The sequence below is a fragment of the Pseudomonas sp. FSL L8-0168 genome (assembly GCF_037976155.1).
In the GTDB taxonomy this organism is placed as follows: Bacteria; Pseudomonadota; Gammaproteobacteria; order Pseudomonadales; family Pseudomonadaceae; genus Aquipseudomonas; species Aquipseudomonas paracarnis.
Genome location: NZ_CP150262.1, coordinates 573,641 through 631,311 on the forward strand (window position 1 = coordinate 573,641; position 57,671 = coordinate 631,311).

Sequence of the window (57,671 nt, forward strand, 5' to 3'; positions counted from 1 at the left end):
CGTAGGGGTCGATCAACAGCTTGTTGTGGTTGAAGCGATGACCATTGGCCGGGTCATAGGGGCCGTATACGCGATAACCGTAAATCAGCCCGGGGTGAGCATCGGGCAGGTAGCCATGAAAGATTTCGTCGGTGTATTCGGGCAGTTCGATGCGTTCCAGCTCAACCTCGCCGGTATCGTCAAACAGGCACAGCTCCACCTTGGTGGCGTTGGCGGAAAACAGCGCAAAATTCACACCCAGGCCATCCCAGGTGGCGCCGAGGGGGAAGGGCAAACCTTCACGGATCCGCGACGGCTCATGAACCGGCGTCGCTGTGGTGTTGTCGGGTTTGCTCATCGAGTTGCTCCTGCAAGGGGTCTTTTTTCGGGCCGAACGCCGCCGTACTGACGGTGCTTCAGCGCATGGCTTGGACGGAAAAGGGCCTGCAGCGCGTAATGCGTGCTGCAGGCCCGGGAAATCATGGGGCGGGCGGTTTGGGCTTCTTCGGGGCGGCGGGTTTCTTCGCCGCAGGTTTGGCGGCGGCAGGCGCAGCAGGTTTGGGCTTTGCCGCAGCCTTGGGCGCGGTTTTCGGCTTGGCGGCCGGTTTAGGCTTGCTCGGCGTCAGCGCCTCGGCTTCCGCCAGCTTGCGCGCCATCTCCCAGTGGCGATCATGGGCGCCATCGGGCTTGCCTTCAGACTCCCAGATCTGATGCGCCAGTTCGCGAATGCGTTTGTCTTCTTTACTCATCACAAACTCCTCACAGAAAATTTTCAGCTTTCTTGATTATCAGGATTGATAAAGACATTGACCGGGAGATCCCCCAGGGCAGCGCTGATCAACAGCTCCTTGTTGGGTGTGACTACGCCCGTTTGAAAAAGTCCCTTCCAGTTTTGTGCAGGGGCGGCGAACGGTAATTTCACCCGCGTATCGCCCCAAACCTGGGCATTGATCTGGGGAAACATCCCGTTTTCAAGCAGCGGATAAGACCAGCGCGGCACCACCACCAGCAACTGCCTGCCCTGATGTTCACGGTAGAACGCAACCACCCGTTCCGCGTGCTGGCCCAGCACTTCCAGCGGTGTATAGCTGCCATGGCGCAGCAGCTCGGGGCAGGCTTTACGCAGGCCCAGTACCTGGGCGATCACTGCCTGTTTGATACGCCCGTCGCGCCAGTTGAACAACAGTTCGCCGATGTCCGGTGGTGCCTGCAATGCACGTTGCCGCGCAGCGAAGTCCACCGGGCGCCGGTTGTCCGGGTCGACCAGGCTGAAGTCCCAGAACTCATCGCCCTGGTAAATATCCGGCACACCCGGCACGGTCAGATGAAGCAAGGTTTGCGCCAGCCCATTCAGGGCGCCGGCGGGGGCGATGGCCTGCGCAGCGCTGTCCAACGCACTGCGCAGCGGCGCACCGGCCTCACTGAGCAGCAGGCGCTTGAGGAACGCTTCCACCGCCTGTTCGTAAGCCTCGTTGGGCGCGCTCCAACTGCTCTGCAACTTGGCCTCGCGCAGGGCTTTTTGCTGCCACTGCCACAGGCGTTGCTGGTACGCCTCCAGATCGGGGTTGGGCTCCAGCGGCCAACTGCCCAGCAGCACCTGATAGAGAATCAGCTCATCACCCGCCGAGGGGCTCTCGGCGCTCTCGCGCAAAGGCTCGGCCAGGCGGCGCCAGTGCTCGACCTGTTCGGCATACCAGGGGGCGCACTCGCTGAGTACCGCCAGGCGCGCACGGGTGTCTTCGCCGCGTTTGTGGTCGTGGGTGGCGGTGGCCAGCAGGTTGCCGGGGAAGGTCTTCAGGCGTTGTTGATTGGCCGCATGGAAATCTGCCAACGGCGCACTGAATTGCTCGGTACTGAAACCCACATCGTTGCGCGACAACAACACCGCCGAACGATAGAAAGCGGTGTCTTCCACAGCCTTGGCGGCGGCGGGCGAGGTCAGTTGCTGGAAGCGCACGCAGGCATGCTTGAGCATCTTGCGCGCCCGGCCTACCGGGCGATTGCGCCAGGGCTGACCACCCAACCATTGTTCCAGATGGTCGAGCACCGGCCAGTCGCCTTCGTTGAGGGTACTGCGTGCACCCTCCATGGCCTGCTGGAACACCTTGTCGTCGGCCGCACTGCGGCCCTTGGCGCTGATGTAGGTGCGGTACACCGGGAAATGCACAATCAGTTCCTGCAGGGCCCGGCGGATGGCGCCCAGGGTCAGGTCGCGGGTCATCACGTCATCGCGGGCCACTTGCAGCAGCGCCTGGGCCACGCTTTCGAAGTCGCCGCCCAACGAACCATTGAGGATCTGCTGGCGCGCCAGCCGCGCTTCTTCGCTGAAGGCTGAAGGCCGTTCGCTGTGACGCGTCCACATCTCGGCCAGCGGTGCAAAACCTTCGGGATGGTGTTGCAGCAAGGACAACTGGTTCATGAACTCGTAGCCGGTAGTGCCGTCCACCTGCCAGTCTTCACGCAAAGTTTCGCCTTCGCCAAGGATCTTTTCGACGAAGATCGGCAAGTGGCGCTCGGGTGACAGCGCGTCCACACGCCGACGCAATTTGCGGCAATAGCCACGCGGGTCAGCCAGGCCGTCGATATGGTCGATGCGCAGCCCGTCGACCAGCCCAGCGCTGATCAGCTCGAAAATCTTGCCATGGGTGGCTTCGAACACCGCCGTGCGTTCGACCCGCAGGCCGCCCAATTCATTGACGTCGAAGAAGCGCCGCCAGTTGATGTCGTCCGCGGCGGTGCGCCAACTGGCCAGGCGATAAGTCTGTTGTTCCAGCAGGTGATGCAGGCGCTCGAAGCCCTCGGGCTGGCGACTGTCGAATGCGGCCAGGCGTTGTTCAATAGCGGGTAGCAGCTCGCTGGCGCGTTCGGCCAAGGCTTGTTTGAGCGTGGTGGCTTCGGCGTAGGCGTCGTGCTGATAGGCGAGGGCGGCGAAACGTTCGGCCAGCGGTTTGAGTAACTCATCGTTGCCCAGGATCAGGCCGTAGTCCCTGGGGCAAATCGGAAAACGGTGTTCGTAATGCTCGACGTAGAAACTCCCCTGGGCGGCATCGAACTTGAGCGGGAGCGTGCCGTTTTGCAAGGCTTCGCCGTAATCGCTGCCGAGGAAGGGCATCAGCAACTGGCCCTTGAGCAGCGGGTCGGGGGAGTGCCACTGGATGTCGAAGAACTCGCTGTAGGGACTCAGGCGGCCCCATTCCAGCAGGTCCAGCCACCAAGGGTTATCCGCGCCGCCCACGGCCATATGGTTGGAGACGATATCGAGGATCAAGCCCATGTCGTGCTCACGCAGCGCGCTGACCAGGCGACGCAACGCCGCTTCGCCACCCAGCTCTGGGTTGACGCGGGTCGGGTCTACCACATCGTAGCCGTGCATGGAGCCTGCGCGGGCGCTTAACAGTGGTGAAGCATACAGGTGGCTGATGCCCAGTTGGGCAAAGTACGGCACCAGTGGCACCGCGTCATCGAGGGTAAAACCTTTATGAAATTGCAGGCGCTGGGTGGCGCGCAGGGGCAGTGCGTTCATCGGTCACGCTCATAGGCTTGGTTGCGCGCCACGGCCAGCAGTTCGAGGCGACGCGCGGCGCTGTCATTGTCGAGCAGGCTGGCGGCTTCGCCGGGCAAGCGGCGGCGCCAATTGGGGTGGGTGTCGAGGGTGCCCGGCAGGTTGGCTTGCTCCTCGATGCCCAAAGCATCTTCCAGGGGCAACAACACCAGGGGCGCGCGGGTATGGCCCAGGTAGCGCACGCTGGCGTCGATCATATGGTCGGTGTCGTTGCGGATCTCATCGATGAAGTTCTGCGGGTCCTGGCTCAAGGCTTGGCGCAGTGCCTGGCGTTCGCGCAGGCGGTGTTCGCTCCATTGGTCCACGGTGGGCGCATCGATCAGGCCCAGCTGGATATTCCATTCGATATCGCGGCTGTGCCACCAGCCATTGAGGGTCGGCAAGTCGTGGGTACTGGTGGTGGCCAAGGCGTTGTCGGGCCAATCGAGGATGGGCTTGAACTGGCCGTCATGGTTCTGTTCGAACAGCAGCACACGCATACCCAGGATCGAGCGGGCGCTGAGCTTTTCGCGCAGGCCCTCAGGCACGGTGCCCAGGTCTTCACCGAGGACGATGGCCTGGTGGCGGTGCGATTCCAAGGCGAGCAAACGCAGCAGGTCGTCCACCGGGTAATACAAATAGGCGCCTTCGCGGGGTGATGCACCCAGGGGGATCACCCACAGGCGTTGCAGGCCCATCACATGGTCGATGCGCAAGCCGCCGGCATGGGCGAAGTTGGCCCGCAGCATTTCGATAAAGGCGCGAAAGCCATTGCGCTTGAGGCCCTCTGGGGAAAAGGCAGAGATCCCCCAACCTTGGCCTGCGCGGTTGAGAATGTCCGGTGGCGCGCCCACGGTCAGGTCGGCCAGCAGTTCGTCTTGACGGCTCCAGGCCTGGCTACCGCCGCCATCGGCACCCACCGCCAGGTCGGCGATCAGGCCGATGCCCATGCCGCTGCCACGGGCGGCTTGTTGCGCGCGCTCAAGGCTACGGGCGATCAGCCATTGGGTGAAGGCGAAATAGCCGATTTCGTCGCGGTTTTCCTCGGCGAACTGCGCCAGGGCCGGGCTTTGCGGCGTGCGCCAGGCTTCGGGCCATTGGCGCCAGTCCAGGTCCTCACCGGCGGCAGCACGCTGGGCCTGTATGGCTTCGAAGCGGCAGTGGTTTTCCAGGGCTTCGCCGCCGGTCTGGCGGAAGCTTTGGAAGTCGGCATGCTGGGGATGCGCGCCGTGGCGGAAGTCTTCATACAGTGTGCGCAGCAGGCGTTGCTTGGCCTTGGCGGCGGCCGGCCAGTCGATCAGCGGGAGCTGTTCCAGGGCATGCAACTCGTCAGCCAACCCGGCAGCTTCGATGGCGTTGCGCACCTCACGTTCACCGAGGATGCACGCCGGCGAAGCATACAGGCTGTTGAGAAACAGGCGGCTGGAGGGTGAATAAGGGCTGAAACGCTCGGTGTCGGCGCTGAACATCGCGTGCATCGGGCTGATCGCCACAGCGTCGGCGCCGCGCTCGGCGGCGGAACGCACCAGGTGCTCCAGAGCCAGGGTGTCGCCAAAACCGCCATCGCCGAGGCGGCGCAAGGCATAGAGTTGGGCGCTGAGGCCCCAGGCACGAGCGGGTTGGCTGTCGACCGCGTCGGCCACGCTGTAGCAGTGGCTGGGAGCGACGGCCAGGGTGAAGGTTTGCCCGTCGATATGCACCTGGTGGTAGCCCAGGGCGATCACGCCGGGCAGCACAGCCTCGCCGTCCAGGCGCAGTTCCAGGGTTCCGCCGCCTTCCAGGCTGACGCGACATGGGGTATCGGGGGCGAAATAACGCGCCAGGTCCAGGCCCGCGCCACTGTCGGTGGTCATCAACGGCGGCAGGTGGGTGTCTTGCTGCGCCTGCTCAAGTTGCTGCAGGCTGGCGTCGATCTCGGCATCGCTGTCGGCCGGGTGCCCAAGGCCTTTGAGCACGGCGCGCAGGGCGTCAGGCTTTACATGCTGCGGGCGACCGTTGGCATCGATCCAATCGACGGCCAGGCCTGCGCGGCTGGCGAGAATTTCCAGGTTCGCTTCGCTCAAAGAATGTCTCCAACAGGGGATAAGCAAACGCGTGCGCTCAAGGGCGGTAAGTGCGCACCTTGCTGGGCAGGCGTTTGGAAAATAATCGGGTGGGGTGCCGGATGATCCAGGGGCTGTTCACTCAGGTTCAGGTCGATCTGCAGCACACGGCCGTTGCCCAGACGCCAGCGCGCGGTGACGGCATGGTCAGCCAGCACCTGCGCGCCCAGGGCCACCGTGCCGGGCAAGTGCGGCACCACGTGTGTGTGACGCAGGCTCAGCAGGTGACGGTAGAGCTGGGTGTGGTCGTTCTCGACGAAGGAGGGCACCGACTGTAAAAAGGTTTGCAGCGCGTTGGGGTCGGGGATGCGCTGGCGTTGCTCGGGGTCGTGAAACGCCGCGAAGTCGGCAAATTCATTGCGCCGCCCCTCACGCACCGCCTCGGCCAGTTCGCCATGATGGTCGGTAAAAAACAGGAAGGGCTCGGCGGCATTTACTTCGTCGCCCATGAACAGCATCGGGATCATGGGGCACAGCAGCAGCAGGGCGGTCGCGGCTTTCAGGGCCTGGGGCGAACACAACTGGTGCAGGCGTTCGCCCAGAGCGCGGTTGCCAACCTGGTCGTGGTTCTGCAGGAATGCGACGAAGGCGCTGGGGGGCAGTTCCGCACTGGGTTCGCCCCGTGCATGACCATGGCGTGTCGTTTCGCCCTGGTAGATGAACCCCTCGGCCAGGCAGCGCGCCAGCTTGGCGGTGGGCTGCTCGGCAAAATCGCTGTAGTAAGCGTCGGTTTCACCGGTGAGCAGTACGTGCAGCACATTATGAAAGTCGTCATTCCATTGGGCGTCGAAATCGTGCTGCAACAGGCTGGCCTGGTTCAGTTCGTTTTCCAGCATCAGCCACACGTGGCGTCCGCCGTCCACCTGCTGGCGTACCCGTTGTGCCAGTTCCTGTAGAAACCCGGGGTTGTCAATGGCGTGCACGGCATCCAGGCGCAGGCCGTCGAAGCGGTATTCGAGCAGCCACATCAGGGCGTTATCGAGGAAGAAATCCCGCACTTCACGGCGCTCGAAATCAATACCAGCGCCCCAGGGGGTGTGCACGTCCTCCTGGAAGAACCCCTGGGCGTACTGGCCCAGGTAATTGCCGTCGGGGCCGAAGTGGTTGTAGACCACATCGAGGATCACGGCCAAACCGTGGCCGTGGGCACTGTCGATCAGTTGCTTGAGTTGCTCGGGAGTGCCGTAGGTGGCGTGGGGCGCATAGGGCAGCACGCCGTCATAGCCCCAATTGCGTTCGCCGGGGAATTGCGCCAAAGGCATCAATTCAACTGCGGTGACGCCTAGTTCAGCCAGGCGGGGCAGGTGTTTCTCGACGGCAGCGTAGCCGCCCCTGGCGCCGACGTGGAGTTCGTAGATCACCGCCGTGTGCCACGGGCGACCCTGCCACTGGCTGTGGCGCCATTCATAGGCGAGGGGGTCGACTACTCGGCTCCACCCATGCACATCCAGCGCCTGGGCCCTGGAAGCGGGGTCGGGCACCGTATTTTCGCCATCGATATTAAAGCGGTAAAGCGTGCCGGCAGGGCACGCGACTTCGACTTCGAACCAACCACCGGTCTGGGGAAGCATGACGATGGTTTTACCCTGTTCCAATTCAACGCTGACATAAAATGCGTCTGGCGCCCATAACGCAAAGCGCGTGCGGTGCGCGTCCAGCATGATTGCGCCGTGGGGCCAGGTTTCCAGAGTCCTTGACGGCATCTATGAAGACCTCCCTTAGTTGTTCCAGTCGTTACTTGTTCGATTTTCCCAATGCCTTGGCCACCAGTCGTTCATAGAGCTCGGCGTAGGGTTCCACGGCCTGGCACCAGTTGAACGGCTGGGTCATGGCACGGCTGCGCATGGCGTTGAGCAGACCGGGGAAGGCGAACACCTTGAAGGCGCGGCGCAGCGCCTCTTCGTAGCTTTGCACGGTGGATTCATTGAACAGGAAGCCGGTGACGCCATCCTCAATGGTGTCCGCCAGCCCGCCGGTGTTACGCGCCACCGGCAACGAGCCGAAGCGCTGCGCATACATCTGGCTCAGGCCGCAGGGTTCATAGCGTGACGGCATCAGCAGGAAATCGCTGCCGGCGAACATGCGGCGCGCATCGGTCTCGTTGAAGCCGATACGTACCCCCACCTGGCCCGGGAAGCGCAGTGCCAATTCGCGCATGGCCTGTTCTTCTTCCGGCTCGCCACGGCCGATGATCGCAATCTGGCCGCCGTTTTCGACGATGAAACTGGCGACGGCTTCGGTCAGGTCCAGGCCTTTCTGGTAGACCAGGCGCGAGACCACAGCGAACAGCGGGCCACTGGATGGCTGCAGCCCAAACAACTCGCGCACATGGGCGGCGTTGATAGCCTTGCCCTCCCAGTCGCCGATATTGAAGTTGTGGATCAGATGCGTGTCGGTGGACGTCTCCCAGCTTTCGTCGATACCGTTGGGAATGCCGCTGAGCAGACCTTGCTGGGTCTTGCTGGCGAGGAATCCATCCAGGCCGCAACCGAATTCCGGGGTGGTGATCTCCTGGGCGTAGGTGGCGCTCACGGTGGTGATATGGCTGGAATACGCCATGCCCGCCTTGAGAAACGACATCTTGCCGTAGAACTCCATGCCTTCTTGTTGCAGGGCATGGGGCGGAATGCCCAGCTCTGGCGTCGAGGCCAGGCTGACCACGCCCTGGTAGGCCAGGTTATGAATGGTGAACAGGGTTGGCGTGCGCGACCCACGCCAGTGCATGTACGCCGGAGCCAGGCCCGCAGGCCAGTCATGGGCATGCACCAGGTCCGGGCACCAGTGGATTTGCGCGAGGTTGGCGGCCATGTCGGCGGCGGCCAGGCCCAGACGGGCGAAGCGGATATGGTTGTCTGGCCAGTCGCGACCATTGTTGGCGCCGTAGGGCGTGCCTTCACGCTCATACAGTTCGGGGCAGATCAGCACGTAGATGACCAGGCCGTCCTTGAGGTCCATGCGCCCGATCTTGCACGGTGGCAACGCAGCGTGGCCGCCCAGTTCACCGACGATATGAATCGGGTTGTCGCTTTCCATCACTTGCGGGTAACCCGGAATGAGTACTCGCACATCATGCAGGTGAGCCATGGCGCGGGGCAGAGCAGCGGAGACGTCGCCCAGGCCACCGGTTTTCACCAGGTCCGCGAACTCGGAGGTGACAAACAAGACTTTCTTTCGATTCGGATTCTGACTCACGACCGGCCGCACAGTGTTGGGCAGGTCGGCCAAAGACTTTGGCCCTCCTGCCGGCTGACTAAAACGCTCTCCCTGAGTATCTACTGCGGCACTGATCATAATGCACTCCCATCTGTTGGTTGGCTAATGGCCCGCTGCCATCGGCTCCGAGTGACCGCATCCTGCGGCCAGGCACACAAGCGCTATACAAGCTGGCAAGGCGTATGCCAGTTGCAACGTCGGCTTAAAAAGATTGGATGAGCGGGCATTCGGCCTGAAGCGCGCGTGCTCGCCCTTACCTAAAACTTGACCAGCGGCAGGTTTCGAAAGTTTAGATTTTTTGCGGGGTTTTTGTTTTGGAACGGACCCATCGGTCATGAGTCTAGGACAGATCCCAGCGCCTGCTGGGTTTTCAAGCCGATTTTGTAGGACAAAAAACTTTTATCGATATACCGCCCTGCCTCTGTAGGAGCGACTTTGCTCGCGAAAAACCAAAGGCCGCCGAGTAAAACCAGAATGACCGCGTTATCGTTGGCGTTTTTCGCGAGCAAGCTCGCTCCTACCAAAAGACAGGGTGAAATAACGCACTAAAGTGGTGCGTCAGGTGAGCCCGCGAATGGGCACACCCTTGGCCCAGGCTTGGATATCTTCGATCATCTGCTGATAGAACTGCCGGTAATTCTGCTCGCTCACATACCCCACGTGTGGCGTCGCCAGTACATTGGGCAAGTGGCGAAACGGATGGTCAGCCGGCAGCGGTTCCTGGGCATATACATCCAGCGCCGCCCCGGCCAGACGACCGCTGCGTAACGCTTGCACCAGCGCCTGCTCATCCACAATCGGCCCGCGTGCGGTGTTCACCAGCCGCGCGGTGGGTTTCATCCAGCCCAAGGCTTGCGCATCCACCAGGCCACGGCTGCGCTCGCTGAGCACCAGGTGGATGGTCAGAATATCCGCCTGCTCAAACAGCTCGCGCTTGCTGACCCAGGTCACGCCCGATTCAGCCGCACGCTCCGGTGTGAGGTTTTCACTCCAGGCAATCACCCGCATACCAAAGACCTGGGCGAACTTTGCGACTTTCTGGCCAATGCTGCCCAGCCCCAGAATGCCCAAGGTCTTGCCATGCAGATCGCCGCCCAGACCGACCTGCCATCCGCCCGCACGCAGTGAGTTGGCTTCGGCGAGCAGGTTGCGTGTAGAGGCCATGATCAAGGCCCAGGTCAGTTCCGGTGCGGCGTGTTTATAGCTGTCGGTGCCGCACACTTGGATGCCCAGAGCCTTGGCTGCGGGAAGGTCGATGGCGGCATTGCGCATGCCGCCGGTCACCAGCAATTTGAGCTTGGGCAGCCCTTGCAGCAGGGCTTTGTCAAAGGTTGAGCGTTCGCGCATGAGGCAAATCACCTCGAACCCTTTCAAGCGCTCGATCATAGTGGCGGTATCGGCGGGGTAGTCGTGGAGAAAATGCACCTTGCCTACGCTGCCCAGCGTCGACCAATCCACCACGTCACTGGCCACGTTTTGCCAGTCATCCAACACTGCGATCTGTATCGACATACACGCGGGCCTCGAAAAGGTTGAATTAGAGGGCGTTCAACCCCTGCAACAGGGCTTTATGAAACTGTTCCGGCTCTTCCATCTGGGGCGCATGGCCCAGGCCGGGGAACTCCACCAACGTGGCGCGGGGAATCAGCTTGGCCACCTGCTTGCCCAGTACCTCGTAATGACCAATTTTGGCCTTGACCGCCGCCGGCGCCACATCTTTGCCGATGGCGGTGGTGTCGCTGGTGCCGATCAGCAGCAGGGTGGGCACCTGCAAGTCCTTGAACTCGTAGTACACCGGTTGGGTGAAGATCATGTCGTAAATCAACGCCGAGTTCCAGGCAACCTGAAGATGCCCCGGGCCTTTGTTCAAGCCGGCGAGCATGTCTACCCAGCGCTCGTATTCAGGTTTCCAGCGCCCCACGTAATAGGTGTTTCGCTCATAGTTGCGTACACCGTCGGCGCTCAGTTTCAGCTCGCGCTGGTACCACTGGTCGACGCTCTGGTAAGGCACGCCGAGGGCTTTCCAGTCTTCCAGCCCAATGGGGTTCACCAGCCCCAACTGTTCGGTTTGCTGGGGGTACATCAGCGCATAGCGTGTGGCGAGCATGCCGCCGGTGGAATGGCCGATCACGGTGGCCTTTTGAATGCCGAGCTTTTCCAGCAGTTGATGGGTGTTGGTCGCCAGTTGCTGGAAGCTGTACTGGTAGTGGTCGGGCTTGCTGGAGGTGCAAAAGCCGATCTGGTCTGGGGCGATGACGCGGTAACCGGCGTCACTCAGCGCCTTGATCGAACCTTCCCAGGTGGCGCCGCAGAAGTTCTTGCCGTGCATCAGCACCACGCTGCGACCGTTTGGAGTACCGGTGGCGGGGACGTCCATGTAGCCCATTTGCAGGGATTTGCCTTGGGATTGGAAGGCGAAGTGTTGGAGGGGGTGGGGGTATTGGAAGCCTTGGAGTTCAGGACCATAGGCGGGGGATTCGGCGAATGCCGGCGCTGTGCCAACGAGTAGCAGGCCAGTGAGAGAAACTGTGTGCAAATTCACGATGGGCTTCTCCAAAGATAAAAAGAAGAGGGTGAGTCTGCTGCATTAACGTTTGATTAATCAGCGGTGCGCGGCGCTTGGCAGTGTGTCACCGAAATCGGACGGAAGGTTCACTTACCTGTTACTTCTGACAGTAGACGGGTTATGTCAACACGCGCCAACTAGTGGGGTCAAGCAACGTTGGAGGAGAAGATCATGAGCAAAACTACTTTTTCGGTTCCCATCGCAACCCATGTCACTATTATTGGCGAAAATATGCCCGGAGGCACGGTACGCGGAAGTTATAAATACAATGCGACAGGAGGCGAAGCGGAAGAAGGGCGGTCACTGTACCGCTGGTATGTGGGCGAAGCCCCGGGGCCTCTTACGAAAAATCTCGACCTCACTATTACGCAAGGTATGATTGGGCAACAAGTCCGATTTGCAGTCACGCCTGTCTCCGCTTCAGGGGTTAGCGGTAATGAAGTGTATTCGCAAGTTAAAACCATCGTCAGTGGCTATCAAAATATTTCGGAAGAGGAAAGCAATAGTAGTTTCATTAAGCAGTACGGTGCCTTTTCCTTGTATCGAAACGAACCCAATGATCGAATCGTAAACTCCACTTCGGGCGCATTCGCGTGGATGAGTGGTACCACGCAAAGTATCTTCGTGAAGGGACGCAACGATTCTGGTGGTATCCCGCCAGCAGAAATAGCTCAGTACCTGAACAATAATCCTGCCACTCGGATGTTTTCAACCGCAAAGGACTTTGCTGCGTTGGTGCCGGTGGTCGGCACTGCAAACCAATTGCTCCTGTGGGGACAGAATATCGGGCCTATCCCCCATGATTTGGATTTGAGCAATATTAAATACGTGTATTGCAATGAGTCGGCAATTGCCTGGATTTATGATAATCCGCCGCCGGGTAAAAACAGGATTGGTGCGTTCGGAAGCGTTGCCAACGGCGGAGGCGTACCTGACGATATACAAAAGTTTTTGTTCTTTGATCAACCCAAGGCTATCTACAGTACTGCGGCGGCCTTCGCGGTTCTCACCGAAAGCGGGCGGGTTTACGCGTGGGGGAGCCCAGCAGCGGGAGGTACCTTCGATCAGAACAAGCGAAAAGAGTTGGATCAGATAAACGTCACCCGAATTGTTTCCACAGCAGGCGCTTTTTGCGCGATCGGTGCGGTACGCATTGGTGATCCTACCGTTAGCACCGTTGTAACTTGGGGGCCGGCCAACAGCGGTGGCGCAATCTCCGCGGCTGACTTGGAAAAAATTCTGGATGGTGAGGGGGCACAACATGTGGTTGCCAATCGTGACTCTTTTGTCGTGATTACCAAGCGACGCGCAACCGCGTTGAGTTGGGGCGGCCCCTATGGTGGGGTAATGAGCGAAGAGGCCCGGATACTGGCCGCCCGCGGCTATATCGTGATGTGTGCAAGTACGGCATATGCGTTTTGCATTGTTAACGATGGCGGCGGTATTGCGGCCTGGGGCGTCAATGGCATGGGCGGAAACACGCCCACTGCTGAGGGCACCGCGGACTCAGAGGAGTCGTTCGCAGTCGTAGATGCGGGCGAAGTGCTTGAAGCCAGCGGTGCGAAGGAGCGTGTGCGGGCGGTGTTCGAAAAATTGCAGGTGGCCAATGTAAATCCACAGCGGTCGCACACGTCTGACACCGCCTGTGTCTGCCATAGCATCGGCAAGCAGCGCGTCAGTCTGACCCATCTTGTGACTCAGTTGGGCGATGTCACGTTGAGCTCGAATGACTCGAGTTTTTTCCTGTCGAGCAAGGGCAATGGTGGTGTAACGATTGATTTGATTACGTGGGGCCATGCAGGGTATGGCGGGGCGATGCCTTCGGCGACCCGTCAAGTGTTGATGGCCAGTCAAATCACCGATGTGTATTGCACGAACGGTGCCTACGCAATGATCACCAATCAGGGAGGGGTCACCGGGGCCGTCGTCGCGTTCGGCGCCAATAATGCTCAGCAGGAAGCAGGGCAGATACCTGATCTGCTTCAACCGCATTTGCGAGCGCAGATTAAAGAACTCTATTCCATCCAACAGATGCCCCCCTATAACCCAAATATTGGTCGGCAAGGCGCCTTCTCTGCAAGGCTTGGCAATGACACATGGGTCAATTGGGGAGGCACATTGCTTATTCCGAATGAACATATTGATCCCACAAAACCGTAAATCCAAAAGGACTGAAAGAGACTCCTGGTTGGAGTCTGTAATGGTAGGCGCAAACGGGGTCAGGCCTTAAGACTCTCAACGTGCCTAACCTGCCTAGTTGGAGGGTATTATGAAAATAACTGAATCTACCGACACTGTGCCGGAAGCAACCCAGGTTCTGATTTTGGGTGATGTGCATGTCAGCGCTACCGTGCGAGGGTTTTATATCTACAGTAACGCCGGTGGCAGCCCAGAGGGATTGTCTGAGTTTTATTGGCATCTCAACGGCGAACGACTTGAAAAAGAAGGCCAGGTGGACTTGAAACTAAGAGCCGCGGATGGCGGTAAGTATTTGCAGTTTTCGGTCATTCCTGTTGCGTCTGACGGTACGCGAGGTATTGAGCGTTTTTCTGAAACCTATAAAGTTATCTCAGGCTTTCAGAATATATCGGACGATGAAAATGAGTGGTGTTTCCTGAAGCAGCGCGGCAACTTTTCCTTTCACGTTCCGGAGCCTGCGGATCGGCTGTTCGTTTCTACGGGCGGGGTGTTTGCGCTGCTCGAGCCTACTACGGGTGACGTTCATCTGGAAGGTCAGACAGGCTGGGGTTTGCCGGTGCCACCGGAGATTGTGAACTTTCTGAAAAACAACAAGGCAATCAAGTTGTTTTCTTCAGAGGTGAGTTTCGCAGCGCTCATTCCATTGGGCGGTACCAACCAGTTGTTGATGTGGGGGCCCACCATTCCACCAACCCTTCCGCCGCTGCAAGGCGTACGGTCGGTCTACAGTACAAGAAGTGCATTCGCGATCATTTATAGCAACCCTCAGGGTGCCAGTAATCGAATCGCTGCCATCGGTCCGGTGGGCAGGCCCGTTTCCACTGTGCCCGATGAGATTCAATCAGCGCTGGTATGGGATCAACCCGAGGCCATTTATGCGACAGATGATGCATTTGCCGTGCGAACCAGTGGCGGTAAGGTTTACGCTTGGGGGCATCCTCACAACGGCGGCATCATCCCCGATGACGTCAGGAGACGACTGAACGCAATGTTTGTCACCCGGATTGTGGCAACGGCGATGTCGTTCTGCGCCATCGATGACAAGAATGGTGATTGCGTAGCGTGGGGGAACCCCGGTGGTGGTGGCGTCATCCCAGTTGTCCAGTACGGTAAAATTATTGAGGAGGGCGGCATTGAATCGCTGATTGCCGCCGAGAACGCATTTTGTGCCATCACTCGAAACCCTCGTCGGGCCTACAGTTGGGGGGCAGCCGGCCAGGGCGGAACCATGTCGGCCGGTGCGGCAGACTTGGCTGTTCGTGGGAATATCATTCTTTGCAGGGCCAATCGTTGGGCTTTCTTGATGGCCAATGCTTCAGGCCAGGCGGAGTCGTGGGGCGCAGCGCTTTATGGTGGTGCTCCACTGCCCAACAACGTGAAACGGGAAATAGAGAAGGCCTTCAGGATCAGCGCGGATCCTAACGTATCGCCCACGGACCTTCTCGCCGTGCCGGGGGAGCCAGAGCGCTCGCCTATCAAAGGGCAAAAGCCGAGGCACCACCCTAACGTTTCGTCCCGCGCCATTGTGCTGGAAGGCAATATCAGCGTGTATGCCAACGATGTCAGTTTCTTTCTGTTGAGTCGTCACGACGATGGAAGAACTCATGCGATCGTGCTGCACGGCTACCCTAGCCATGGGGCCGTCATGAGCCAGGGACTTCGGCAAACATTGATGGCCAGTTTGATCCGCGACGTGTACTGCACCAACGGGGCGTACGGTGTGATTACCACTCAGGGGGGCACAGTCGGGGCCGTTTCAGTCTGGGGTGCTACGCTGGCGATGGAGGATGCCGGAGAAATACCGCCTGAACTGGCCGAGCATGTTCGCAGTGACGTAGTGGAGCTATATTCCATCAAGCGTTTTCCCTATGTGAAGCAGCCCGATCCTCCACCTCGGCCGCCACCTCCACCACCGCCTCCACCGCCACCACCAAGACCTGTGCACATCGATCCCTCGTTTGCTGCGCGACGCACCGATGACACTTATGTGTTATGGGGCGGCAATGTAAAAACCAACATTACGACCCTCGGGAGCACGATACGTAAAAACAGCCGCTTGGATGAACCTTATAACCCGCGCTTGCGCGGGTTATTTGCAAGCGACCTTGGTCTTTGTAACGAAGATTTGCATTCGAAGCACCCTCTCATTGTTACATCCAACTACGCCCTATGAAGTGCTTGGAGAACGCTATGAAAAAAATCAAGGCTAAACTTGTGATCCCGGAGGCCACTCATGTTCAAGTGGTGGGGGATGTTTTTGTCGGCGCAACCGTACATGGTTTTTATCTTTACAACAGCAATGGGGGTAGCCCAGAAGGATTGTCTAAATTCTATTGGTATATCAATGGTGAACGCCTGACGGACGAAGGGCAATTGGACATAAAGTTGAGAGCAGCGGACGGTGGGAAATTTCTACAGTTTTCGGTGGTTCCCGTATCGTCTGACGGCGCGCTGGGTGAAGAGGCTAAATCCCCGCTTTATCCAATAAATTCGGATTTTCAAAATATTTCTGATGAAGAAAACGAAGCATGTTATCTAAAACAGCGCGGTAATTTTTCATTTCACGTGCCCGAACCCACTGACAGGTTGTTTGTTTCCACGGGCGGCGTTTTTGCATTGCTTGACCCCTCCAGCGGCGATGTTCATCTAAAAGGGCAAAATGGATGGGGCTTACCGGTTCCACCCGAAATAATCAGTTTTTTGAAAAATAACAAGGCCGTTCGGTTGTTCTCGTCCGAACGCAGTTTCGCGGCGCTGGTGCCGCTGGGAAGTACTAACCAGTTGTTGTGTTGGGGGGGCGATGTTCCCGCCACGTTGCCACCCTTGCAGGGCATTCGCTCTGTTTACAGCACCCGAAGTGGCTTCGCTGTTATTTATAGTAACCCCGCTGCCGGGGCCAACCGTATTGCCGCAATTGGTCCAGTAAATAATCCCATTGCCACGATCCCCAATGCTATTCATCAAGCATTGCTCTTTGACCCACCCTTGGCTATTTACGCGGCAGATGACGCCTTTGCTGTGCGAACCCAGAACGGCCGTGTGTATGCGTGGGGTGATCCGAACAAAGGCGGCACGATACCACCCGCCGTTCGGGACCAGCTCAACTCGATGTTTATTACCCGGATTGTAGCGACAGCTATTTCCTTCTGTGCCATAACCGCTGATGGCGATTTTGCTGTATGGGGACATACGACGGGCGGCGGCACCATTCCCGTTGAACAATTGCGTCAGATCCTCAATGACGGCGGGATCGAATCGGTGATCGCGGCAACGACAGCCTTCTGCGCCATCACCCGAGGGCGTCGCATTGCTGTCAGTTGGGGGAGAGTGGGTGAAGGCGGGAACATGTCTGACGGTGCGGCCAACTTGGCCTTGCGTGGCAATATCATTCTTTGCACGGCCAACCGTTGGGCATTTGTGATCGCTAACCAATCGGGTCAGGCCGAGGCGTGGGGGGCCATCGGATTCGGGGGCGATCCGATACCACCTCAGGTAAAAGTGCAGTTTGAGGCGGCCTTTAACGGCGCTAATGCAGTCCCAGGTGACCCGCCCCGGCCTGGCACAAACAAGGAGCCGCAGAGACAACACAAAAACGTGTCGTCCAGAGCCATTATTGTGGATGGTCATCTCAGCTTATATGCCAATGATCACAGTTTTTTCTTACTCAGTCGCCACGATGACGGCAGGACCAATGCGATTGTTTTGCATGGCCTTCATACGTCTGGCGGCGAAATGAGTGCTGCGCTGCGGCAAACGTTAATGGCCAGCCTCATACGGGATGTTTACTGCACCAACGGGGCCTATGGGGTGATTACCACCCAGGGGGGAACGGAAGGGGCCGTGTCTGTATGGGGCGCCACTCTACGGATGGAGGATGCGGGTGAAATTCCTCCCGAGTTGGCTGATTATGTGCGCAGCAATGTCGTTGAATTGTACTCGATAAAACGATTCCCTTATGTTGGAAACCCTCCACCGCCAAGGCCCGTTCATAACGACCCTTCATTTGCCGCGCGACGCACCGATGGTACCTATGTGTTATGGGGTGGCAATGTGGATAACCAATACTTCGACCCATCAGCCGAAAGCAACGATTAGTCATCCGGAAGGGTTCAACCGGCTTACACCCAAAGAAGAGGCAGCCACTGTGCGACTGCCTCTCAACATCCCCTCTCATTTACTCATCGCATGTATTCATGTCACCAGGGAAGTTTCCTGAACGACAATTTGATCCACCATAAACGTAGCAGCGGTCCCGACTGAGAGTGAAAGGCGGGCAGTGAGATTTTGCACGGGCGGAGCAGCGGGTGTAGTGAACACATGGCTGACCTTTGCCCAGTTTCGATTCGGCTCCACCGACCTGGCCGCGCTCATCGCTCCCAACTCAAGGCGTGCAGTAGTCATAGAAGTCGTGCCGGAAACCTTGCAATAGAAACTAACCTCATAGCGCGTGTTTACCTTCAGATCAAGGTAGGTTTTTTGTAGACCTGGTTGCACGGTTTCACCTGCAGTTTTGCTGGTACGCCAACAAATGTTTTCAGCCCCTTCCACCGCAAGCTCACCTCTTGCGTTGAGAATGTTTTCCCAGCCATTGCGGTCGTAATTGAAGAAATTCGTCAAATCACTGAAATAGGTCGCTCGTACGGTATAGGTTTTAGTGGGAAGCGGTATGGCCCTGGTGATGTCGGGGACACCGCTCAACGCCACCCAACCTTGAATCGTGAGGGGCGAGCCGTCCATCAGCAAACGTAATTGCTCTACCGGTGCGCGGCGGTTCAAGCCGATTAACGCGCCATCTTCACCTAAAGGTTCACCGGTATAGGTGCTTGTGTGAAATGGAAGGCCATTCGTGTCGGTGCCATAAAAGTCTTGCCAGACGATGCAAACAGGATGAATAAAATGCCAAGTGGGCGTTATGGTACGCGCCCCGGCAGTCAACCGAGAGAGCTGGAGTTCAGGCACATCGCCGATACCTTCGATATAGGTATTGGGCAACCCGGTGAGCGTCAGCAGATCCAGGGGTACGATCTCGGACTCATAAGGAATTGCGTCGCGCAAGAAACGGTACTGCACGCTTATTCGATGATTGGCCTCGCGGATTCCCTCGGCGATGATGCGCTCCGGTATCGGCGCCTCAACTTCCTGGGTCGTCGCGTTACCCTTGACCGCTACAGTGGTGCTGCCGGTGCCGTCAGCGGTCAGCCAATCCAGAAAAATATCCTCGTTGTCGCGCATTGGGAATCTTATGATCACCTGGGTGCCGCCCAACGCTGCCAGAGGGTTCAGTTGGTCAGGGAAAACAGAGGCGCCTCGAATAACAGGACGCCCCAAATTGATTCCAGCGCCCACAGTAAGCTTGAGTACCTCGGAGCGTAGCACTTGCTCGGGGGGGGCCTTGCGCAGCAGGCTGTAGGTGATAGTCAGGGTACCGCCGTTATTACGGTCAACGATATCTCGCGGCACCGCTAATGGCAGTTCTTTGCCCTCTGTGCCTGTATTAATGTTGATCGTGCCATGGAGCGAGGCGTCAGGTTTGGAACCCAGTATGGTGTAGTGAAGGACGTCTTTGTCTTGGGTGCCCGTATAAGTAAATATCACCCGTACCGTTGGCCCTATCACATGTTCTGGGTTGATGTTATTGCCAATGCTGCCCTCTAGCCGTGCCACCGGCATTGTAGGGTTGCGTGCACCGACCTGGATGCCCAGCTCCACGGATTTTCGAACGGTGAGTACGCCAAGGCCAGGCGGTTTTTTTGCCTTGCCATCGTCGACCAGGTAATAAGCAACGACATTGCTGCGCCCCCTGAACCTTTGTAGTACCGCTTGGGAGATCAATCGCGTGCCACCCGGTTCGCCCGCCAACTCGCCCTGCTCGTAGTAAGCGCCACCACCGCCGGCCACGACTTCCTCTATGACTAAGGTTTCCCATAAATCGAACGCATACGGAATGTAGTCGTGGGGGATGTGGGCTACGCAGTAATGATCAGGGTCAATCAACCCCAACTCAATCGGTTCGATGGTGAGCGGCGGCATCCTTACCGGCGTGCCCACCACCACGATCATGATGCTGGCTGATTGCCCGAGTGTATTGCCGGCGCTGTCACGCCATTCGTAAGATGCGTTGAACGATCCTCCTACAATTTCAAAGATGATTTCAGCGGGAACCGACGTGATGGTCTCGCCGATGTTTTGGTCTTCTACGCTATCTAATACGAAGGATTTCGTCGTGCCATCCGCCAGGGTCGCCCTCAAGGTAACGGTGACGAGGTGACGGGGGGCCGGAATGGGAGGGGGGATCACATCGGGGCGTGCTTTCACACTGAACTGCGAGGCGTGATCTCTATCAAAATCTACCTGTGGTGCCGCAGTTCCATTTATGAGGAACTCGGGTGCGCTACGTAAGTTGGGATCTAGTTCACTGATAAGTTGGTACGGCTTGGAAAACTGATATTTTTCACCACCAGAAATATTCTCCACAAAGTCGATCACTCGGTACCTGATGGTAATTGATCCTTTTAGGCTACCCTGAGTAATAATATCCTTCGGAACATGTACTTTGACTTCCCCGGCGTCGACGTCGGCTTGGGTCAACCGCTGCTTAACTTCGATACCGTCCCACTGCAGATCGATAAGATCATTCCTGCGCATATGGAGATACGGGTGTATGACACACCACAATCCATTGGTGATATCAGCAGGCTTAATAGGCTCACCTTCTGCAAAACCCTCCACCTCCATGGTCAGCCCATCATGCCATCCGGGCAATCCCGGTTCTGGGTCTTTACTGACCCCGCCCGGGCGAGTGGTCTTGACGTAAATAAATTGCCCGGGTGAATCGCTGGGGGTGCCAGGGCCTACACGCACGACACGTCCTTTGATAAAGACTTCGCCTCTAGGAACATTGTGTTCAGGTACATGCAGCGGGTAACGAGCCTCTGTGGTCGAAATAACTGAATCACGGGCGAGCGGAAGCGTATCCCTGTCCGTGTACAGCTGGTATTCATCAAACTGATTGAGTGTCGCCCAGCGCTCGAACAGCATGGTGAGATGAGGCACTACTTGGCGGATACCTAGTCCGTAATCATAGGGTTCGTCAGGAAAAGGAGTCATGTCCACTTTAGAAAACCTTGAATAAGGCTCATCTAAGTCAACATGAACCCTTTGCCCTGTCGGAAGGGATTGAGGGCTTTTATCAGGTGGGATAATGGGATCAGTCGGCATGGTCAACACTCCTTGCACTAAGAGACGCACCTAGTAATCGCGGGCGCATGGGCAAGAGTGATGAGGCGCTGGGCAGCAGCGGATGTCTAGCTGTCAGGATTGACAGTGGCGACAAGTGGTCATTATTGAGCAGAGAGGTGGAGCAGGGTGAGTACAGTCAGCGCGGCATACCGCGCACTCTTGGCCACGCTGACCAACAGCAAAAAACGCCACAACGGCTCACGCATCACACCAGCCACCAACGTCAGCGGGTCACCAATGATCGGCACCCAGCTGAGCAACAACGTCCAATGCCCCCAGCGCGCGTAATGGCTGCGAGCCTTGTCCAGCTGCCTGGTGCTGACCGGGAACCAGCGCCGTTCCTTGAAGCGTTCCACCGAGCGCCCCAGCAGCCAATTGACCAGCGAGCCCAGCACGTTACCCAAAGTCGCGATGCCCAGCAGCAGCCATAGGTTGTAATGCCCGCTGAGCAGCAGGCCCACCAACACGGCTTCCGATTGCAGGGGCAATAACGTCGCGGCGCCAAATGCCGCGACGAACAGCCCCAGGTAACCCATCAACACCGGTCAGTGAGCCGGGTAGTCCGCTACCACTACATCTTTACCGTCTCGGGTCAGGCCAATGATTTGATAGGCCTCGCTGCGTCCGTCCACTTCCATCCCTGGTGAGCCTAAGGGCATACCCGGTGCGGCAAGGCCCAGCAGGTCGTTGCGCTTGCGCAAGGCCAGGACCTGCTCGGCGGGTACGTGGCCTTCGACGAATTTGCCGTCGATGACCGCGGTGTGGCAGGAGCCAAGCCGTGGCGCGACGCCCAGGCGCTGCTTCACCGCGCTCATGTTGGCTTCAACGTGGTCGTTGACCTTGAAACCGTTGCTCTCCAAGTGGCTGATCCACTTTTTGCAGCAGCCGCAGTTGGCGTCGCGGTGGACGTCGATGGGGATCAACTCGGCGGCCTGGGCCAAGGTAGTGGTGAACAAGGCACTGAGCAGGGCCAGTCGCAATGGGGTTTTCATCGTGGGTCTCACTGAAGGCGTGGCGATAAGCCGGGCATTCTCCCTGCTTTTGCGGGTATGTTTGCAATGTGACGCCGTTGTAATGTTTCTAAATTATACGAAGCGCTGGTTTTCCAGTCGCTGCTTGAGGCGGTCCAACGCAATCGCCGACAACGCGACCATGCGCTCGTGCAAAGACGCCAGTTGCAGTTCGGTTTCATAAGTCAGCACCCGCTTGAACAGCGTGCCGCCCTGATGAGCGCGCAAGTAGTAATGAATGGAACCATCAACCGCCAGGGAGGTGAACACGGTTTTGAACTCGCTGGGGCGGCGGGCGATTTGTACGCGGTAACTCATGGAGACGCGTATGCCCAGCAGGTCGATGATTTCGGTAAAGCGCGTGCCGATCGGCAATGAGCCGGTGTTGCCGGTGTCGGCGCTAAGGGAAGTGGGGTGCCACTCGTGCCAGCGGTCGGGCTGGGTCACATAGTCATAAACCGCCTCGATCGGCGTGTGGATGAAGCGTTCCTGACTGATCTGCTCCAAGCGGACCGAATGCTCAGTCGCGTGCATGACACACCTCCTGTGTGGCGGTTTTTACACTAGGAGCTGTGAGGATAGTCTGACGCCCGCGCTTTGCACGGGCGTCGGCAGGCCGTTCGTCAATCCCGCTGAGAACGGCCCGGACAAGGGCTCCCAGCAGGCACTAGATATCCAGCATGGCCAGCACGTCCTTGGGGTAACGCAGGCCTGCGGTTGCATCGGCAGGGAAGATCGCATCCAGCGCAGCCAGTTCGTCCGCGCTGAGAGAAATCGACAGCGCCTCCACATTCTCTTGCAGATAGGTGCGCCGCTTGGTGCCGGGAATCGGGATGATGTAATCGCCTTGAGCCAAGACCCAGGCCAGCGCCAGTTGCCCGGCCGTCACACCTTTGTCTGCCGCCAGCGTCTTGACCTGTTCTACCAGCCGCAGGTTTTTCGCAAAGTTCTCACCCTGAAAGCGCGGGCTGAAGCGTCGGTAATCATCGGCGCCGAAATCATCCGGGCTCTTCAAGGCGCCGGTGAGAAAGCCTCGGCCCAGTGGGCTGTACGGCACAAACGCGATGCCCAGGCGCTGGCAGGCCGCGAGGCAGCCATTGTCTTGCTGGTCGCGGCTCCATAGCGAATATTCACTTTGCAGGGCGCTGATGGGATGGACCTTATGCGCCCGTTCCAGAGTAGCGGCGGACGCCTCGCTCAGGCCCAGGTAGCGCACCTTGCCCTGTTTTATCAGGTCGGCCATGGCACCCACGGTTTCTTCGATGGCCACGTCGGGGTCGATACGGTGCTGGTAGTACAGGTCCAGCGTATCCACCCCCAGGCGTTGCAAGGTGCCGTCGATGGCGTTGCGGATATAGTCGGGCCGGCCATTCACCCCGCGCAATACGGGGTTGGCAGGGTCGCGCACAATCCCGAATTTACTGGCCAGGAACACCTGGTCGCGCTTGCCGGCAATAGCCTTGCCGATCAGTTGCTCATTGGTGTGCGGGCCGTACATGTCAGCGGTATCGAGAAAGTTGACGCCCAGCTCCAGGGCGCGGTGCAAGGTTGCGGTGGCTTCGGTGGTATCGCTGCCGGGCGTGTAGAAATCGGTCATGCCCATGCAGCCAAGGCCAATGGCAGACACATGCGGGCCGTTTTTACCGAGTTGTCGAGTGTGCATAGGGAAGCTCCTGGTGATGAGGGGCCCATTGTTACCCTTGAAAAAATGCAGATAAACCCGTTAAAAGTGCTATCACTGTTCGTAATATCTAAACAATCTCCCACAGGAGCATTCTCTTGGATCGTTTTAACGCCATGCGCGTGTTCACTCGGATTGTCGAGTTGGGCGGGTTTGCCAAGGCCGCCGACAGCCTGCAATTGCCACGCGCCTCCGTAACAATTCTGATCAAGCAACTGGAGGCCCATCTCGGCGTGCAACTGCTGCAGCGCACCACGCGCCACGTCAGCCCGACCCTGGATGGCGCGGCGTACTACCAACGTTGCGTGCAGTTGCTGACCGATCTTGAGGAAACCGAGGCGGTGTTCTCCACGCGGCGCCAGAACCCTCGGGGCATCTTGAGCATTGATATGCCCTCAGGCATTGGGAGCTTGATTGTCATTCCGGCTTTGCCAACGTTTACTGCGTTGTACCCACAGATCGAGTTGGAGATCGGCCTCAATGATCGGCCAGTGGATTTGATTCGCGAAGGCGTCGATTGTGTGTTGCGGGGCGGTCCGGCCTTGGACGAATCGCTGGTGGCGCGGCCCTTGGCGATGATGGAACAACTGACGCTGGCCAGCCCCGCGTACCTTGAACGCATGGGCACGCCCACCTGCCTGGAGCAGTTGGCGGGTCACCAAATGGTCGAGTATGTTTCCCGTGCCAGCGGTAAACGGTTTGGCCTGGAATTTCTGCTGGGCAGCGAGTTGCATCCGATCAACCTGCCGAAAGTGGTTGCCGTGAACAGCTCTGCCGGTTACTTCGCTGCGTGCGAAGCCGGCTACGGGCTGATCCAGGCACCTCGTTATCACGCCCTGCGCCAACTGGCCGAGGGCACCCTGGTGCAGGTGCTCCCTGATGTGGCCGTGCCGAAGATGGCGCTGACTGCGTTGTACCCGCCCCATCGGCAATTGTCGCAGCGGGTGCGGGTGTTCGTCGATTGGCTGGTGCAGTTGTGCGCCCGGCCCGGCACCGGTTTACAAGGCTAGGCTTGCGCCCTGCGATAAGCGCCAGGCTGTTGCCCGGTAACTTTATGAAAGGCTCGGGTAAACGCCGCCACCGATTGATACCCGGCTGCCAGCGAAACCTCGGCCACGGTCCGGTCCGCCTTGAGCAACCCACAGGCGTGGCGCATGCGGATCATCAGCAGTACTTGCCCGGGTGACTGCCCGCACAATTCGCTGAAGCGCTTGAAAAACGCCGAGCGCGACAACCCGGTACAGGCCGCCATGCTTTCCAGGCTCCAGGGCTCGGCCGGGCGGGCGATCAATTGTTCCAGCAAATGCGCAAACGCCGGTGCCCGGCCCAGCGCCGCCAAGCCGCCAAGCTCGGTGTTGTCGAGTACTTGCTGGCGCAATACATACAGGAACAGCAGGTGGCACAGGCGCTCCAGCAGCGCGGAAGAGGGCGCTGGCGTGCGTGCGCATTCGTGCAGGATCAACTCGAACAGGCTGCGTGCGGCCGTCAGCGACGGGTCGCCGGCGCGCAGGATGATCCAGCTGGGCAGGGTGTCGACGATCAGTGTCGACAAGCCGGATTGAAAGTGAAAGAAACCGCAGACTAATCCCACCCCGTCGGTGGCCGTGCTGTCGAGGGGCAGCATCGCACGGCGTGGGCACTCCTGGGCACCGGCTGCCGTGGCTTGGCCGGACAGGCGAAAAGCAAAGTCACGCAGCAGAAACACCGCGTCACCATTATTCAGGTGGTGGGGCATTGGATCGCCGTCGATATGCAGCCAGCATTCGCCTTGCACAATCAAATGGAAGCTCGCCTGTGCCAGGCCGTGGGTGCTCGCGTGCCAGTCACCGCAATAACGGCCGACGTGAAACAAACTGGTGTTGAGTTCGAGGCTATCTAATAACCAATCGACAAGTACATCGGACGAATTCATCTAATGGAAAGACTCAAGAGCAAGTAATCGCTACTTTAGCCTATTGAGCGCTTTTTTTAGAACCAACAGACTGGGGCATTGAAACCCAACAGGAGTCCACTTCATGTCCCGTGTACCGTTGCTCACGCCTGAAACCGCACCGGAAGCCGCCAAACCCTTCCTGGAAAACGCGCTCAAAGCCTCGGGTTTTATTCCTAACCTGCTGGGCGTACTGGCCAACGCACCGGCCGCGCTGGAAACCTACATCACCGTCTCCGGCTTGAATGCCAAGGCAGAACTGAGCCTGGCCGACCGTGAAGTGGTGCAATTGATTGCCGCCACCAGCCACGGTTGTGATTTCTGTGTCGCTGGCCACACCGCGGTTGCCCGCAACAAAGCGAAGCTGCCCGAGGAGGTGATCGAGGCCTTGCGCCGCCGGGGTGAGTTGCCTGACGCACGCTATGAGACACTCGCCGCCTTTACGCGTGAGGTGATCGCCACCCGTGGGGATGTGAGTGACGCGGGCTTTGAGGCGTTCCGCGCCGCCGGCTACACCGACGGCCACGCGCTGGAAGTCATCCTGGGGGTCAGCCTGGCAACCCTGTGCAACTTCGCCAACGTGTTTGCCCGTACCCCGCTGAACCCGGAGCTGGCGCAATACCGTTGGGAAAAACCGGCCAACTGATTTGGCGTTGGCCCACCCGCTGTAAAAGGAGAAACATGAATGCTTGACCCAATCTTGAGCCGTTGGCTCGATGTTCAAGCGCAGGCCCTGGACGTGGGCAGTTGCGATCCACAGGAAGTGCTGCCGCGGCTGGCAGAAGCCAATATTCTGAAAATCGGTGTACCCACCCAGTTGGGCGGCCTGGGCGGTGACGTGGCGGGTGCGGTCGAGGCCATCGCCAATGTAGCTAGCCATTCCCTGGCGGCGGCGTTTGTGTGCTGGGGCCAGCGCTCGTTTATCGAGTACTTGCTGCAGAGTCCCAATCAGCGTCTGCGCGAGCAACTGATGCCTGACCTGCTCAGCGGCAAGTTGGCTGGGGCCACCGGGCTGTCGAATGCGATGAAGTTTCTGTCGGGTATCGAGTCGTTGCAGATCAGCGCCGAGCCCAACGACCACGGTTGGACCCTCAACGGTCGCCTGCACTGGGTGACCAACTTGCGCAAGAATGGCTTTGTCGCTGCGGCGGCCATCGAGCATGCAGGGGGCGGCGCGCCATTTATCCTGGCGATTCCGGATTCGGTGGCCGGGTTGCAGCGCTCCCGCGACCTGGAGCTGCTCGGGCTGCAATCGAGCAACACCGCAGCGCTTGGCCTGGAAGGCGTGGAGCTGAGTCGCGAATGGTTGCTGCACGAGGATGCGCGCAAGTTTTTACCGGCGGTACGCCCGGCGTTTCTAGGCTTGCAGTGCGGCATGTCGATTGGTTTGGCGCGGCGTTCCCTGGCTGAAGTAGCCCACCATTTGGGCGCCAGTCGCACCGTGTTGCGCGACGAGTTGGAAGCCCTGCGCGTGACCCTGGATCATCTGGTCAACGAGCTTAAAAGCGGGCTGTTGGCCGGGCGCTTTACCGCCGAGCCGATACCGCTGTTCAAGCTGCGTATCGCGCTGGCCGAAACCGCCGCCAGCGCTGTGCAGCTTGAACTGCAAGCCAGCGGTGGCAAGGCCTACCTGACCGCCCACGGCAGCGGCTTTGCCCGGCGCTGGCGCGAGTCGGCCTTTGTACCGATCGTAACGCCCAGCCTGGTGCAACTGCGTACCGAGCTCCACCGCCAGGCCAATCTATGAGCCAGGCGGTATTGACGGCCCAGGGCATTTGCCTGGGGTATGGCAGCGGGCCGGTGTTGCAAGGCTTCGACTTGCACTTGCAACCGGGTGAAGTGGTGTCGATTCTGGGCCCGAGCGGCGTGGGCAAATCCAGCCTGCTGCGCGTGCTAGCCGGCTTGCAGGCACCTCAGGCTGGCCGCGTGCAAGTATTGGGCGAGCCGTTGAGCGGCCCGCATCCGCGCGTGGTGGTGGCTTTTCAAGACCCGAGCCTGTTGCCTTGGCTGACCCTGGAAAAAAACGTTGCCTTCGGCCTGGATTTCGCTCGCCAACCGCACTTGAGTGGTGAAGAACGCCGCCGTCGTGTTGACCACGCCATTGCAGCGGTGGGGCTGGAGCCTGCGCGTCAGCAGTTCCCGGCGCAATTGTCCGGTGGCATGGCACAGCGCACGGCACTGGCCCGCTGCCTGGCGCGTCAGCCACAAGTGTTACTGCTCGACGAGCCCTTCGGCGCGCTCGATGAAGTGACTCGCGCCGATATGCAGCACCTGTTGCTCAAGGTCAATCGTGAGCAAGGCTCGGCGGCCGTATTGATCACCCACGACATCGACGAAGCGCTGTTGCTGTCGGACCGCATCCTGCTACTGGGTAACCGCCCGGCGCGGACGTTGGGCGAGTGGGCTATCGACCTGCCGCACCCTCGGGAAGAGCAGGTCGAGGCCATTGGCGCGCTGCGTATCGAGATTTTGAAAACCTTACGGCAGGCGAGCCGCCCTCAACCCAACCCCCTTGAACAACAGGAGTTTACCCATGTGTCTGGATGACCTGACCCACTCGCGCCGTGACTTTCTCAAGCTCTCTGCCGTGCTCAGTGCCGCGGGCGCCTTGCCCCTGTTGAGCAGCCTGCAGGCGCGCGCCGCCAATGAGCCCGACGCGCCGGTCCGCATCGGCTACTTGCCCATCACTGACGCCACGCCACTGCTGGTTGCCCACAACAACGGCCTGTTCGAAGCCGAAGGCATCAAGGCCGAGCGCCCGGTGTTGTTGCGTAGCTGGGCCCAGGTGATCGAGGCGTTTATCTCCGGCCAGGTCAACGTGATACACCTGCTGTCGCCAATGACCGTATGGGCGCGCTACGCCAGTAAGGTCCCGGCCAAAGTCGTGGCATGGAACCATGTGGGCGGTTCGGGCTTGACCGTATCCCCTGGCATTACCGACGTGAAGCAACTGGGCGGTAAGTCGGTGGCGATTCCGTTCTGGTACTCGATCCATAACGTGGTGGTGCAGCAACTGTTCCGCGATAACGGCCTCACGCCGGTCACCCGCGCCACCGGCAGTTCGATTGCTGCCAATGAGGTCAACCTGATCGTGTTGCCGCCCTCGGACATGCCTCCGGCTTTGGCGAGCAAACGCATCGACGGCTACATCGTCGCCGAGCCGTTCAATGCCTTGGCAGAAAACCTCAAGGTCGGTCGCGTGCAACGCTTCACGGGTGACGTGTGGCGAAACCATGCCTGCTGCGTGGTGTTCATGCACGAGCACGACCTGGCCAACCGTCCGGAGTGGTCGCAGAAGGTGGTGAACGCCATCGTCAAGGCCCAGGTGTGGACCCGCGACAACCGTGAAGAGGCAGTGAAGCTGCTGTCCAAGGATGGCCCGAACCGTTACACGCCCCATGCCGAGCCGGTGTTGAGCAAAGTCCTGGCGCCGGCGGCCAGCGACCGCGCCTCCTACGTGGCCGACGGCGCGATCCAGCACGCCAACTGGGACGAGCACCGCATCGACTTCCAACCGTACCCGTTCCCCAGCTACACCGAAGAACTGGTGCGGCGCTTGAAGGACACCTTGATCGAAGGCGACAAGAAGTTTCTCGCAGGCCTGGACCCTGCCTTCGTGGCCAAGGACCTGGTGGACGACCGCTTCGTGCGCAACGCGATCGAAGCCGTGGGTGGCATGCAGACCTTCGGTTTGCCGGATGGTTATGAGCGGCACGAGGAGATCGGCGTTTGAACAACAGCAGAATCCCCGGCTGGTGGCTGGGGCTGATTGGCTTGGCGGGTTTGTTGGTGTTGTGGTGGCTGGGCGTGAACGTGTTCGGCGAGGCTGATGGCCTATCGGCGCGCTTTTCCCTGGAGGCCACCGCCAGCAGCTTGTGGGAATTGCTCGGGCGGGGTGAGTTGTACCTGCATATCGCCGTAAGCCTGAAGCGTATTTTCGTCGGGCTGTTTATCGCGTTGTTGGTAGGCGTACCCCTCGGGTTGCTGGTGGGCAGTTCGCGTAACCTAGAGGCGGCGACCACGCCGGCGTTCCAGTTTCTGCGGATGATTTCACCACTGTCCTGGATGCCGATCGTGGTGATGCTGATGGGCGTGGGCGATCAGCCTATCTACTTCCTTCTGGCCTTTGCCGCTGTCTGGCCGATCATGCTCAACACCGCAGCGGGCGTGCGTCAGCTCGACCCGCGCTGGTTGCAGTTGAGCAAGAGCTTGAGCGCGACGCGTTGGGAGACATTGCGTCGGGTGATCATTCCTGGCGTCGTCGGCCATGTGCTGACCGGCGTGCGCCTGGCCATCGGCATCCTGTGGATCGTACTGGTGCCCTGCGAAATGCTTGGGGTCAGTGCGGGACTGGGGTATTACATCCTCGATACGCGTGATCGCCTGGCGTATTCGGAGTTGATGGCGATGGTGGTGGTGATTGGGGTGCTGGGGTTTGCGCTGGATGCGTTAGCGCGTTGGTTGCACCAACGGTGGGTGCATGGCGGCTGATGGGCTCGAACGTTGCCTGCGTGCTACGCAGGCAACTATTTAGCGTGTTATCAGGTTGCTGGCGAAAAGATTTGCAGATCTCCCGCCAGATCGTTGTCAGCGTTCAGGGTACCCAGCGGGCCCGGTTTGGCATCCGTGGAGTTCGTGCCGTAGCCCACCTTCATGCCTGTTCGTTCGTAAACACCGATGCCAATGCCTCCGGTCGCCTCAGCCAAGCCGGTGACGCCTTGAGTGGAGTTGATGTGTTGGCGGCCCACCAAGGCGATCACTTTACCCTTATGCTTGTGTTGTTCAATGACGCGTGCGGCGTAGTAGTTGAACTCTTTGAGTCTTTTCAGGTTTCGTTCGGTTTCGCTTAGCGTCGTGTAGGCCTTACGGTCATGCCGGTGGCGTGTCAGATAAAAGTGGTCAAGGGGCACGACTTCTATTCCGGCATCCTTGAATTTTCTGATCAACGTCTGCAGATTGAATTGAGGGTGGGCGGGCCGCAAACCGTGGCCTGTATGGCCCATGCCATCGTCCTTGAGTAGTCCATTGTTGTCATAGACGACACCTTCAATGCCGACCACCTTTACATTTTTGCGCTTGAACAGGTCGATGCTTGCGTCAATTTCGCGGAACATGGCCAAATGCTGGTGACTCTCCCCGAATACCACCACGTCCGAATTGTCCAAGGCTTTCTCGATCAGGTCGGGCACTGTCTCGTAAGGTTTCGTTTCTGGAATTATGGGGCGATTTTGTGGGTTCAACGGGTCCAGTTTTTGATGGAAAGCATCCATTTCTGCGTTGAACCGCTCTTGTGTCGGTTGCCTTCGGCTGGGTGTGAAGTGGCCTTCGTTGGGGGCGCCTTTAATATGTTTTACGTATTCGTCTTTGATGGCGTCCAGATGATCGGTTTTGTTTACGATCGTCGGCGTGTGTCCATTGATGTTCGGCGCTTTTGGGGTGGGTCTTTTGTAGGGTTGAAATCGCGTGTTTTGCCGAGCGTTCATGTGCCCCCGAGGGGAAAAGTCAGCATGGGGTGAGGGTGGCATCAGCGTATGCGCAGGATCAAAAGCTTGAGGCGCACCGTAAGCCTCCTGCTTATGCACATCGTAGGGGTACCATTTACCGTTGTGTTTGACGGCAGAGCCATGAACCCGCTGGTTGCCCACCTTGAAGGTCCCGGTTGCCGCTGCCTCGTAGCGGCTTGCGGCGCTGATCAGCGCTTCGTGGCTTGCGCTTCCCTTCAGGGATGGCACCGCACCAGCTATCGCTTCAACGCTTTCGTAAATGAGTTTACCCGAGCCCTTTAGCAGATCACCCACGCCGTTTAACGGGTTCAACTCCTTGAGCAGGGCTGGCACCATGATTTTCGTTGCCTTGAGCGCCTTGCTCACGGCTGACCCAGCCGTACCCAGTACTTTTCCGAGTTTGGCCGCCAAACCGATGCCGGCGGTGACCAAACCGAAAATATCCAGGGTGACGTCAGTGATCCCCTCGCCGTAGTTGCCGTCCATGAAATTGACGATTGCGGAACGGAAGGGAATAAGGTCGAGCAAAAACTCTTTGAAGTTCGTCAGCTTTTCATGATTACGCTCAAAGGTCGTGGTCCCCGCAGCGGCTTTCTTGATGGCGGGATTGTCCAGGTCCAACGCCTTGAGCACGGAGTCGGCGATATGGTGAGTGCGTGGGTTCAGGAACATATACGGCTGGGGTGCCGTGGAGGGCTGTTCGCGATCCAGCTTGCTTTCCTTCAAATCACCCAGGTCGATCCATGAAAACGGCACAGGGTTGGCCGGGATACTTGCGAGAATCGATTGCCCGCTGTCAACGATCTTGACGTTGTCTCTGTCCGGATAAAATGGCTCTTCCCTGATTATCTCGTTGGAGAACTTGACAGGGGCCGCCGGTGTTTTTCGGTTGCCCCGGCTTCGGATAACGCCGTTTACCGTATCGAACTCATAGGTGGTGGTTTGTCCATTGTTTTGCGCGGTGACCAGTACCGTAGGGCTGGTGTGAAACAAGGTGTCACCTTCGAAAGGGATCATGCCCACCTTGTAACTTTTTTCTTGAAAATAATTGAGCTTGCCCTGGGTCAAGTTTTTTCTGTCTTCGGGCGGCAGGTTGCTGAGCGCGTTGAGGAGAGCTGTTTTTTTAACGGTCTTATGATTGTCCAAGGCGGTAGAAAAGGCATCCTCAAACGCTCGTTGAATATTGAATGGCGCGCTGTGGGTGAAGGCAATAACCGCATCAAGGTCCACGCCGGTATTTTCTTTCGTGAGTACCCAGCGACCCTCCATGACCCGTTCTTCCATGACGATTTCCACCAGTGAGCGCGGCGCGCTGGGCGTATCGCCATTGTATTTGGAGAACATCTTGAGCTCGAAGTCCATGCCAGGGCCGAATGTCTTCACGAGGAGGTCCAGCGCCATGTGTTTACGGCTTGGAAAACTCCCGCCGATGAGCGATGAGGCTTCTATCAGCGTATCGAGTTGTGCTTTGAACAGCGCCTGGGCTTTTTCCAGGTCGGCTGGCTGATACAGGGCATCGTCTTTCGCTGGAAGAATGTCATTGGCCACGGCCCAATCCAACATCACTGCGGCTTGCGCAGAGGCGGGCACGGCGCCAGCAGTGTCGGCGGTGATCATCACTTCGGCATAAGACAGGGCGGCCACGCGGCCTGGAGTCTTGGCTTCAATGGCGGCTACTGCAATGCAAAGGTTCGCCCACGCGGCGCTGCCGTAAACTACCGAATCAGGAATGTCCTTGACCAGCAATTGCGGCGCAGTGCGTCTGAGTAACAGATGTGCAGCCGCGCCAGCGAGCTCAGGGGATTCGCGCCCCGTGTCAATCAAGTGTTGGCGCAGGCTGTTGGTGATGGTCGAAAGCGGTTTGCCCCAATGACTTTTCTGCGCCAGGTCGAAACCCGCCACATGGTTTCGCACAGGCGCCGTCAACGACTCGGGGTCCAGCATCAATTGGATCGCCGCCAGGGCATAGTCGTTTGCGCTGGTGTCGGTGGCGATACCATTCATTTTGGTTTGCATGGCTTGGCCGAGAGCCTGGCCATCCTTGGAGCTGATCAGGGTTTCGAGCACCTTGACCGGGTCCGCCAGTGCCTGCTCGGAGAAACTCAGGTTTCTACCCAGATGTTCCAGTACGCCGCGCTTGGGATTCCCCTGCGGTAAGTCGGGATCGCTGTTGGCATGTTCGACGGCGGCCGTGCGCAGCGTGTCTTGTTGGCTGACATCCAAGGGGATCGGCCAGGACAGGCCCCCTGCGAAGTTGCCCAAGGGGTGTTGCTGTGCGCGTGCTTTTGCGCTTTGCGCCAAGGCCAGCAAGTCGACCACGGTCTTGGGCAATGGCACGCCGTTTTCAAGCAGGAAGGCTTCGAGGCTTACGGACATGCCAGGTGTCCGTATGTAGGCTTGGTAATGGGCTGAGTCTGGCGCGATATTCATCGGCGTATTTTTCAGCAGGGCCGACACCTCACGTTCTGTCGGGCTTTGCGGCAAGGCCTGGGCAGACTCGTTGAGTTTTTGCGCAAGGTATCGCCAGTTTTTCTGATCACCCAGGCGTTGATCCAATGCCTGGCGCGCGTCGATGCTGTTCGCGCGCTCGTCCAGCCATTGCGCACGCGCCAACAGGGCGCTGTTGCCGTCGAAATGCGGTCCCAGGTCGGCAGCCTCAGGCAGGCCCGTCTCAGTCAGAAGATGCCCCCACGGGTCGACAAGCGTCGGCTCAACGTTGTTCGACTCATACAACGCTTGCAGTGCGTTACTCACCTGATGCCGCTGGCGCTCCAGCAACTGCGGCACGCCTGTGGCAATGACGTCGCCGGTCACTGGGGAGAGGTCCTGGCTCAAGTGATTTTTCCAGTCATTCTTCAAGCCGTTTTGAACCTCCACCGGCAAACTCTGCAGTAGCTGCGCTGCGGCTTCGGGGTCGTCATTAATGCGTTGACGCAAGGTCGCAAGTGCCTTGGCCGGGCTGTCGAATGTTTCGTAGCCATCGCGAGGTGTGTAGAGCACCGTCAGGCCTTGCTGTTGGCCAGGAAGTAAGGTGCGGTCTGTCTGTGCGCTACTGAATGGGCGTGTCGCCGACGATCCATCGCTGCTGGTGATCAGGAAGCCCCCTGCCAGCAGGCTGCCCTCTGGGCTTGGGGTATCCAATTTGAGCGGGTAGACACCGGGCCTTTCGCCATCCTTCATCGCGCTTTCCCGAGCCTGCAGGGTTGGATACTCAAGCGCCTTGTCGATCAATGATTTGGCGGCGGGCGTTAACGCACCGTCTTCCACGCCCAAGGCGGCGAGGGTGGACAGCATCTCTCGGTGGATACTGAGCAATTCGTTCTGGGGTGACTCGGGGTTGGGTTCGCCCGTGCGTGGCTCGGTCCAGAATCGGGAAAGGCTCAGGGGCAGTTCTTTTTCGATGGTTTGTGCAATCGAAAGGAGGGTGTCGCGAGCGTGCAATTGCTGGCTGCTTTCGCTTGGCGAGGCGCTGGTGTAGAAGCCGACTTCCGTGCTGGCAGTACTGGTCGAGGCCTGGGCGCCGGGAGGTGCCTTGAGCTGGCGCAGTGCGTTGAACAGGGCTTCGGTGATGCTCTGCACCGAGATTAATGTGCGTTGGCCGTGTTCATCAGTGTGATAGCGATGCACATACAGTGACGAGGCGTCTACAGGCGGTGTAGTACCGAAGCTGCGATTCAATTGCTGCTCGATAACACTGCTGAGCGTCGGCTGGCGCAGCAGCAGTGCCTGGATGTCCTGGTTGAGTTGTTGGTATTGATTGAGCAACAAGCGTTGATCAGTTATTTGAAGGCCCTTGATCAGGTCAGAACGAATCGCACTGACCGGCGTGATCGCATCCACGTCCGGAACGGCTATCGTCTGGACCGTCCCTGGCATCGAACGGGTGTGGGCAGGAGCGGCGATTTCATCGCTGGAGACGTTTCGGCGCAGGCGATGGTGGGCGATACCTGAAATCAAGTGAGTTATTCCAATGGCATTGGCCCACGCGTCCTGATGATAATCCGAGGGATGATTCTTCCTTGTTTGGGCCTCGAATGATTGGGATGAGAGCGTCGGGAGGTTCCGAAGGCGCCCTGGGAAATGTTATTAACGAATATGTAACGCGTCGGTGCAGCAACACGGGGAAAGTGGGCTTGCTGCACACAGTGAGCACGCAGGGGCAGCTCGTTAGGGCGAGTACTCCCGAGGGGATCAGCGACGTTCGTAAACTCGGCCGCCATCATCGTGGCGATCATGCCAGCCACCGCCGCGCGGGAAGAAGAAACAACCGCCCAGGCTCAGCATGATCATCAAGGGAACCAGCAGGATGAGTCGTCGAAGCATTTCACAATTCTCCAAGGGGCTTCAAAGGTCTGTCAGGCGTAGGACAAGCCAAATCTGTTCATCGCCTGTAACATAAGACCCCGCCGACGCCGTGCCATCCCCGTAGTTGGGTATGTGCTTGGCATGCGCGGCGATACACAGTGGATACATCCTTCAGGTCCAGGAATTCGTCATGACCCAAAAGCAACGCTTGAAATACTCGCTTCTGATTGCCCTGGCTGTACTGGGCGCGATGTTCGGCCTGTCTTATCTGCAGAACACTGGCGTGATCAGCGAGAAAACCTTCCAGTACCTGGCCATCGCGATTGCCGTGGTCGTCGTGGTGATCAACGGCATCATGCGCCGCAAGGTCAAGCCTAACTTCTGACGCGTGTCAGTCAGGCACGACCTTCGAGTACCTTGGCAGCCTCTTCATGGAGGCTGTAGCTCTTGTCGGCGTTCAGGGTGATCACACCCTCGCTGCACAGACGCTTGAGTACCTCGCGCACGCTGAGAAACGACAACGGAATGCCCAGCTCCAGCAGGTGGCTGTGCACGCCGCGTACCCCGAGGGTGCGCTGGTTGGCGGCAGCGGTGAGGAGGGCGTCGATGACCTTCAGTCGAATCAGGCTGGTGCGCAAACCGAAACACTTGAGTAAGTGGCGTATGCGCTGGTTGCCTTGCTGTTCGGGCGCGTTGCCGAACGCCTGTGTATCGTTGCCAAAGTGAGTATCGGTGGCCTTTGAATGTCCATCCGTGGGCACTTGCGGGTTATACATGCAAAAACTCCTTTTCTTTTCAGAGCCTGATCAGGAAAAGATGGTGCTCTTGAGTAATAAGACGAACGAGTGAGGCAAATCATGAAACGATGAATGTAGAAAATTTGTCGGTATCAGATTTGTCACCTTTCAAGCGCTGACGATATACAGCCTTGTGCGGCTAAATTATTCCGGTCGATTTGCGTTCTTACGGTGGGGTAACCATCCCTTGTGAGGGTGTTCAATTTGACTGTGGAGTCGGCGTGATTATTTCCAACGGGTTGTCCAGAGTGGGCGTGGCAGGGCTGTTGCTGGGGTTGAGCCTGGCCGTATCGGCACGGGAGCAAGTTACGCAGGCGTCGGCGGATATCCGGCGTACCAGTTATGGCGTGCCGCATATTCGCGCCTTTGACGAGCGTGGCCTGGGGGTGGGTATGGGGTACGCCTATGCCCAGGACAACCTGTGCTTGCTGGCCAATGAAGTGGTCACGGTCAATGGCGAGCGCGCCAAGTTTTTCGGGCCGGACCAAGCGACCCTGCAAGAGCGCAACAACCTCGCCAGCGATGTGTTCTTCAATTGGTTGAATACCCCCGAGGCAGTGGCGGCATTCTGGAAAGCCCAGAGCCCGCAGATGCAACAGCGCCTCGAAGGGTACGTGGCCGGCTACAACCGTTACCTCAAGGAGCAGGGCGCACCCGCGCATTGCCAGGCCGCGTGGGTACGGCCCTTGGTAGTCCAAGACCTGGTCAAGTTGACCCGCAGGCTATTGGTGGAAGGGGGCGTCGGCCAATTCGCCGAAGCCCTGGTCGGGGCAACACCACCCCAAGCCACCGCCGATGTCCAATCCGACGCCAAAGGCTTTGCACTGGCCGCGGCCAACCAGCAACGCTTCACGCTGGACCGAGGCAGCAATGCCGTCGCCGTGGGCCGTGACCGCTCATTCAATGGCCGTGGCATGCTGCTGGCCAACCCGCATTTTCCTTGGCTGGGCGGCATGCGTTTTTACCAGATGCACCTGACCATCCCTGGCCAGCTGGATGTGATGGGCGCCGCATTGCCAGGGCTGCCCGTGGTGAACATCGGTTTCAACCAGCATGTGGCGTGGACCCACACCGTCGACACCTCCAAACACTTCACCCTGTACCGCTTGACCCTCGACCCCAAGGACGCCACCCGTTATCTGCTGGACGGCAAGTCCATCCCACTGGAAAAAACGGCCGTAACAGTCCAGGTCAAGCAAGCTGACGGCAGCCTCAAGGCCGTGTCCCACAACGTCTACAGTTCGCAGTTCGGCCCCGTGGTGCAATGGCCGGGCAAGCTCGACTGGGACAGCCACTACGCCTTCAGCCTGCGCGACGCCAACCTGGGCAACGACCGGGTGCTGCAACAGTGGTACGCCATGAACCGCGCCAGCAGCCTCAAGGAACTGCAAAGCTCGGTGCATACCCTGCAAGGCATCCCCTGGGTCAACACCCTGGCCGCCGATGACCAGGGCCAGAGCCTGTACATGAACCTGTCGGTGGTGCCCAACGTCAGCGCCGCTAAACTGGCAACATGCAGCGACCCACGGGCCGGCCTGCAAATGATTATGCTTGACGGCGCCCACAGCGCCTGCGCCTGGGATATCGACCCGCGCGCGGCCCAGCCCGGTATCTTCCCGGCCGACCAGTTGCCCCAACTGCAACGCACCGACTACGTGCAACACTCCAACGATTCCGCCTGGATGGCCAACCCCAAGGCGCCGCTAACGGGCTTTTCGCCGGTGATCAGCCAGGACAACATCGGCCTCGGCCCGCGTGCGCGCTTCGCGCTCCAGCGCCTGCAAGCCCTTGAGCAGCAGCCGATCAGCGTCACCGACCTGCAAGACATGGTCATGGACAACGAGGTGTACCTGGCGGGCCAGGTCATGCCCGACTTGCTGACATTCTGCGCCAACCAACTCGGCACCGACGCCAACGCGCTACAACCGCTGTGCACCAGCCTGAAAAACTGGGACCAGCGCGCCAACCTCGACAGCGGCGTGGGCCTGGTGCACTTCATCAACCTGATGCAACACCTGCAGCAAATCCCCGATGCCTGGCGCGTGGCCTTCGACCCGGCCCATCCACTGACCACCCCAAGCGGCCTCGCCATTGACCGCGCCCCTGTCGCCAAGGCCCTGCTGGAAGCCATGCTGGCCTCCAGCGCTGAGGTCAGCAAACTGGGGCAGACCCGCTGGGGCGATATCCAAGTCTCCGGCCAAACCCCCATCCACGGCGGCCCGCAAGAAGTGGGCATCTACAACGCCATGCAAACCGTGCCCCGCGCCGACGGCAAACGCGAAGTCGTCAGCGGCACCAGCTACCTGCAAATCGTCAGCTTCGACGACAAAGGCCCCAACGCAGTCGGCGTCCTGGCATTCTCCGAGTCCAGCAACCCGGCGTCCGCTTATTCAAAGGACCAGACCCAAGCCTTCTCCGAGAAAAAACTGCACCCGTTGCCCTTCACCGAAGCCCAGATCAAGGCCGACCCGCACTACCAAATCCAAACAGTGAAGGAGTAGGGCAGACGCGCAACCCCTTGATGCCAAGGCAGAATATTTTTTGAAATCAAGGGGTTGCAGGCCTAGGCAAATGAGTACATAATGGCGCCCATCGAACGCAATGAAGCATTAAAAACTTCAATGTATTCAATGGTTTAGAGTAGAGGCAGGCATCACGTAGCCCACTCAAGTTTGTATGCGGTGAATGTCAGCAACAAGGGCATTGATCGTTTGAGGCCGAGTAGCAAAATGGTTATGCAGCGGATTGCAAATCCGCCTACGCCGGTTCGATTCCGACCTCGGCCTCCACTCTTAGAAACCCCGTAGATTAGCGTCTACGGGGTTTTTTATTGTCTGGGATTTGCCTGCACTTCCAACGCCTCGTGAAACTGAACCAAACAAATGATGTCCGATTGCTATCGGCCAAGGACGAGGTCCGCCAAGCGCGCATTGGGTCTACGCTCAGTAAGGCCTCAAGCGACCTCCTCATGCCGGTTTAGCCGCGCGCTTATCCTGCCAGCGCAAGATAACGCCCGCACTCATCAAAGCTGACAGAGTGACCCATGAAACAAAAAATTCTTCTTGTAGCCGTGTGTGCTGCACTCATCCAAGGCTGTGCCGCCCCTTCCAAAAGCCATGAAGAATCACCTTCAATGCCTACTACCTCAGCAGCTGTAGCCCAGCCAACCTTATCCGCTTACGACTGGAACCTGGTCTCGGCAACGGACGCGTCGGGCAAGCCTCTTGTGGCGATGAACAAAGGCATCGAGCGCAAGTTGCGCGTTGCCTTCGGTGACAAGAACCTGAGCATCAGCGGTGGCTGCAATCGTCAGTTCGGCGGCTTTCACTATCAGGACGGGGTTCTGAAGGTTCAGCCACTGGCCTCTACGCTGATGGCCTGTGACAAGAGCCTGATGGACCTTGATGCCCAGGTAGGGCGGCTGTTCAAGGGTGAGCTGCGCGCTGTGATCACCGGCGATAACGTGGCGCCGATGCTGCAACTGACGACAGCGGATGGCTCGGTGCTCAAGCTGCAAGGCGAGGCCACCCCGCAGACCCGCTACGGTAGCGAGGGTGAGGTCAAGTTTCTGGAAGTGGCGGCCAAGACGGTCAAGTGCAGCCATCCTTTGATTCCAGATTATCAGTGCCTCCAAGTGCGCGAGCGTCGTTATGACGACGCGGGCCTGCAACTGGCGACCCAAGACACCTGGCATCCGCTGTACCAGCCTATCGAAGGCTTTGTGCATCATGACGGCGTGCGCACTGTGCTGCGGGTCAAACAGTACGAATGGAAGAATCCGCCAGCGGATGCGCCTTCGACGGTCTACGTGTTGGATATGGTGGTCGAGCAGGACGCTTCTGGCAGCAAGTAAGCTTGCGCAAACCCCGTAGATCAGCGTCTACGGGGTTTTTTATTGCCTGTGATTTATGCGTTTTTTCGACGAGTGACATGTCTAGATCAAGGGTTCTGGTTCGAACGGGGGTTGTCACCTGAGCTTTTGCCGACTACCCTGAAAATGTTTGAATTATTACAAACAATTTCGGTGTGTCTGTTTTTTAGGTCACACGGCTTCAGGACGAGGAACGAAAAATGTTTTCACACGAAGGTACCGCACTAGAGCTGTTGGTCTTGGTTTTTGGCGTCACTGGGTTATTGTTGATCGCCTGGTTTATTCACCATCAATACGAGCTAAAGTCGCGTAAGCATGTAAAAAAACAACATGTTTCTGGCCAGCAGCGTGAAGCTCAGAGCCGCTAACCGTCCCTTCACCCGTGCCAGCCTTTACGGCTGGCTTCAGCGTCCGGTTTCAATGGACTGCAAGGTTTTCCCGAGCCCACTGCTCAGCAGTGGTGACAGGAATCGATTGTTGCTCGTTGAACGTGGCCGCCTTAGGCCAGGCCACACCTTTGCCTTGTGCGAATACAGCACGGTACTTCTTGATGTGGTGCGTGGGGTCTTTTTCCAGTGCCTGCATGAGATAATCAACCGTCCACACGTTGCGTTTGAACGGGCGATCCAGAACGCGCTCCAGCATACTCGCAACCTGCCCATACGTGACGGTGTCGCCGGCGAGATAGACAATCTGATTGCGCATGCGCGGTTCGAAGAACACGATTTGCGCTGTCAGCGTACCGATGTCGTCCGGTGTCGTGAGCGTCACGCTGTTCTCGAGGCTGCCCAGGGCGTTCACTGTGTTGTTGTCGAAGTCGACGACCTCGAACACCGGCTCGAACAGGAAGCTGGTGAACATGCCTGTCGAGATGATGACCCATTCAGTGTTGTCCTGGGCGCGCAGCAACTCACGCACATCCAGTTGGGCATCGAACAGATCCTGGGGGCTGCCCCGGCCAATCACTTCGAAATCCACGCCAAACTGCCAGGGGAAGTAGCGATTCACGCCGGACTTGAGCGCGGCGGTCGCCAGCTTCATCGGGGTTTCTCGGCCCGCGACCATGCCTGCGCAGCCGATCACGGTATCGAAGCGTGCGAAGACCTTGGCAAGTTGATCGATTGAGTCGTTCACCAAGTCTGCGGCGACCATCTGGATGCCCAGGCTGCGCAGCTCGTCGACCTCTGCCTTTTTTTCGGGCATTTGCGTGTTGATGGTCGATTCCCTGAGCAGCACGCTAATAGTGGAACCGGGCGCGCGTTTGGCCTCACGCGCCAGGTTGCGCAAAACCGGCAGGCCGAGTTCGCCGGCGCCTAGAACGAGGATCGATTGAGAGGGAAGTGGGGGCATTTCAGGCATGATTTCTCCGCAGACCTGTTGGCGATAAGATGAGCCCATGCTGGCACGATTCGGCAGCGCTCATAAGAAGGCACACGTGTGATACCAGGGGTAGAAATGACCGATCATGAAACGCTCAGCCAGGCAGAAATTATCTGCCAGTCGCTCAGGGAAGAAGACGATGGCGTCAGGCGTGAAGTCCTGGCTCACGCCGGTAGCCGCTGGTCATTGGGCATCCTGCATGCCTTGGGTGTGTACGGTGCGATGCGTCATGCCGAGATAAAACGGCAGATGACGGGTGTGACTCAGCGCATGTTGACCAAGACCCTACGCGCCATGGAGCGCGATGGTTTTTTGGTTCGACGCGAGTTCGGTGAGATTCCGCCACGCGTCGAGTACGAGCTGACGCCCCTGGGCAGGGAGCTTTTGATTCGCATGTCGCCTGTCTGGACCTGGGTGGTCGAAAACGTGGAGGACTTTCGCAAGGCGCGGCGTATGTTCGACAGTCAGGAGGGCAAAAAACCGGCATGGCAGGTTCCCACACCGGTTCCCGACGCGTCTCGGTAAGCGCTTAGGCTGTGCAAGTGTATGCCTCGATCCACCCCTAGCTGTACGGGGCGCAGCGCGCCATAACCCACTACTGTCGCAGGCACATCACCACCGCTTGGATGCCGCGCCATGATCATGTCTACCAGCCTGTTATCAGCTTTCGTGCTGTTCGCTTTTGTCTCTTCGATCACCCCGGGGCCCAACAACACCATGTTGCTGGCCTCAGGCGTGAATTTCGGCTTTCGCCGTTCGATGCCCCATGCACTGGGGATCAGTATCGGCTTCATGCTGTTGGTGATCTGTGTGGGGCTGGGCTTGGGCGAGGTGTTCAAGCTGTTCCCGTGGGCTTACACGCTGTTGCGTTATGTCGGCGCCGCGTATTTGTTGTACCTGGCGTGGAAGATTGCCAATGCGGGCGGCATGTCTGACAACCCGGATGAACACGGCAAGCCGATGACCTTCCTCGGTGCGGCGGCCTTCCAGTGGGTCAATCCCAAAGCCTGGATCATGGCGTTGGGGGCGATTACCACCTACACGCCGGCCGAGGGTTATGTCACCAATGTGCTGGTGATCGCCCTGGTGTTTGCAGTGGTCAACCTGCCGAGTGTGTGCGTGTGGGTGGGGTGTGGCAGCGGTTTGCGTAACTTGCTGCGCGAGCCGCGCTGGTTACGGATGTTCAACTGGTCCATGGCCGGGCTGTTGGTGCTGTCGCTGTATCCGATGCTGTTTGTGGGCTGAGGCGGGCGTAGGTAACCACGATGCGAAGCCTGCGTTCGGGCACACCGAGCCAAGGCGAGGTGCCGAGGGGTGGGGCAAGAGCCCTTTGGTTACTTTGGGCTGGGCCGGCATTCCGGCTCTTTTCCAAAGTGACCCGCCGTCAGGCGGAACCCTAAGTGGCCGTTACCGCAGCGATGGATATGCACACAATCCAATTGTGTCGGCTGTCAGGCCGCCTTCGCGAGCAAGCCCGCTCCCACAGTTTGATCGCGGGGTGTCAGGTAGATAGGCGTCGGCTGTCAGGCCGTCATCGCAGGCAAGCCAGCTCCCACAGTTGGATCGTGGGGCGTCGGGTATGAGGCCGTCACGGGAGCAAGCTCCCTCGCCACGTTGATGCGGGCTTAGACCGGTGAGATGGTCGCCAACATGCCGATGCCAATGGTCAACACCAAAAAGCCAAACAGGAAAATTGCCATCTTGGTCATAAGGCCTCCGAGGGGAAGGGGACGACAGGAATGTCGGGATGGGGCTATTGTCCGCCTCAAGCGGTTTTCAATACAGGCGCAGATTGAAAAGAAAAAACCGTATCAGATCAGCGCGCAGCGCCTGGGCCGTGGCTTTTGAAGCGAACAGTTTTTATCAAGATCAGTGCAATGGCCGCTACCCGCCTTGAGCGTCACCTGAGACAGCCACTGCATTTGCCCCTAAGATAGCGCCCACTGCACAACAATAAGCGTGGGCCGACCCTCGATGGAAAGACGCCAGTTCAGCGGTGGCATGCAAGGCAAGAACCTGCGCTACCTCAGTGATAACCCCCAGCAATCAACCTCGGTCACCCGTGTCGGTTTCCTGCTGCTCGAACACTTCTCCTTGCCGGCCTTTACCCAGACCCTCGATACGCTGGTGACTGCCAATCTGTTGCGCCCTGATCTGTTCGCTACGCGCACCTTCGGCTGGGGTGAGGGCGAAGTCATCAGCGACCTGGGCCTGGTCATTCGCCCGGATGCGAACCTGATGCTGACGACCTTGCAGGACTTGGACCTATTGGTGATCTGCGGTGGTTTTCGTACCGAACTCAAGGCCAGCGAGCCATTTATCCAATGGCTGCGCAGTGCGGGTGAAGCGGGCGTGCGCCTCGCCGGTTTGTGGAACGGCTCGTGGTTCCTCGGGCGTGCGGGGCTGCTGCAGGGTTATCGCTGTGCCATCCATCCCGAGCATCGGCCGGCACTGGCCGAAGTGTCCAAGGCGGCGCAGGTCACCAGCGAACCCTACGTCATCGACCGCGACCGCCTCACCGCGTCCAGCCCCTCGGGGGCTTTCCATATGGCCCTGGACTGGATCAAGAGCCTGCATGGCAAAGCCTTGGTCGAAGGCATCGAAGATATTCTGGCGTTCGAAGAATCGCGCTACCGCCGCATCAAACCCACCGAAAACATCTGTGTCAGCGCGCCGCTGCGCGAGGTGGTGAAGCTGATGGACGCCAACCTCGAAGAGCCCCTGGAACTCGATCAGCTCGCCGTCTACGCCGGCCGTTCCCGCCGCCAGCTGGAGCGCCTGTTCAAGGAACAACTGGGTACCACGCCGCAACGCTACTACATGGAATTGCGCGTCACTGAAGCGCGACGCCTGTTGCAGCACACCGAGTTGTCACAGGTGGATGTGCTGGTGGCGTGCGGGTTTGTCTCGCCGAGCCATTTCAGCAAATGCTACAGCGCGTATTTCGGCTATCGCCCCTCCAAGGAGAAGCGGTTGGTCAAGTAGCAGGTCGAGCCCTGGGCGATACAGACTCTGCGGTGCTTCAGGGGCTGCGCGGCGATCCCTTCGCAGCCTCGCTGGGGCTCGACAGCTCCCACATTGGGTTCTCGGTATTCTCAGAATCGCTCCAGGCGGTAGAGGTGCAATTGCGGCACCCGCTCACCCGCAGCAAGCTGCCCAACCCGCTCGGCCGTCACCGCCGCTTGTGTCAGTCCCAAATGCTGGTGACCAAATGCAAGCAGCACTTTGCCTTCGCACACCCGGTCAATGATCGGCAGCGAGTCGGGCAGGGAAGGGCGAAACCCCATCCAGGGCGTGGCTTCGCTGTCGCTCAAGTCGTGTTGGAACAGCCCTTTGCTCAACCGGTGCAACTGCCAGGCCCGTTGCATATTGGCCGGGCGGTCGAGGCCGGCGAATTCGACCGTGCCGGCCAGGCGTAGGCCACCGGTCATGGGCGTCATGATGAATTTGCGTTCCCACGAAGTGACCGCGAATGGCAGGCGCTGTTGTTCGTGGGGCAGCATCAGGTGGTAACCGCGTTCGGTGTCCAGCGGCACCTGTTTGCCGGTGAGAGCTGCGGTGAGTTTGGCCGAGTGGGCGCCGCAGGCGATCAGCACTTGCTGCGCTGTCAGTACGCCTTGGTCGGTCGTCAGGGAAACGCCGCTACCCTCCACGCGTCCGTCCAGAACGCGCTGCTGAAGAAATTGCACCCCCTCAGCCTTGGCCGCGTTCACCAGTTCGCCAACCACCGTGTACGGGTCCAGAAAATGTCCGGTAGCGGGGAAGAACAACCCGCCTTGTATGGCGTCGCTCAGTTGCGGCGCAGCCTTGCGCACCGCATCGCCGCTCCAGAAGTCCACGGCGACGCCTTGTTGCCGCAAGCGTTGCTGCACTGCATCCAGTGCAGCGCGGGATTCGGCGCGCTCATACACCAACAGCGAACCGTCTTCACGCAGCAATGGCGCTTGCCCAATCGATTGCAGCAAGCGTTGCCACGCGCCCAGGCTGCCTTCGTTCAGCGCGCGAAGGCCGGCTACGGTGCGCTGATAACGCACTGGCCGCAGGTTCAGCAGCAGGCGAATAAACCAGGGCAGGGCGCGGGGCAGGTAGGTCCAGTCCAGGCGCAGCGGGCCCATGGGGTCCAGGAGCATGGCGGGCAAGCGCTTGAGGATCGACAGGTCGGCGATGGGGAACACCTGCTCCGTTGCCAGGTGGCCGGCGTTGCCGTAGGAGGCGCCCATGCCGGGTGCCTGCGGGTCGAGCACGACGACTCGGCGGCCTTGGCGTGCCAGCTGCAAGGCGCAGGCGACGCCGATAATGCCGGCGCCGACTACTACGATGTCTGCTTGCTTGGGATCGGCCATGATCATGCTTCTCGCTGGCCGTCGAGCAGGCGCCGCAACCGCAGCGGGTTGTCGTGCTGCAGCGCGGTGGGCAGCAAGGCGTCCGGGACGTCCTGGTAACACACCGGGCGCAGGAATCGCAGGATCGCCGCCGTGCCCACCGAGGTACTGCGCGCATCCGAAGTCGCCGGAAAGGGCCCGCCATGCACCATGGCGTCGCACACTTCTACGCCGGTCGGCCAGCCGTTCACCAGCAGGCGCCCAGCCTTGCGCTCCAGCACCGGCAGCAATGCCCGCGCCTGTGGCAAGTCGTGGTCATCCATCTGCAGGGTGGCGGTGAGTTGGCCTTCCAGGTGTTCGGACACCTGGCGCATGTGCTCGACATCACGGCACTGCACCACCAGCGAGGCGGCGCCGAATACTTCGGCTTGCAGGTGTTCATTGTTCAGGAACGCCTCGGCCTGGGTCACGAACAGATGGGGCTGGCCCTGGTTTGGCCCGGTCGCTGGCAAGCCTTTGGCGGCTATGGTGGCGTGCTGGGCCAGGGTCTTCAGGCCGGTTTCGCAGGCGCTGAAAATACCCGGTGTGAGCATGGTCTGGGACGGGCAACGCGAGAGACGCTCACTGGCGGACTGGACAAAACGGTCCAGAGCGGTGCCTTGCAGAGCGATCACCAGGCCAGGGTTGGTACAGAACTGGCCGGCGCCTTGGGTCAGCGACGCGACGAACCCATCGGCCAAGGCTTCGCTCCGAGCTTCAAGCGCAGCAGGAAACAGGTACACCGGGTTGATCGAGCTCATTTCCGCGTACACCGGGATCGGCTCCGGGCGTGCCTGCGCCGCTTGGCACAGGGCGATACCGCCACTGCGCGACCCCGTGAAGCCTACGGCCTTGATGCGCGGGTCGCGCACCAATGCGATACCCACCTCGTTACCCGCGCCGTAGAGCAGTGAAAACACACCTTCCGGCAAGCCACACTCTTTAACCGCCTGGGCGATGGCGCGGCCCACCAGCTCGCTGGTGCCGGGGTGCGCGTTATGCGCCTTGACGATCACCGGGCAACCGGCGGCAAGGGCCGATGCGGTATCGCCGCCCGCCACTGAGAAGGCCAGAGGGAAGTTGCTGGCTCCGAACACGGCTACCGGGCCCAGGGCGATATGGCGCTGGCGCAGGTCGGCGCGGGGCAGGGGTTGGCGCTGGGGCTGTGCGGTATCGACGCGCACGTCGAGCCATTCGCCCAGGCGCACGGTGCGGGCAAAAGCGCGCAGTTGCCCGCAGGTACGGCCGCGTTCACCTTCAATGCGTGCGCGAGGCAAGCCGGTTTCGGCGCAGGCGCGTTCGATCAACTCATCACCCAGGGCTTCGATGTGGGTGGCGATGGTTTCAAGCAACGCGGCGCGATCTGCCAAGGTGGTTTCGCGGTAAGCGTCGAACGCGAGCCAAGCCAGTGCGCAGGCCTGTTCGACGTGCTGCTCATCCCCGCCGGCATAGGCGGGTTCCAGTGGGGTGTTGGTGGCGGGGTTGATGGCCCGGATCGCATCGCGATGGCCGCAAACGGATTGCTGACCGATCAGCATCTTGCCTGTCAGAGTCATGGGGACATCCTGGAACAAAAAGAGGTGTTGTAGGCGCGAGCTTATGTGGCGAGCAAGCTTGCTTGCGCTGGGGTGCGAAGCGCCCCCAATAAAAGCCGGAGACTGCTGCGCAGTCAGCAGGAGCAAGCTCCCTCGCCACAGCAAGCTCGCGCCTACAGAAAATCAAGCGACGTTCTGTTCGGCCGACCAGTTGGCATACCACTGGCGGAACAGCGCGTACTGCTGCTCGGCATACCGGCGCTGGGCAGCGCTGAGCCCGTCGGTTTCGTTGAAATGCAGGGCGTAACCCTGGTCGCCGTTGAGCACCATCAAATGCTTGTAATACAGCACCAGGTCGCAGCCCTCGTCGAACGACGACAACACCGCCAGTGCAGCTTCCAACTCGCGGGCCTGGCGACGCGCCTTGGCATCGCCCTTGGCGGCTTTTTTGCTCAGCGCCACCAGTTGCAGCACTTCGCGGGGCAGTGCGTTGCCGATGCCGGTAATGGCGCCGGTGGCGTTGCAGTTGACGAAGCCGTGCACCACTTGGGTATCGACGCCGACCATCAGAGTCACATCGTTATCCTGGGAGGTGATGTTTTCGGCGGCGTAGCGCAGGTCGGCGGCGCCGCCGAACTCCTTGAAGCCGATCAGGTTCGGGTGCTCGCGGCGCAGTTCGAAGAACAACTCAGCGCGGGTGGCGAAACCGTAGTAGGGGCTGTTGTAGATCACCGCCGGCAGGTTGGGAGCGGCGTTGAGGATCGCTGCAAAGTGGGCCTTTTGCGCAGTGGCCGAAGCCCCTCGGGACAGCACGCGGGGAATCACCATCAAACCATCGGCGCCGACTTTGGCGGCATGGGCTGCGTGGGATACGGCTTCACGGCTGTTCACCGCCCCCGTACCGACGATGGTCGGCACACCCGCAGCCACTAGGCGCGCCACGCCTTCCTGGCGCTGGGCCTCGGTGAGCAGCGGCCAGTCGCCCATGGAGCCGCAATACACCACGGCACTCATGCCGATGTCGATCAGCTCGCGGCCCTTGGCCACCAGGGCGTCGAAGTCCGGTTGGCGCTCGGCGGTGCAAGGGGTCATCAGGGCGGGCATGCAGCCGGTGAAGATGTTGTCGCTCATGGTGCTAACTCCGGTTTCAGTTGAATGAATAATGGGCTCAGATGCCCCAGGCAAACGGGTCTTGTTCGTCGATCAGCAAGGTGCTGTCGGCGGTCATGTAGGCGCGGCCGGTGATGAATGGGCGTACGCGTTCGCCGTCCCATTCATAGCGGCCCAGGAACTGGCTGCCGGTGATGCTGGCTTGTACCCAGGGTTCTCCTGCGGCCAGTTTTGCGTCGGCGGCCAGGCAGGCGAGCTTGGCGCTGGTGCCGGTGCCGCAGGGGGAGCGGTCATAGGCTTTGCCGGGGCACATCACGAAGTTGCGGCTGTCGGCGTGGGCGTCGTCGGCGAACAATTCGATATGGTCGATCAGCGCACCGTCTGCGCCACGGATGCCTTGGGCTTCGAGGGCCTTGAGCATGGCCCAGGTGTAGTCGGTCAGGGCCTCCACGTTATCCATCTGCAACTCAAGGCCGTGGTCCGACACCAGGAAGAACCAGTTGCCGCCCCAGGCGATGTCGCCCAGCACCACGCCATGCCCAGGCACATCAACCGGCACCTGCTTGCGGTAGCGGTAAGCGGGTACATTGCGCAGGGTCACGCTGCCGTCTTCGTGCAAGGTGGCCGCGACCGGGCCGACCGGCGTGTCGAGGCTGTGCACGCCCGGTTGGATCAGCCCCAGGTGGTGCAGCGAGGCAATCAGGCCGATGGTGCCGTGGCCGCACATGCCGAGGTAGCCGGCGTTGTTGAAGAAGATCACCCCGCAGGTCGCCCCCGGCGTGACTGGCGCACAGTACAGCGCGCCCACCAGCACATCGTTGCCCCGGGGCTCCAGCAGGCAGGCGCGGCGCCATTGATCGTGGTGGGTGCGCAGGTGGTCCAGTTGATCGGCGATCGAGGCACCCGCCAGTTCGGGAAAGCCGTTCATGACCAGGCGTGTAGGTTCACCGCCGGTGTGTGAGTCAATCACGTGCAGTCGTTTCATAAGGCGCTCCATCAGTGGGTAGTCGGGGACAGTGGGGCGCTGTAGTGCGCGTCGCTGACGGCTTCGCTTTCGTCCTCTTCCTGCTCCAGGCGTACCAAGTGGGCGGGTACGCCGGTGGCGGCGCCCCAGTAGTAAATGCCCAGGGCGCAGGCCGCCACCACCAGGGTGTCAAACGGGTGGCTGATCACACCAATACCGCCAAAGCTGCCGAGCTTGGAGAGCAGGATGGTCACGGCGTAGAAGCCGATCAGCCAGGCCGAGGAGCGTACTTGTTGCTTGAGGTTCAGGTGCGCGGTCGGCACCCAGCGCGCGCACAGCAGGTACACCACAAACATCAGGATTTGCAGGCCCAACAGCCAAGACACCGTGCTCCAGCCCGACCAGTAGACGATCAACGCAGCGATGATGAATGACAGCGGGCCCAGCACCGCCATGCCCTTGACCCGAAACGGGCGCGCCATGTCGGGTGCATTGCGGCGCAGGGCGGCGACCGTCACCGGGGCCACGGCATAACTGAGGATCAGGGCGGCAGACACCACGTTAATCAGCGCTTCCCAGGACGGGAACGGCAAGGTCCAGAACACCGACAGGCCAAAGGTCAGCCACAGCGCCGGGCGCGGGATGCCGGACTTTTCATCGATGCGCGTGAATATCTTGAAGAAGGTGCCAGTCTGCGCCCAGCCATACACCACGCGCGGGTGGCGTTCATGTAGATATTGCCGCAGCCGCTGGGAGAGATCACCGCATCGGCCACCACCAGGTAGGCCAGCCAGCCCACGCCCAGCGCCAGGGCGATATCGCGATAGGGCAGGGCCAGTTCCTTGCTGATGCCGGCCCAGCCATTGGCGAGCATGTCGGTAGGCACGCCGCCGAGGAACGCGGTTTGCAGCAGCACATAGATGGCCGTAGACAACAGTACCGAGAGGATCAGGGCGATGGGGATGGTGCGCTGTGGGTTTTTCACTTCGCTGGCCACCGAAATGATCGGCGTCAGGCCCAGGTAGGCAAAGATCACCCCGCCTGCCGACACGGCCATCTCGATACCTGATAAGCCGAACGGCGCGAAGCCATGCACCTGGAAATTCGCCGGCTTGAAGAAGGTGAACAGCACGCCGATCACCAGTAACGGCACGATGAACTTGAACACGCTCACCAGGTTATTGGCGATCGCAAAGGTCTTCACGCTGCGGTAGTTGAGCACAAAGAACAGGCACAGCAGGGCAAATTGCACCAGCCAGCCCAGGGTGGTGGGGTCGCTGGAACCTGCCTTGGTCAGCTGCGGAAACCAGGCTGCGGCGTATTGGCGCGAGGCGACCACTTCAATTGCTACCAGGCTGGAAAACGCGATCAGCGTGATAAAACCCATCAGGTACCCGAGCAGCGGACCGTGGGAATACACCGGGTAGCGCACCACGCCACCGGCGCGGGGCAGGGCGGCGCCGAGTTCGCAGTAGACAATGCCCAGCAGCAGCACGGCGAAACCACCGAGCAACCAGGAAAAAATTCCTGCCGGGCCTGCGATGGCAGACACGTGGCTGGCAGCGAACAACCAACCCGAACCGAAGATGGCCCCCAACCCGATAAAGGTGAGGTCCATCAGTGACAGCTGTTTCTTGAACTTGCCTTGGCCTGACATAGCGGCGCCTTCTTGTGAGTTATTGGATAGGCATGCAGTGGCGCTATCCTGAACCCACATGCCCGGCTGACGATTGATGTTTTATGCGGCGATGGATGACGAATTCAGCACAATTTGCCGCGCTCGACAGCGCTCGTTCCATGGCGCAATCTGCTGGCTGTCGACGAATAAAAGGGCAGATAAAGTCATGCTGCAGAGCGCGTTCGCGAGCCTTTTCCAGGGCAGCCGACCCCACAACATCGAGCAGCTATTGAGCGGGGTAGAGCAGTTGCTGCCGATGCTCGATGTACTGCCCAACGCCGCGATTTTCATCAAGGACATCGACGCGCGCTACGTGCTCGCCAACCGCACCCTGGTGCAACGCTGCGGCCTCAAGCAGCTGCAACCGCTGCTGGGCAAGACCAGCGCCGAAGTGTTTCCCGCACAATTGGGCCCCGGCTATACCGAGCAAGATCGGCGTGTGTTGAAGCAGGGGCTGGTACTGGAAGATCAACTCGAATTGCACCTCTACGGCACCCGCGAACCCGGCTGGTGCCTGACCCACAAGTGGCCGCTGTACAACCAACTCGGCGCGATCATCGGCCTGGCCGGAATTTCGGTGGACTTGCAGTCTGCCAGCGAAACCCACCCGGCCTATCAGCGCCTGGCGGCGGTGGACGAACACATCCGCAGCCACTTCAACCGCCGCGTCACCCTGGGTGAATTGACTCGCATCGCCGGGATTTCCGTGGCGCAACTGGAGCGCTACTGCAAACGCGTGTTTCACCTCACGCCTCGGCAAATGATCCAGAAAGTCCGGCTTGAGCATGCCCGGCGGTTGTTGCATACCGAGCTGCCAATTACCGAGGTGGCGCTGCAATGCGGCTACACCGATCACAGCGCGTTTACCCGGCAGTTCAAATCTTCAACCGGGTTCACCCCTAGGCAGTACCGGCAAGCGACGCAAGGCGGCAGGCCAGATGAAAATCTAATGTGGGAGGGGGCTTGCCCCCGATAGCAGTGTGTCAGTCAGGCTATTTTTATCTGATCCACCGCCATCGGGGGCAAGCCCCCTCCCACATTTGGATGAAGCCAAGTCGATGCAACGAATGCCGCGCACGCCCCTCATATGCTTACACCGACCCTTTTCACCACGACAGGTACCGAGCTTATGACCGCGGCGAACAACGACCATGTGAACTGGCTGGTGCAACATTCCATGCTCCACGTAGCGCGGCAGCGGGCCAAGCTGTATTCGGGGCAAGGCCGCCTGTGGCAGCAGCCCTATGCACAGACCCGGCCGCGTGACGCTTCGGCCTTGTCGTCGGTGTGGTTCACGGCCTACCCCGCCTCGATTGTCACCCGCGAAGGCGGCACCGTGCTTGAGGCGCTGGGGGACGAAACCTTGTGGCGTACCCTGTCGAAGATCGGCATCCAGGGCATTCACAACGGCCCGTTGAAGAAGTCCGGTGGCTTGTCTGGCACCGAGCACACCCCGACCATCGACGGCAATTTCGACCGCATCAGTTTCGACATCGATCCGCAACTGGGCACCGAGGCACAATTGCAGGCTTTGACGCGCATGGCTGCCGCGCACAATGCGGTGATCATCGACGATGTGATCCCGTCGCACACCGGCAAGGGCGCGGACTTTCGTCTGGCAGAAATGGCCTATGAGGACTATCCCGGCCTGTACCACATGGTCGAAATCCGCGAGGAAGACTGGCCGTTGCTGCCCGACGTGGCCGCCGGGCGCGATGCACACAACCTCAGCCCCTCCCAGGTAGACGCACTGCGTGACAAGCACTACATCGTCGGCCAATTGCAGCGGGTGATTTTCTTCGAGCCCGGCGTCAAAGAAACCGACTGGAGCGCCACGCCGGTGGTGCTCGGCGTGGATGGCAAGCCGCGGCGCTGGGTGTACCTGCATTACTTCAAGGAAGGCCAGCCGTCGCTCAACTGGCTCGACCCTTCGTTTGCTGCGCAGCAGATGATCATCGGTGATGCGCTGCACGCCATTGATGTGATGGGCGCGAAAATCCTGCGCCTGGATGCCAACGGCTTTCTCGGCGTGGAGCGCAAGCTCGATGGCACGGCCTGGTCCGAAAGCCATCCGCTGTCGATCACCGGCAATCAGTTACTCGGCGGCGCCATTCGCAAGGCGGGCGGGTTCAGTTTTCAGGAACTCAACCTCACCGTGGACGACATCGCGTCGATGTCCCACGGCGGCGCTGACCTGTCTTATGACTTCATCACCCGGCCGGCCTACCAGCATGCATTGCTGATGGGCGATACCGAATTCCTGCGCCTGATGCTGCGCCAGATGCACAGCCTCGGCATCGACCCCGGCTCGCTGATTCACGCGCTGCAGAACCATGATGAACTGACCCTGGAGCTGGTGCATTTCTGGACGCTGCACGCCCATGACAGCTTCCTGTTCCAGGGCCAGACCTTCCCCGGCAACATCCTGCGCGAGCATATCCGCGAGCAGATGTATGAACGCCTCACCGGCGAACATGCGCCGTATAACCTCAAATTCGTCACCAACGGCGTGTCCTGCACCACCGCCAGCATCATCACCGCAGCCCTGGGTCTCCGTGACCTGGAGGCGATCACTTCGGCGGATATACAGCAGGTTCGCCAGATCCACTTGCTACTGGTGATGTACAACGCCATGCAACCTGGGGTGTTTGCCTTGTCCGGCTGGGACCTGGTGGGCGCGCTGCCGTTGGCGGCCGAAGAGGTGGCGCATTTGATGGCCGATGGCGACACCCGCTGGATCCATCGTGGCGCTTATGATCTGGTAGACCTGAACCCCGACGCCGAACTGTCGGCGGGGCAAATGCCGCGCTCAAAAAGCCTGTATGGCAGTCTGAACAGCCAGCTGCAGGACCCGGACTCCTTTGCCTCCCAACTGCAAAAAATCCTCGCCGTACGCCGCGCCTACGACATCGCCGCCAGCCGCCAGATCCTGGTGCCGGACGTCGAGCATCCCGGCTTGCTGATCATGGTCCACGAACTGCCGGCGGGTAAGGGCACTCAAATCACTGCGCTGAACTTTGGCGCCACGCCGATCACCGAAACCCTGCACCTGCCCAACATCGCACCGGGGCCGGTGGTGGATATCATCAATGAGCGGGTGGAAGGCGATTTGACAGAGGAGGGTGCGTTCACGATCACGCTGGACGCGTATGAAGGGTTGGCGTTGCGGGTGGTGAGCAGCACGCCGATGTAAAGGCGACGAAACGGTAACTGTGGCGAGGGAGCTTGCTCCCGTTGGACTGCGTAGCAGTCCCAGCCTCTTTGAACAAAAGAGCGGGGCGGCTTCGCGCCCCAACGGGAGCAAGCTCCCTCGCCACAGGTTAGTGTTTGGTGGCTAACAGCGCCGTGCCACGCGATCAGTGGTGCTTGTTCTTGTGCTTATGCTTGTTGCCTTTGTGCTTGGCACCGCCTGAACGATGGCCGCTCTCGTCATCGGCCAGGTTATTACCCAGCGCACCACCGGCTGCGCCCCCCACGCCGGCGCCGATGGTCGAGCCGGTGGTGCCGCTCAGGCGATTGCCAATCAGCGAACCGCCTGCCGAGCCCAAACCGCCGCCAATCGCCGCTTCGGTCTTGTTGCCCTTTTGCGCCCCCACCGCACTCCCGGCGGCGCCCCCCACGCCGGCGCCGATGGCCGCACCGGTCGAGCCACCAAGCTGCTGGCCTACCACGTTGCCCAACACACCGCCGACACCGCCTCCCAGCGCGGCTGTACCATCTCCAGCGGCCAGGGCCCCTTGGGAGATCAGAATGCCCAATGCCAGGGCCGGGAATGTCATTTTCATTTTTTTGTACCTCAAGGGCTGTCTCAGGCGCTCACGGGGTAAAGCACGCCTGGCATTTTGATTAGAGCACACGTCATAACACTTGGGCTTCGGTGATCGCCCCTTGCACAAGAAAAATTTTTTCCAGCCCTCTTGAATTCCTTTTGCGCGTCCATAAATTTTGGATCACGCGATGCCGAATCCGGGTTGCGTACTAAATCACTTGGAGAAACTCAGGAGATTTTAAAATGGCTACTACCCTGTCGTTGGCCCCACTGTTCCGTCAATCGGTGGGCTTTGATCGCTTCAATGACCTGTTCGAGTCGGCGCTGCGCAGCGAGGCTCCGAATTCCTATCCACCTCACAACGTGGAAAAGCACGGTGACGACGCGTACCGCATCGTGATCGCCGTGGCTGGCCTGACGGAGGAGGATCTGGATATCCAGGTCGAGAGGGGTGTATTGACGGTTTCCGGCGGAAAACGCGAAACCGACGATAAGGTCGCTTACCTGCACCAGGGCATTGCCCAACGTGCGTTCCGGTTGTCGTTCCGCTTGGCGGACCATATCGAAGTACGTGGCGCATCCCTGACCAACGGTTTGCTCAACATCGACCTGCTGCGTGAAGTGCCTGAAGAGGCCAAGCCAAAACGCATCATGATTGGTGGTGAGACCAAACCCGAGCTGCGTCAGGTCAGCTTGCAGTAAAACAATCGGCGGTAAAAAGGCGCTCTACGGAGCGCCTTTTTTGTGCGCGCTGCAAACGCAGGCCGGCTAAGCCTGGGTATTGGGTGCAAACAACTGCCTGGCCTCGGCAAAACACTTCTCTGCGATGACCGAGCGCGGTTCGGTCTTGCGCATCACCATGCCCAGGGGCGCAAGGACACTGGCGTCTGGCAGGTGGATAAATGCCAGGTTTTCGATGGGGTTTTCCAGGCCGCTGTCCAACGGCATGATTGCGCAACAGAAGCCTTCGTGGATGGCCTGGAACAGTTGATAGGTGGAGTCGCTTTCCAGAATCGGCTGGGGATCGAGACCGCGACTGCGGAAACTCAAGTCGATGGATTTTCGGTAGTGCATGCCATTGCTGATCATCCCCAGGGGCAGTTCGGCGGCTTCTTCCCAGCTCATCTGCGTGCCTTCGAAGTGGAAGTGGCGAGTGTCGTACAGCAGGCCGACACGGGTTTCGCCCAGTTCGAAAAATTCCAGGTAGTTGGGGCTCACGTGGTCCAGGTAGCACACGCCCAAGTCCAGTTGATTGGTGCCCAGCGCTTCGATGATTTTGTCCGAACTCATGGAGGTGAGGCTGAACTTGAGTTCCGGGAAGCTGTGGGACAAGCCCTGGATGAAGCTGATCGGATTGAAGCCGCTCAGGGGCACCAGGCCCAGGCGCAGGTTACCGACCAACTGGCCGCGACACGCAGCGGCTTCGGCGAACAGGCCGTCATGGGCGGCGAGCAGGGTCCTGGCCCAGGCCAACACGCGTTCGCCGGCCTGAGTAAAGCCTTCGAAACGTTGACCGCGGGTCACCAGCTCCAGCCCCAGTTCTTCCTCCAGGTTGCGCAGGCGCATCGACAGGGTGGGCTGGGTGATGTTGCAGCGGGCAGCGGCCTGGCCGAAATGGCGCGTCTGCTCCAGCGCGATCAGGAATTTAAGTTGTTTGATATCCATGAAGGCACCTGCCTGGAAATAAGTGAACGGTCATGATTGGCGCAAGTGCCTGAAATCCACGGGATGGAGCCGATGATCGCATTGTAACGACTGGCACGTCCAAATGAGCTTGCCACCGTGCGGCTGCATTGTTCCATTTTTGAGATGGAGCGGCCCGTTTCAGCCACTACCTAACCCTGAGCGCGATGCTTAAGGTGGTCCCACTGTTTTTTTGGGTGGGCCTGCTGACACACGTCCAGGTCGTTGCCCAAGCGTATCTGTACAGGAAGTACAGGCACGGCCGGGCGCAGTTCCGGCGCACACGCCAGGGAGGTATCGCCAAGCAAGAGGACATGCAAATGACTGCATCAGGTAACGCTGCAAACTTCAATGGTCAAAAGCCGACGATTGACCCCGCTGACACCGCCATGTTGCTGATCGACCACCAGAGTGGTCTGTTCCAGATCGTCAAGGACATTGATGTTCCTCAATTGCGCGCCAATGCCATCGCGCTGGCCAAGGCCGCGACCCTGCTGAAAATACCGGTCATCACCACCGCCTCGGTGCCGCAAGGTCCCAACGGCCCGTTGATTCCGCAAATCCACGAAGCCGCGCCGCACGCCCAGTACGTAGCCCGCCGTGGCGAAATCAACGCGTGGGACAACCCGCAGTTCCATGCCGCCGTCAAAGCCACCGGCAAAAAGACGTTGGTGATCGCCGGCACCCTGACCAGTGTGTGCCTGGCATTCCCGTCCATTGCGGCGGTGCATGAAGGCTACAAGGTGTTCGCGGTGGTCGATGCGTCGGGTAACCACTCCAGGTTGGCCACCGACCTGACCGTTGCACGCCTGGCCCAGGCCGGCGTGGTGCCGATCGACATCATGGGCACGCTGTCGGAGCTGCAAGGCTCCTGGAACCGCCCGGATGCCCAGGAGTGGGCTAACGTCTACACCCAGGCCATGCCGCATTACCAGCTTCTGATCGAGAGCTACATCAAGGCTCAGGAAGTGGCAAACAACCACGAAGTACTAGACTCACAGCGCAAGTAAATACGCTGGGGCCTTTTGCGGCGAGCCCATGTTGGGCGCTGCCTATTTATCAGGAGTATGAAGATGTCTACACCTTACGTTCGTTTGGACAAAGACAACGCCGCGGTACTGTTGGTCGACCATCAGGCCGGCTTGCTGTCATTGGTCCGCGACATCGACCCGGACAAATTCAAGAACAACGTGCTGGCCCTGGCTGACCTGGCCAAGTACTTCAAGTTGCCGACCATCCTCACCACCAGTTTCG

45 protein-coding genes, 1 tRNA gene and 1 pseudogene (2 of these 47 running past the window's edge) are annotated in these 57,671 nt (G+C 59.6%); 22 read left to right on the forward strand and 25 right to left on the reverse strand.

Going from position 1 to position 57,671, the window contains the following annotated elements; translation table 11 throughout:
- From glgX to MHH62_RS02445, 8 genes are all read right to left on the reverse strand, one after another.
- Nucleotides 1-337, reverse strand: partial view of a glycogen debranching protein GlgX gene (gene glgX, locus MHH62_RS02410; protein WP_014718610.1) — the 5' portion only. 1,823 nt of this gene lie to the left of the window's left edge; the window shows 337 of its 2,160 coding nt (coding positions 1-337); its start codon is at nt 335-337; its stop codon lies off the left edge, out of view.
- 121 nt (nt 338-458) lie between these two features.
- Nucleotides 459-728 carry a DUF2934 domain-containing protein gene (locus MHH62_RS02415; RefSeq protein ID WP_003191595.1) on the reverse strand — a complete coding sequence of 90 codons (270 nt, stop codon included), beginning with the start codon at nt 726-728 and terminating at the stop codon, nt 459-461.
- A 23-nt stretch (nt 729-751) separates the two neighbouring features.
- A complete protein-coding gene (locus tag MHH62_RS02420) occupies nt 752-3,502 on the reverse strand; it encodes a malto-oligosyltrehalose synthase (RefSeq protein ID WP_339232377.1) in 2,751 nt (916 codons plus the stop codon).
- Entirely contained in the window at nt 3,499-5,583 is a 2,085-nt protein-coding gene (gene malQ, locus MHH62_RS02425) for a 4-alpha-glucanotransferase (RefSeq protein WP_032902420.1), read from the reverse strand. Before malQ ends, MHH62_RS02420 begins: the two co-directional genes overlap by 4 nt.
- Nucleotides 5,580-7,325, reverse strand: a complete 1,746-nt coding sequence (treZ, locus tag MHH62_RS02430) for a malto-oligosyltrehalose trehalohydrolase (RefSeq protein ID WP_339232378.1) — start codon at nt 7,323-7,325, stop codon at nt 5,580-5,582. The genes malQ and treZ overlap by 4 nt, the downstream gene beginning before the upstream one ends.
- Nucleotides 7,326-7,356: 31 nt before the next feature.
- On the reverse strand, nt 7,357-8,913 hold the full coding sequence (gene glgA / locus MHH62_RS02435; RefSeq protein ID WP_081036816.1) for a glycogen synthase GlgA: 1,557 nt from the start codon (nt 8,911-8,913) through the stop codon (nt 7,357-7,359).
- Nucleotides 8,914-9,393: 480 nt separating this feature from the next.
- On the reverse strand, nt 9,394-10,347 hold the full coding sequence (locus MHH62_RS02440; protein WP_130175476.1) for a D-2-hydroxyacid dehydrogenase family protein: 954 nt from the start codon (nt 10,345-10,347) through the stop codon (nt 9,394-9,396).
- 25 nt (nt 10,348-10,372) lie between these two features.
- Nucleotides 10,373-11,380: an alpha/beta hydrolase gene (locus MHH62_RS02445; RefSeq protein WP_032902448.1), complete on the reverse strand. Its 1,008-nt coding sequence runs from the start codon at nt 11,378-11,380 to the stop codon at nt 10,373-10,375.
- Between the two features lie 192 nt (nt 11,381-11,572).
- Here MHH62_RS02445 and MHH62_RS02450 point away from each other — a divergent pair, with 192 nt between their 5' ends.
- The 3 genes from MHH62_RS02450 to MHH62_RS02460 all read left to right on the forward strand — a co-directional run bounded on the left by MHH62_RS02450 (nt 11,573) and on the right by MHH62_RS02460 (nt 17,695).
- On the forward strand, nt 11,573-13,561 hold the full coding sequence (locus tag MHH62_RS02450; protein ID WP_032902415.1) for a hypothetical protein: 1,989 nt from the start codon (nt 11,573-11,575) through the stop codon (nt 13,559-13,561).
- A 109-nt stretch (nt 13,562-13,670) separates the two neighbouring features.
- Nucleotides 13,671-15,773 (forward strand): hypothetical protein, encoded by a 2,103-nt coding sequence (locus MHH62_RS02455; RefSeq protein ID WP_339232379.1) that lies wholly within the window; start codon nt 13,671-13,673, stop codon nt 15,771-15,773.
- A 17-nt stretch (nt 15,774-15,790) separates the two neighbouring features.
- On the forward strand, nt 15,791-17,695 hold the full coding sequence (locus tag MHH62_RS02460; protein ID WP_050587225.1) for a hypothetical protein: 1,905 nt from the start codon (nt 15,791-15,793) through the stop codon (nt 17,693-17,695).
- Nucleotides 17,696-17,791: 96 nt separating this feature from the next.
- Here the strand turns inward: MHH62_RS02460 and MHH62_RS02465 are convergent, their stop codons facing one another.
- The 5 genes from MHH62_RS02465 to MHH62_RS02485 all read right to left on the reverse strand — a co-directional run bounded on the left by MHH62_RS02465 (nt 17,792) and on the right by MHH62_RS02485 (nt 23,512).
- The gene (locus tag MHH62_RS02465; RefSeq protein WP_339232380.1) at nt 17,792-20,818 is read right to left on the reverse strand and encodes a hypothetical protein; all 3,027 of its coding nucleotides are present in this window, start codon (nt 20,816-20,818) and stop codon (nt 17,792-17,794) included.
- Between the two features lie 122 nt (nt 20,819-20,940).
- A complete protein-coding gene (locus MHH62_RS02470) occupies nt 20,941-21,381 on the reverse strand; it encodes a YqaA family protein (RefSeq protein ID WP_032902413.1) in 441 nt (146 codons plus the stop codon).
- A gap of 3 nt (nt 21,382-21,384) precedes the next feature.
- A complete protein-coding gene (locus MHH62_RS02475) occupies nt 21,385-21,831 on the reverse strand; it encodes a DUF411 domain-containing protein (RefSeq protein WP_014718602.1) in 447 nt (148 codons plus the stop codon).
- Between the two features lie 93 nt (nt 21,832-21,924).
- On the reverse strand, nt 21,925-22,383 hold the full coding sequence (locus MHH62_RS02480) for an SRPBCC family protein (protein ID WP_038450277.1): 459 nt from the start codon (nt 22,381-22,383) through the stop codon (nt 21,925-21,927).
- A gap of 133 nt (nt 22,384-22,516) precedes the next feature.
- A complete protein-coding gene (locus MHH62_RS02485) occupies nt 22,517-23,512 on the reverse strand; it encodes an aldo/keto reductase (RefSeq protein WP_060767721.1) in 996 nt (331 codons plus the stop codon).
- Nucleotides 23,513-23,628: 116 nt separating this feature from the next.
- Here MHH62_RS02485 and MHH62_RS02490 point away from each other — a divergent pair, with 116 nt between their 5' ends.
- Nucleotides 23,629-24,540 (forward strand): LysR family transcriptional regulator, encoded by a 912-nt coding sequence (locus MHH62_RS02490; protein ID WP_058409930.1) that lies wholly within the window; start codon nt 23,629-23,631, stop codon nt 24,538-24,540.
- Here MHH62_RS02490 and MHH62_RS02495 read toward each other — a convergent pair.
- Nucleotides 24,537-25,442 (reverse strand): AraC family transcriptional regulator, encoded by a 906-nt coding sequence (locus MHH62_RS02495; protein WP_032902408.1) that lies wholly within the window; start codon nt 25,440-25,442, stop codon nt 24,537-24,539. The genes MHH62_RS02490 and MHH62_RS02495 overlap by 4 nt on opposite strands.
- A 103-nt stretch (nt 25,443-25,545) precedes the next feature.
- On the opposite strand from MHH62_RS02495, the gene MHH62_RS02500 reads away from it, so the two are divergent.
- The 5 genes from MHH62_RS02500 to MHH62_RS02520 are packed head-to-tail and all read left to right on the forward strand — an operon-like array spanning nt 25,546 to nt 29,951.
- Entirely contained in the window at nt 25,546-26,106 is a 561-nt protein-coding gene (locus tag MHH62_RS02500; RefSeq protein ID WP_032902407.1) for a carboxymuconolactone decarboxylase family protein, read from the forward strand.
- A gap of 39 nt (nt 26,107-26,145) precedes the next feature.
- Nucleotides 26,146-27,207, forward strand: a complete 1,062-nt coding sequence (locus tag MHH62_RS02505; protein WP_032902406.1) for an acyl-CoA dehydrogenase family protein — start codon at nt 26,146-26,148, stop codon at nt 27,205-27,207.
- Nucleotides 27,204-28,007 (forward strand): ABC transporter ATP-binding protein, encoded by an 804-nt coding sequence (locus MHH62_RS02510; protein ID WP_014718595.1) that lies wholly within the window; start codon nt 27,204-27,206, stop codon nt 28,005-28,007. The genes MHH62_RS02505 and MHH62_RS02510 overlap by 4 nt, the downstream gene beginning before the upstream one ends.
- Nucleotides 27,994-29,193, forward strand: a complete 1,200-nt coding sequence (locus tag MHH62_RS02515; protein ID WP_019817131.1) for an ABC transporter substrate-binding protein — start codon at nt 27,994-27,996, stop codon at nt 29,191-29,193. Before MHH62_RS02510 ends, MHH62_RS02515 begins: the two co-directional genes overlap by 14 nt.
- Complete coding sequence (locus MHH62_RS02520) at nt 29,190-29,951, forward strand: ABC transporter permease (RefSeq protein WP_032902405.1); 762 nt, start codon at nt 29,190-29,192, stop codon at nt 29,949-29,951. The genes MHH62_RS02515 and MHH62_RS02520 overlap by 4 nt, the downstream gene beginning before the upstream one ends.
- 50 nt (nt 29,952-30,001) lie before the next feature.
- Here MHH62_RS02520 and MHH62_RS02525 read toward each other — a convergent pair whose 3' ends face one another.
- Nucleotides 30,002-34,921, reverse strand: coding sequence for a membrane-targeted effector domain-containing toxin (locus tag MHH62_RS02525; RefSeq protein WP_339232382.1), 4,920 nt, complete (start codon nt 34,919-34,921; stop codon nt 30,002-30,004).
- A 234-nt stretch (nt 34,922-35,155) separates the two neighbouring features.
- Nucleotides 35,156-35,287, reverse strand: coding sequence for a hypothetical protein (locus MHH62_RS02530; protein WP_019817128.1), 132 nt, complete (start codon nt 35,285-35,287; stop codon nt 35,156-35,158).
- 172 nt (nt 35,288-35,459) lie between these two features.
- Between MHH62_RS02530 and MHH62_RS02535 the strand changes: the two genes are divergently transcribed.
- The gene (locus MHH62_RS02535; protein ID WP_014718591.1) at nt 35,460-35,654 is read left to right on the forward strand and encodes a hypothetical protein; all 195 of its coding nucleotides are present in this window, start codon (nt 35,460-35,462) and stop codon (nt 35,652-35,654) included.
- A 10-nt stretch (nt 35,655-35,664) separates the two neighbouring features.
- On the opposite strand, the gene MHH62_RS02540 is transcribed toward MHH62_RS02535, so the two are convergent.
- Nucleotides 35,665-36,045, reverse strand: coding sequence for a hypothetical protein (locus tag MHH62_RS02540; RefSeq protein ID WP_019817127.1), 381 nt, complete (start codon nt 36,043-36,045; stop codon nt 35,665-35,667).
- Nucleotides 36,046-36,287: 242 nt separating this feature from the next.
- On the opposite strand from MHH62_RS02540, the gene MHH62_RS02545 reads away from it, so the two are divergent.
- From MHH62_RS02545 to MHH62_RS02560, 4 genes are all read left to right on the forward strand, one after another.
- The gene (locus tag MHH62_RS02545) at nt 36,288-38,567 is read left to right on the forward strand and encodes an acylase (RefSeq protein WP_339232383.1); all 2,280 of its coding nucleotides are present in this window, start codon (nt 36,288-36,290) and stop codon (nt 38,565-38,567) included.
- A gap of 214 nt (nt 38,568-38,781) precedes the next feature.
- Nucleotides 38,782-38,855 (forward strand) — tRNA-Cys (locus MHH62_RS02550).
- Nucleotides 38,856-39,199: 344 nt separating this feature from the next.
- Nucleotides 39,200-39,919, forward strand: a complete 720-nt coding sequence (locus MHH62_RS02555) for an META and DUF4377 domain-containing protein (protein WP_233085901.1) — start codon at nt 39,200-39,202, stop codon at nt 39,917-39,919.
- 218 nt (nt 39,920-40,137) lie between these two features.
- Nucleotides 40,138-40,305, forward strand: a complete 168-nt coding sequence (locus MHH62_RS02560) for a hypothetical protein (RefSeq protein WP_164692249.1) — start codon at nt 40,138-40,140, stop codon at nt 40,303-40,305.
- A gap of 49 nt (nt 40,306-40,354) precedes the next feature.
- On the opposite strand, the gene MHH62_RS02565 is transcribed toward MHH62_RS02560, so the two are convergent.
- Nucleotides 40,355-41,296 (reverse strand): aromatic alcohol reductase, encoded by a 942-nt coding sequence (locus MHH62_RS02565; protein WP_339232384.1) that lies wholly within the window; start codon nt 41,294-41,296, stop codon nt 40,355-40,357.
- Between the two features lie 96 nt (nt 41,297-41,392).
- On the opposite strand from MHH62_RS02565, the gene MHH62_RS02570 reads away from it, so the two are divergent.
- From MHH62_RS02570 to MHH62_RS02580, 3 genes are all read left to right on the forward strand, one after another.
- Nucleotides 41,393-41,842: a helix-turn-helix domain-containing protein gene (locus MHH62_RS02570; protein WP_019817122.1), complete on the forward strand. Its 450-nt coding sequence runs from the start codon at nt 41,393-41,395 to the stop codon at nt 41,840-41,842.
- A 111-nt stretch (nt 41,843-41,953) separates the two neighbouring features.
- A complete protein-coding gene (locus MHH62_RS02575; RefSeq protein WP_034127532.1) occupies nt 41,954-42,562 on the forward strand; it encodes a LysE family translocator in 609 nt (202 codons plus the stop codon).
- Nucleotides 42,563-43,318: 756 nt separating this feature from the next.
- The gene (locus MHH62_RS02580) at nt 43,319-44,302 is read left to right on the forward strand and encodes a GlxA family transcriptional regulator (RefSeq protein WP_019817121.1); all 984 of its coding nucleotides are present in this window, start codon (nt 43,319-43,321) and stop codon (nt 44,300-44,302) included.
- 110 nt (nt 44,303-44,412) lie between these two features.
- Here MHH62_RS02580 and MHH62_RS02585 read toward each other — a convergent pair whose 3' ends face one another.
- The 5 genes and pseudogenes from MHH62_RS02585 to MHH62_RS02605 form a co-directional block, all read right to left on the reverse strand.
- Complete coding sequence (locus MHH62_RS02585; protein ID WP_282399041.1) at nt 44,413-45,660, reverse strand: FAD-dependent oxidoreductase; 1,248 nt, start codon at nt 45,658-45,660, stop codon at nt 44,413-44,415.
- Between the two features lie 2 nt (nt 45,661-45,662).
- Nucleotides 45,663-47,234, reverse strand: a complete 1,572-nt coding sequence (locus MHH62_RS02590; RefSeq protein ID WP_339232385.1) for an aldehyde dehydrogenase (NADP(+)) — start codon at nt 47,232-47,234, stop codon at nt 45,663-45,665.
- Nucleotides 47,235-47,396: 162 nt separating this feature from the next.
- Nucleotides 47,397-48,344, reverse strand: a complete 948-nt coding sequence (locus tag MHH62_RS02595) for a dihydrodipicolinate synthase family protein (protein ID WP_339232386.1) — start codon at nt 48,342-48,344, stop codon at nt 47,397-47,399.
- Nucleotides 48,345-48,381: 37 nt separating this feature from the next.
- Entirely contained in the window at nt 48,382-49,308 is a 927-nt protein-coding gene (locus tag MHH62_RS02600) for a 4-hydroxyproline epimerase (RefSeq protein ID WP_339232387.1), read from the reverse strand.
- 11 nt (nt 49,309-49,319) lie between these two features.
- Nucleotides 49,320-50,944: pseudogene (locus tag MHH62_RS02605) on the reverse strand (APC family permease).
- A gap of 187 nt (nt 50,945-51,131) precedes the next feature.
- Between MHH62_RS02605 and MHH62_RS02610 the strand changes: the two are divergent.
- Nucleotides 51,132-51,941, forward strand: coding sequence for an AraC family transcriptional regulator (locus MHH62_RS02610; protein ID WP_019817117.1), 810 nt, complete (start codon nt 51,132-51,134; stop codon nt 51,939-51,941).
- Between the two features lie 153 nt (nt 51,942-52,094).
- Nucleotides 52,095-54,158 carry a maltose alpha-D-glucosyltransferase gene (treS, locus tag MHH62_RS02615; RefSeq protein WP_339232389.1) on the forward strand — a complete coding sequence of 688 codons (2,064 nt, stop codon included), beginning with the start codon at nt 52,095-52,097 and terminating at the stop codon, nt 54,156-54,158.
- A 163-nt stretch (nt 54,159-54,321) separates the two neighbouring features.
- Here treS and MHH62_RS02620 read toward each other — a convergent pair whose 3' ends face one another.
- Complete coding sequence (locus tag MHH62_RS02620; protein WP_339232390.1) at nt 54,322-54,750, reverse strand: glycine zipper domain-containing protein; 429 nt, start codon at nt 54,748-54,750, stop codon at nt 54,322-54,324.
- 227 nt (nt 54,751-54,977) lie between these two features.
- Here MHH62_RS02620 and MHH62_RS02625 point away from each other — a divergent pair, with 227 nt between their 5' ends.
- Nucleotides 54,978-55,436, forward strand: a complete 459-nt coding sequence (locus tag MHH62_RS02625; RefSeq protein ID WP_014718573.1) for an Hsp20 family protein — start codon at nt 54,978-54,980, stop codon at nt 55,434-55,436.
- Between the two features lie 66 nt (nt 55,437-55,502).
- Here the strand turns inward: MHH62_RS02625 and MHH62_RS02630 are convergent, their stop codons facing one another.
- Entirely contained in the window at nt 55,503-56,399 is an 897-nt protein-coding gene (locus tag MHH62_RS02630; protein WP_014718572.1) for a LysR family transcriptional regulator, read from the reverse strand.
- Nucleotides 56,400-56,737: 338 nt separating this feature from the next.
- On the opposite strand from MHH62_RS02630, the gene MHH62_RS02635 reads away from it, so the two are divergent.
- Complete coding sequence (locus tag MHH62_RS02635; RefSeq protein ID WP_032902445.1) at nt 56,738-57,427, forward strand: isochorismatase family protein; 690 nt, start codon at nt 56,738-56,740, stop codon at nt 57,425-57,427.
- A 63-nt stretch (nt 57,428-57,490) separates the two neighbouring features.
- On the forward strand, nt 57,491-57,671 hold the 5' end (the start) of the coding sequence (ycaC, locus tag MHH62_RS02640; RefSeq protein WP_003191542.1) for an isochorismate family cysteine hydrolase YcaC. Its footprint extends 446 nt past the window's final position; only the first 181 of its 627 coding nucleotides appear in the window; it begins with the start codon at nt 57,491-57,493; its stop codon lies off the right edge, out of view.

Bases quoted from the DNA above. Each gene is read 5' to 3' on its own strand.
- MHH62_RS02415 (WP_003191595.1), bottom strand. From the start codon at position 728: ATGAGTAAAGAAGACAAACGCATTCGCGAACTGGCGCATCAGATCTGG.
- MHH62_RS02420 (WP_339232377.1), bottom strand. From the start codon at position 3,502: ATGAACGCACTGCCCCTGCGCGCCACCCAGCGCCTGCAATTTCATAAA.
- treZ (WP_339232378.1), bottom strand. From the start codon at position 7,325: ATGCCGTCAAGGACTCTGGAAACCTGGCCCCACGGCGCAATCATGCTG.
- glgA (WP_081036816.1), bottom strand. From the start codon at position 8,913: ATGATCAGTGCCGCAGTAGATACTCAGGGAGAGCGTTTTAGTCAGCCG.
- MHH62_RS02440 (WP_130175476.1), bottom strand. From the start codon at position 10,347: ATGTCGATACAGATCGCAGTGTTGGATGACTGGCAAAACGTGGCCAGT.
- MHH62_RS02450 (WP_032902415.1), top strand. From the start codon at position 11,573: ATGAGCAAAACTACTTTTTCGGTTCCCATCGCAACCCATGTCACTATT.
- MHH62_RS02455 (WP_339232379.1), top strand. From the start codon at position 13,671: ATGAAAATAACTGAATCTACCGACACTGTGCCGGAAGCAACCCAGGTT.
- MHH62_RS02460 (WP_050587225.1), top strand. From the start codon at position 15,791: ATGAAAAAAATCAAGGCTAAACTTGTGATCCCGGAGGCCACTCATGTT.
- MHH62_RS02465 (WP_339232380.1), bottom strand. From the start codon at position 20,818: ATGCCGACTGATCCCATTATCCCACCTGATAAAAGCCCTCAATCCCTT.
- MHH62_RS02475 (WP_014718602.1), bottom strand. From the start codon at position 21,831: ATGAAAACCCCATTGCGACTGGCCCTGCTCAGTGCCTTGTTCACCACT.
- MHH62_RS02480 (WP_038450277.1), bottom strand. From the start codon at position 22,383: ATGCACGCGACTGAGCATTCGGTCCGCTTGGAGCAGATCAGTCAGGAA.
- MHH62_RS02485 (WP_060767721.1), bottom strand. From the start codon at position 23,512: ATGCACACTCGACAACTCGGTAAAAACGGCCCGCATGTGTCTGCCATT.
- MHH62_RS02495 (WP_032902408.1), bottom strand. From the start codon at position 25,442: ATGAATTCGTCCGATGTACTTGTCGATTGGTTATTAGATAGCCTCGAA.
- MHH62_RS02500 (WP_032902407.1), top strand. From the start codon at position 25,546: ATGTCCCGTGTACCGTTGCTCACGCCTGAAACCGCACCGGAAGCCGCC.
- MHH62_RS02505 (WP_032902406.1), top strand. From the start codon at position 26,146: ATGCTTGACCCAATCTTGAGCCGTTGGCTCGATGTTCAAGCGCAGGCC.
- MHH62_RS02510 (WP_014718595.1), top strand. From the start codon at position 27,204: ATGAGCCAGGCGGTATTGACGGCCCAGGGCATTTGCCTGGGGTATGGC.
- MHH62_RS02515 (WP_019817131.1), top strand. From the start codon at position 27,994: ATGTGTCTGGATGACCTGACCCACTCGCGCCGTGACTTTCTCAAGCTC.
- MHH62_RS02530 (WP_019817128.1), bottom strand. From the start codon at position 35,287: ATGCTTCGACGACTCATCCTGCTGGTTCCCTTGATGATCATGCTGAGC.
- MHH62_RS02535 (WP_014718591.1), top strand. From the start codon at position 35,460: ATGACCCAAAAGCAACGCTTGAAATACTCGCTTCTGATTGCCCTGGCT.
- MHH62_RS02540 (WP_019817127.1), bottom strand. From the start codon at position 36,045: ATGTATAACCCGCAAGTGCCCACGGATGGACATTCAAAGGCCACCGAT.
- MHH62_RS02555 (WP_233085901.1), top strand. From the start codon at position 39,200: ATGCCTACTACCTCAGCAGCTGTAGCCCAGCCAACCTTATCCGCTTAC.
- MHH62_RS02560 (WP_164692249.1), top strand. From the start codon at position 40,138: ATGTTTTCACACGAAGGTACCGCACTAGAGCTGTTGGTCTTGGTTTTT.
- MHH62_RS02565 (WP_339232384.1), bottom strand. From the start codon at position 41,296: ATGCCTGAAATGCCCCCACTTCCCTCTCAATCGATCCTCGTTCTAGGC.
- MHH62_RS02570 (WP_019817122.1), top strand. From the start codon at position 41,393: ATGACCGATCATGAAACGCTCAGCCAGGCAGAAATTATCTGCCAGTCG.
- MHH62_RS02575 (WP_034127532.1), top strand. From the start codon at position 41,954: ATGATCATGTCTACCAGCCTGTTATCAGCTTTCGTGCTGTTCGCTTTT.
- MHH62_RS02580 (WP_019817121.1), top strand. From the start codon at position 43,319: ATGCAAGGCAAGAACCTGCGCTACCTCAGTGATAACCCCCAGCAATCA.
- MHH62_RS02585 (WP_282399041.1), bottom strand. From the start codon at position 45,660: ATGGCCGATCCCAAGCAAGCAGACATCGTAGTAGTCGGCGCCGGCATT.
- MHH62_RS02590 (WP_339232385.1), bottom strand. From the start codon at position 47,234: ATGACTCTGACAGGCAAGATGCTGATCGGTCAGCAATCCGTTTGCGGC.
- MHH62_RS02595 (WP_339232386.1), bottom strand. From the start codon at position 48,344: ATGAGCGACAACATCTTCACCGGCTGCATGCCCGCCCTGATGACCCCT.
- MHH62_RS02600 (WP_339232387.1), bottom strand. From the start codon at position 49,308: ATGAAACGACTGCACGTGATTGACTCACACACCGGCGGTGAACCTACA.
- MHH62_RS02610 (WP_019817117.1), top strand. From the start codon at position 51,132: ATGCTGCAGAGCGCGTTCGCGAGCCTTTTCCAGGGCAGCCGACCCCAC.
- treS (WP_339232389.1), top strand. From the start codon at position 52,095: ATGACCGCGGCGAACAACGACCATGTGAACTGGCTGGTGCAACATTCC.
- MHH62_RS02620 (WP_339232390.1), bottom strand. From the start codon at position 54,750: ATGAAAATGACATTCCCGGCCCTGGCATTGGGCATTCTGATCTCCCAA.
- MHH62_RS02625 (WP_014718573.1), top strand. From the start codon at position 54,978: ATGGCTACTACCCTGTCGTTGGCCCCACTGTTCCGTCAATCGGTGGGC.
- MHH62_RS02630 (WP_014718572.1), bottom strand. From the start codon at position 56,399: ATGGATATCAAACAACTTAAATTCCTGATCGCGCTGGAGCAGACGCGC.
- MHH62_RS02635 (WP_032902445.1), top strand. From the start codon at position 56,738: ATGACTGCATCAGGTAACGCTGCAAACTTCAATGGTCAAAAGCCGACG.